41 protein-coding genes, 1 tRNA gene and 2 pseudogenes (1 of these 44 running past the window's edge) are annotated in these 57,671 nt (G+C 59.1%); 14 read left to right on the plus strand and 30 right to left on the minus strand.

Features of this window, described 5'->3' with window-relative positions:
• Window positions 1–85 precede the first annotated feature (85 nt).
• From H3T90_RS02565 to H3T90_RS02585, 5 genes are all read left to right on the plus strand, one after another.
• On the plus strand, window positions 86–1,141 hold the full coding sequence (locus H3T90_RS02565) for a LacI family DNA-binding transcriptional regulator (RefSeq protein WP_198229480.1): 1,056 nt from the start codon (window positions 86–88) through the stop codon (window positions 1,139–1,141).
• Between the two features lie 338 nt (window positions 1,142–1,479).
• Complete coding sequence (locus tag H3T90_RS02570) at window positions 1,480–2,805, plus strand: ABC transporter substrate-binding protein (protein ID WP_198229481.1); 1,326 nt, start codon at window positions 1,480–1,482, stop codon at window positions 2,803–2,805.
• A 10-nt stretch (window positions 2,806–2,815) separates the two neighbouring features.
• Window positions 2,816–3,766: a carbohydrate ABC transporter permease gene (locus tag H3T90_RS02575; protein WP_198229482.1), complete on the plus strand. Its 951-nt coding sequence runs from the start codon at window positions 2,816–2,818 to the stop codon at window positions 3,764–3,766.
• A 29-nt stretch (window positions 3,767–3,795) separates the two neighbouring features.
• Window positions 3,796–4,728: a carbohydrate ABC transporter permease gene (locus H3T90_RS02580; protein WP_198229483.1), complete on the plus strand. Its 933-nt coding sequence runs from the start codon at window positions 3,796–3,798 to the stop codon at window positions 4,726–4,728.
• Between the two features lie 53 nt (window positions 4,729–4,781).
• A complete protein-coding gene (locus H3T90_RS02585) occupies window positions 4,782–6,326 on the plus strand; it encodes a glycoside hydrolase family 32 protein (RefSeq protein ID WP_198229484.1) in 1,545 nt (514 codons plus the stop codon).
• Between the two features lie 361 nt (window positions 6,327–6,687).
• Here H3T90_RS02585 and H3T90_RS02590 read toward each other — a convergent pair whose 3' ends face one another.
• The 9 genes from H3T90_RS02590 to H3T90_RS02630 all read right to left on the minus strand — a co-directional run bounded on the left by H3T90_RS02590 (window position 6,688) and on the right by H3T90_RS02630 (window position 17,302).
• Complete coding sequence (locus H3T90_RS02590) at window positions 6,688–7,884, minus strand: MFS transporter (RefSeq protein WP_198229485.1); 1,197 nt, start codon at window positions 7,882–7,884, stop codon at window positions 6,688–6,690.
• A gap of 88 nt (window positions 7,885–7,972) precedes the next feature.
• Window positions 7,973–9,403 (minus strand): amidohydrolase, encoded by a 1,431-nt coding sequence (locus H3T90_RS02595; RefSeq protein ID WP_198229486.1) that lies wholly within the window; start codon window positions 9,401–9,403, stop codon window positions 7,973–7,975.
• A 165-nt stretch (window positions 9,404–9,568) separates the two neighbouring features.
• Complete coding sequence (locus H3T90_RS02600) at window positions 9,569–10,363, minus strand: isoprenyl transferase (RefSeq protein WP_046322639.1); 795 nt, start codon at window positions 10,361–10,363, stop codon at window positions 9,569–9,571.
• Between the two features lie 3 nt (window positions 10,364–10,366).
• The gene (recO, locus tag H3T90_RS02605) at window positions 10,367–11,089 is read right to left on the minus strand and encodes a DNA repair protein RecO (protein WP_198229487.1); all 723 of its coding nucleotides are present in this window, start codon (window positions 11,087–11,089) and stop codon (window positions 10,367–10,369) included.
• A 15-nt stretch (window positions 11,090–11,104) separates the two neighbouring features.
• The gene (locus H3T90_RS02610) at window positions 11,105–12,757 is read right to left on the minus strand and encodes an alpha/beta hydrolase family protein (protein WP_198229488.1); all 1,653 of its coding nucleotides are present in this window, start codon (window positions 12,755–12,757) and stop codon (window positions 11,105–11,107) included.
• A gap of 101 nt (window positions 12,758–12,858) precedes the next feature.
• On the minus strand, window positions 12,859–14,088 hold the full coding sequence (gene ispG, locus H3T90_RS02615; protein ID WP_176694635.1) for a flavodoxin-dependent (E)-4-hydroxy-3-methylbut-2-enyl-diphosphate synthase: 1,230 nt from the start codon (window positions 14,086–14,088) through the stop codon (window positions 12,859–12,861).
• Window positions 14,085–15,359: a 1-deoxy-D-xylulose-5-phosphate reductoisomerase gene (dxr, locus tag H3T90_RS02620; protein ID WP_232350490.1), complete on the minus strand. Its 1,275-nt coding sequence runs from the start codon at window positions 15,357–15,359 to the stop codon at window positions 14,085–14,087. Before dxr ends, ispG begins: the two co-directional genes overlap by 4 nt.
• A complete protein-coding gene (locus tag H3T90_RS02625; protein ID WP_198229489.1) occupies window positions 15,356–17,128 on the minus strand; it encodes a DivIVA domain-containing protein in 1,773 nt (590 codons plus the stop codon). The genes dxr and H3T90_RS02625 overlap by 4 nt, the downstream gene beginning before the upstream one ends.
• A 100-nt stretch (window positions 17,129–17,228) precedes the next feature.
• Window positions 17,229–17,302, minus strand: a tRNA-Val gene (locus H3T90_RS02630).
• A gap of 75 nt (window positions 17,303–17,377) precedes the next feature.
• On the opposite strand from H3T90_RS02630, the gene H3T90_RS02635 reads away from it, so the two are divergent.
• Window positions 17,378–18,967, plus strand: a complete 1,590-nt coding sequence (locus H3T90_RS02635) for an MDR family MFS transporter (RefSeq protein ID WP_232350491.1) — start codon at window positions 17,378–17,380, stop codon at window positions 18,965–18,967.
• A gap of 146 nt (window positions 18,968–19,113) precedes the next feature.
• Here the strand turns inward: H3T90_RS02635 and H3T90_RS02640 are convergent, their stop codons facing one another.
• Entirely contained in the window at window positions 19,114–19,530 is a 417-nt protein-coding gene (locus H3T90_RS02640) for a DUF3052 domain-containing protein (protein ID WP_024627263.1), read from the minus strand.
• Window positions 19,531–19,581: 51 nt separating this feature from the next.
• Entirely contained in the window at window positions 19,582–20,448 is an 867-nt protein-coding gene (locus H3T90_RS02645) for a S16 family serine protease (RefSeq protein WP_141650048.1), read from the minus strand.
• Window positions 20,449–20,542: 94 nt separating this feature from the next.
• Between H3T90_RS02645 and H3T90_RS02650 the strand changes: the two genes are divergently transcribed.
• Window positions 20,543–22,180 carry a zinc-dependent metalloprotease gene (locus H3T90_RS02650; protein WP_198229490.1) on the plus strand — a complete coding sequence of 546 codons (1,638 nt, stop codon included), beginning with the start codon at window positions 20,543–20,545 and terminating at the stop codon, window positions 22,178–22,180.
• Window positions 22,181–22,205: 25 nt separating this feature from the next.
• Here H3T90_RS02650 and H3T90_RS02655 read toward each other — a convergent pair whose 3' ends face one another.
• On the minus strand, window positions 22,206–23,696 hold the full coding sequence (locus H3T90_RS02655) for an ATP-dependent helicase (RefSeq protein ID WP_198229491.1): 1,491 nt from the start codon (window positions 23,694–23,696) through the stop codon (window positions 22,206–22,208).
• A gap of 103 nt (window positions 23,697–23,799) precedes the next feature.
• Between H3T90_RS02655 and H3T90_RS02660 the strand changes: the two genes are divergently transcribed.
• Both H3T90_RS02660 and H3T90_RS02665 read left to right on the plus strand, forming a co-directional pair.
• The gene (locus tag H3T90_RS02660; protein ID WP_198229492.1) at window positions 23,800–25,440 is read left to right on the plus strand and encodes a phosphotransferase; all 1,641 of its coding nucleotides are present in this window, start codon (window positions 23,800–23,802) and stop codon (window positions 25,438–25,440) included.
• An 89-nt stretch (window positions 25,441–25,529) separates the two neighbouring features.
• The gene (locus H3T90_RS02665) at window positions 25,530–25,769 is read left to right on the plus strand and encodes a DUF3107 domain-containing protein (protein WP_046322632.1); all 240 of its coding nucleotides are present in this window, start codon (window positions 25,530–25,532) and stop codon (window positions 25,767–25,769) included.
• 64 nt (window positions 25,770–25,833) lie between these two features.
• On the opposite strand, the gene H3T90_RS02670 is transcribed toward H3T90_RS02665, so the two are convergent.
• Window positions 25,834–26,721 (minus strand): PHP domain-containing protein, encoded by an 888-nt coding sequence (locus H3T90_RS02670; RefSeq protein ID WP_198207247.1) that lies wholly within the window; start codon window positions 26,719–26,721, stop codon window positions 25,834–25,836.
• Between the two features lie 71 nt (window positions 26,722–26,792).
• Here H3T90_RS02670 and H3T90_RS02675 point away from each other — a divergent pair, with 71 nt between their 5' ends.
• Complete coding sequence (locus tag H3T90_RS02675; RefSeq protein WP_198207249.1) at window positions 26,793–27,425, plus strand: vitamin K epoxide reductase family protein; 633 nt, start codon at window positions 26,793–26,795, stop codon at window positions 27,423–27,425.
• Here the strand turns inward: H3T90_RS02675 and dapF are convergent, their stop codons facing one another.
• Window positions 27,426–28,391, minus strand: a complete 966-nt coding sequence (gene dapF, locus H3T90_RS02680) for a diaminopimelate epimerase (protein WP_198207251.1) — start codon at window positions 28,389–28,391, stop codon at window positions 27,426–27,428.
• Window positions 28,392–28,458: 67 nt separating this feature from the next.
• Here dapF and murI point away from each other — a divergent pair, with 67 nt between their 5' ends.
• On the plus strand, window positions 28,459–29,244 hold the full coding sequence (murI, locus tag H3T90_RS02685) for a glutamate racemase (protein WP_198229493.1): 786 nt from the start codon (window positions 28,459–28,461) through the stop codon (window positions 29,242–29,244).
• A gap of 68 nt (window positions 29,245–29,312) precedes the next feature.
• Window positions 29,313–30,164 (plus strand): patatin-like phospholipase family protein, encoded by an 852-nt coding sequence (locus H3T90_RS02690; RefSeq protein WP_198229494.1) that lies wholly within the window; start codon window positions 29,313–29,315, stop codon window positions 30,162–30,164.
• Window positions 30,165–30,234: 70 nt separating this feature from the next.
• Here H3T90_RS02690 and H3T90_RS02695 read toward each other — a convergent pair whose 3' ends face one another.
• Window positions 30,235–31,203, minus strand: a complete 969-nt coding sequence (locus tag H3T90_RS02695; RefSeq protein ID WP_198229495.1) for an SPFH domain-containing protein — start codon at window positions 31,201–31,203, stop codon at window positions 30,235–30,237.
• Between the two features lie 167 nt (window positions 31,204–31,370).
• Here H3T90_RS02695 and H3T90_RS02700 point away from each other — a divergent pair, with 167 nt between their 5' ends.
• A complete protein-coding gene (locus tag H3T90_RS02700; protein ID WP_198229496.1) occupies window positions 31,371–32,318 on the plus strand; it encodes an aldo/keto reductase in 948 nt (315 codons plus the stop codon).
• 122 nt (window positions 32,319–32,440) lie between these two features.
• On the opposite strand, the gene ileS is transcribed toward H3T90_RS02700, so the two are convergent.
• The 9 genes from ileS to H3T90_RS02745 all read right to left on the minus strand — a co-directional run bounded on the left by ileS (window position 32,441) and on the right by H3T90_RS02745 (window position 47,232).
• Window positions 32,441–35,785 (minus strand): mupirocin-resistant isoleucine--tRNA ligase, encoded by a 3,345-nt coding sequence (gene ileS, locus H3T90_RS02705; RefSeq protein ID WP_198229497.1) that lies wholly within the window; start codon window positions 35,783–35,785, stop codon window positions 32,441–32,443.
• Between the two features lie 315 nt (window positions 35,786–36,100).
• Window positions 36,101–36,811, minus strand: coding sequence for a TetR/AcrR family transcriptional regulator (locus H3T90_RS02710; protein ID WP_198229498.1), 711 nt, complete (start codon window positions 36,809–36,811; stop codon window positions 36,101–36,103).
• Between the two features lie 19 nt (window positions 36,812–36,830).
• Window positions 36,831–37,592, minus strand: coding sequence for a DUF624 domain-containing protein (locus H3T90_RS02715; protein WP_198229499.1), 762 nt, complete (start codon window positions 37,590–37,592; stop codon window positions 36,831–36,833).
• Entirely contained in the window at window positions 37,589–38,530 is a 942-nt protein-coding gene (locus H3T90_RS02720; protein ID WP_198229500.1) for a glycoside hydrolase, read from the minus strand. Before H3T90_RS02720 ends, H3T90_RS02715 begins: the two co-directional genes overlap by 4 nt.
• Before the next feature lie 103 nt (window positions 38,531–38,633).
• Window positions 38,634–40,289, minus strand: a complete 1,656-nt coding sequence (locus tag H3T90_RS02725) for a type 2 periplasmic-binding domain-containing protein (protein ID WP_198229501.1) — start codon at window positions 40,287–40,289, stop codon at window positions 38,634–38,636.
• Window positions 40,290–40,326: 37 nt separating this feature from the next.
• The gene (locus H3T90_RS02730; RefSeq protein WP_052733280.1) at window positions 40,327–41,238 is read right to left on the minus strand and encodes a carbohydrate ABC transporter permease; all 912 of its coding nucleotides are present in this window, start codon (window positions 41,236–41,238) and stop codon (window positions 40,327–40,329) included.
• 9 nt (window positions 41,239–41,247) lie between these two features.
• Complete coding sequence (locus tag H3T90_RS02735) at window positions 41,248–42,108, minus strand: ABC transporter permease (RefSeq protein ID WP_110425597.1); 861 nt, start codon at window positions 42,106–42,108, stop codon at window positions 41,248–41,250.
• A 386-nt stretch (window positions 42,109–42,494) separates the two neighbouring features.
• Window positions 42,495–44,831: a glycoside hydrolase family 3 N-terminal domain-containing protein gene (locus H3T90_RS02740; RefSeq protein ID WP_198229590.1), complete on the minus strand. Its 2,337-nt coding sequence runs from the start codon at window positions 44,829–44,831 to the stop codon at window positions 42,495–42,497.
• A gap of 148 nt (window positions 44,832–44,979) precedes the next feature.
• Window positions 44,980–47,232, minus strand: coding sequence for an exo-alpha-(1->6)-L-arabinopyranosidase (locus H3T90_RS02745; protein WP_198229502.1), 2,253 nt, complete (start codon window positions 47,230–47,232; stop codon window positions 44,980–44,982).
• Between the two features lie 323 nt (window positions 47,233–47,555).
• Between H3T90_RS02745 and H3T90_RS02750 the strand changes: the two genes are divergently transcribed.
• A complete protein-coding gene (locus H3T90_RS02750; protein ID WP_082097723.1) occupies window positions 47,556–48,179 on the plus strand; it encodes a TetR/AcrR family transcriptional regulator in 624 nt (207 codons plus the stop codon).
• A 70-nt stretch (window positions 48,180–48,249) separates the two neighbouring features.
• On the opposite strand, the gene H3T90_RS02755 is transcribed toward H3T90_RS02750, so the two are convergent.
• The 6 genes and pseudogenes from H3T90_RS02755 to H3T90_RS09085 form a co-directional block, all read right to left on the minus strand.
• Complete coding sequence (locus H3T90_RS02755; RefSeq protein WP_198229503.1) at window positions 48,250–49,521, minus strand: glutamate-cysteine ligase family protein; 1,272 nt, start codon at window positions 49,519–49,521, stop codon at window positions 48,250–48,252.
• Between the two features lie 73 nt (window positions 49,522–49,594).
• Window positions 49,595–49,729: pseudogene (locus tag H3T90_RS08975) on the minus strand (hypothetical protein); the annotation flags it as partial.
• Window positions 49,730–49,744: 15 nt separating this feature from the next.
• A complete protein-coding gene (locus tag H3T90_RS02765; protein WP_198214737.1) occupies window positions 49,745–49,948 on the minus strand; it encodes a hypothetical protein in 204 nt (67 codons plus the stop codon).
• Window positions 49,949–49,981: 33 nt separating this feature from the next.
• Window positions 49,982–51,337 carry a glycoside hydrolase family 30 protein gene (locus H3T90_RS02770; RefSeq protein ID WP_408610681.1) on the minus strand — a complete coding sequence of 452 codons (1,356 nt, stop codon included), beginning with the start codon at window positions 51,335–51,337 and terminating at the stop codon, window positions 49,982–49,984.
• Window positions 51,338–51,665: 328 nt separating this feature from the next.
• A complete protein-coding gene (locus tag H3T90_RS02775; protein WP_198229506.1) occupies window positions 51,666–52,310 on the minus strand; it encodes a sugar O-acetyltransferase in 645 nt (214 codons plus the stop codon).
• A 1,952-nt stretch (window positions 52,311–54,262) separates the two neighbouring features.
• Window positions 54,263–57,671: pseudogene (locus H3T90_RS09085) on the minus strand (acyl-CoA dehydratase activase-related protein); its annotated part runs 248 nt beyond the window's last position; the annotation flags it as partial.

The raw sequence follows: 57,671 nt of genomic DNA on the forward strand, positions 1-57,671 counted from the left end.
GAATTGAGCATCATGTATGCATTTTTTGAAATTATATGTCTAAGGATAAATGTAACCGCGGGCAACCAGCATATATGATGCATCTATGACCACGATGAAGCAGATTGCTAAAGAACTAGGCGTGTCCGTATCATCGGTTTCCCTAGTTCTTAATAATCGCGACCATGGTCGTATCAAGCCAGCAAAGGCCAAGCAGATACGCCAAACTGCCGAACGACTGGGATACCAGCCTAATCCGTTAGCACGTTCGTTACGCACATCCAAGACTGGCCTTTTGGGGTTCATAAGTGAGGATGTAGCTACTACGCCCTTTGCGGGTGGAATTATTCAAGGCGCTCAGGACGCTGCCAGGGCATCGGGCTACATCATGCTGACAGTTAATGCCAAAGGAGCAGCTGAGGAGGAAGAAGATGTTGCAGCGCTGAGACGCTATGGGGTCGACGGATTTCTTTACGCCAAAATGTACAACAGAGTTACTACTATCCCCGACTATCTACGGGGAAGTCCAATCGTACTTGTTGATGCCACGGATGCCGACGGAGTTAGCCCTAGTGTGGAACCCGACGAATACTTAATTGGCGTTGACGCTACCAATGCCTTGATTCGCGCAGGAGCCAAAAGAATTGCCTATATTGGCTGTCAGGATCCACTCATTGCTCAAAGGGAACGCAGCCGCGGATATCGACAGGCGCTAAAGGATGCCGGCATACCAATCCTGGATTCCATGATGATCAAGGTGGGCGATAACGAGAGAGCTTTAAGAGACGTTGAGAGACTCTTTGACGATGAACATCCAGATGGGTTCTTCTGTTTTAACGATGCAAGGGCTTGGTATGTGTATGAAAGCGCTGCTCGTCGCGGACTTACGGTAGGTAGGGACATATCCGTGGTGGGGGTGGATAATCACCTTGTCCTGGCACAGACTATGACTCCCCGTCTCAGCACGGTCGCACTGCCACATTATGAGATGGGATACTGGGCGGTGTCTCAACTAGTTTCCAATATTCGTCATGAACATATCAATATGAATGATATGCCCGAAACACTTGCCTCATTGCCTCCTCTTGGAGGCCCCTATCCGGCCAAAATCCACTGCCCCCTGATTTATAAAGAATCCCTGGTAGGAGGAGAAACCGATTAAAATCATTTTTTGATTCTTCTTTGCATGTTTAACTCATTGCTTTTCTGCTTTTAGAGTCGTTGACCTCACTGCGTTTCCTTCTAAAACAGGTGCACGCTAATTGCCCTTTCTTCTTTACGACACCTGTCTAGCTACAAGCTGCCATATGTAGCGTCAATCGTTTGACGTATATCGATTGACGCTATACTGTTTAAATGCGTTAAGTACCAATAACTGAAAGTTGAGCAGCAACCAATGGAGTCTGGCTGGTCCTTTTAAGGCAGAATCACCATCCTCATTCCATTGTTCAGTAGACATACAGCAAAGTCACCGTCGAAGGAGACCCGGAAGGAGTGACCATGAGAATGAACAAAAAAAGATCATTGATCCGACTTATCGCAGGAATAGTAGCTCTATCTGGCATGGTGTCATTATCTGGTTGCGGCGAAGCCGCTAGACAAGAAGCAAAGATGCAGGGCAACGAAATCACGCTCTGGACCCACACTGCCGGCTCGGAGGCAGAACTTTCGACCGTGGAAGACATCGTGGCAGATTACAACTCTTCCCCGGATAGGAAGGGTACCGTCAAAATCCAGTCTTTTCCCCAGAGCTCATACAATGATTCAGTTATCTCAGCTTCAACGGCAGGAAACCTACCCTGTCTGGTCGACGTGGACCAGCCCAATACACCATACTGGGGTTGGGCTAACATTCTGGCACCTCTAACTGACAAAGCCTTACTCAAACGCACCAATCAGTTAATCGGGTCTGCCAAAGGTACTTGGAATAAGCAAATCTACACTGTCGGCTATTTCGATGCCACCACGGCACTCTTCGCAAGAAAGTCGGTCCTCAAGGATCTGGGCATCCGAGTGGCCACAGTCGATAGACCATGGACGAAGGCCGAAATGGACGATGCCTTGGCCAAAATGAAGGCCAGCGGCCATTGGGCCTATCCTTTCGAAATGGGGACAGCTGATAACAAAACCGAATGGTATGCCTATGCTTACGCCCCAATTCTGCAGTCTTTCGGTGGAGACCTGGTCAACAGAAAGGACTATCAAACCTCCCAGGGGGTTCTAAATGGCCCAGAGGCCATCGAGTTCGCCAATTGGATGCGTTCGCTCGTAGAACACGGTTATATCAACTCAAAGGGAGGATCCGACACCGCTCTTGATTTCGTCAACAAGAAGTCTGGTCTTCTCTACGGAGGTATCTGGACCATGTCTACCGTCCAAAAGTACGCAAAGGATTCCGACGATATCGTGGCCATGCCTATGGCAGACTTCGGTCACGGGTCTGTAGCCGGTGGTGGTTCATGGACCGTAGGTATGACTCCAACCTGTAATAACAAAGAGGCCGCGATGAGCTACATCCGTTTCTCCCTCAAAGACAAGTATATAGCCCGAATGGCCAAAGCCGGCATGAACATTCCTGCCACAGTTGGTGCGCAGAATCTTATCCCTGAGTTCGAGCCGGGCGGCAGCATGCAGATCTTCACCAAGATCTCGAGTAAGTACGTAAAGATGCGACCGGAAACACCTGCTTACAACTTCATATCTACAGAGTTTCGCAAGACCATTGGTGACATCATGAACGGCTCAGATGCCGCATCAGGCCTCAATAAGGCCGTCAACCACATTGACGGAAACATTAAGGGTGCAGACGGATATATCAAGAAATGAGAACACAGCTATGTCTAGTTCAATTCAGACCACTATCATCCGACAACCAGCAGATGGGGATACAGCATTGACTCCCAATAATAAATCAGCTGAGGTCATTCACGAGAACCGCGCCGGCTGGCTTATGCTAGCTCCGGCCTGTATACTTTTGGTTCTTTTTATTGGAATTCCCGTGGCTCTTGCCTTTGTCTTATCTTTTACCAATGCAAGAACCATTAGCCCAAATCCAACCAGATTCATCGGATTAAACAACTTCACCAGGCTCTTCTCTGACCCGACATTCTGGCGAGCTCTTCTGAATGTGGCTATTTTCGCGGTTGTTGTGGTCCCGGTTCAGGCCGGCTTAGGTTTATTTTTAGCTGTACTTATTAATAAAAAAGTACGTAGCTCCGTCTTCTTCAGGACCGTCTATTTCTTGCCCGTGGTCACTTCCATGGTGGTAGTCTCCCTACTCTGGATGTTCATTTACCAAAATGACGGAATGCTGAACCAGGTGCTTGAAAAACTGACCTTCCATCACTGGACAGCCGTGGACTGGCTGAATAACCCTCAAACGGCCCTTGGCGCTATTATCGTTATGTCCATTTGGCAAGCTGTTGGTCAACACATGCTGATCTGGCTTTCTGGCCTGCAAACCATATCTGCAGAGCTTTACGAAGCTGCTGAACTGGACGGATGCGATGCATGGCATCAATTTACCAATGTAACCTGGCCAGGATTGCGATCCACCAGAAATATGATCCTAATCACCATCACAATAGCTGCGCTTAGCCTCTTCACCCAAATCAACGTTATGACTCAGGGAGGGCCCAGAGATTCGACCACAACCGTTGTGTTCGAAGCCGTCCGGTCCGGGTTCCAGCAACAGGAAATGGGGTACGCATCAGCCATCACCCTTGTCTTCTTCCTGATCATCATGGCCATCACGGCCGTTCAGCGTCGGATTACCCATTCGAATTGAGCATTAAGCGATAGAAAAAGGTATATATCATGACAATCGGCACTGCATCATCAATCTCTGTCCATGAAGACAAGACAATTAAAGAGAAGTACCGGCGTAATCGGCTATCGATCGGCGGTTGGCTGGTCAGAATCTTATTTGCCTGCCTCTTCGCCTTTCCTCTTATTTTCATGGTCGTATCCTCATTCAAGCCTGATGATGAAATAATGGCTGATTTGAGTTCCGTTAAAGCCTTCCTGCCAACTGGTAATGTCTCACTAGATAACTACGCACAGGTTTTCACAAGAGTGCCTGCTGGTAGGTTTTTACTGAACTCTGTTTTTATTACATTAGTCACCGTGGTCTTGGGAGTCTTGGTTAACTCTATGGCTGCCTTCGCCATTCAACGTCTAAATATTAGATTTAAGAAAATTATTTTTACTTTTATACTGGCTACCTTGATGGTCCCCTTCGAGACTTACGCTATTCCCCTACTATGGTGGATCAACCAGTTGCCGAGGCCAGCAATCGACCAGTTTGGGTTGTACTTCACAAGAGGATGGATGGATACACTGACCATTCAAATCATCCCGTTCATTGCCAACGCTTTCTCAGTGTATCTTTACATGCAGTACTTCGAGACTATTCCCAAGGATTTGGATGAAGCCGCCAAGGTGGACGGCGCTGGGTGGTTCCGTATCTACTCTCGAATAGTCATGCCCCTATCAGGTCCAGCAACGGCTACTGTCGTCATCCTCAGCTTCCTACCTATGTGGAACCAGTATTTATGGCCACTTATGGTAGTCCAGTCTGAAAATAACCGTCCAGTTATGATTGGCGTGCAGTATTTTCAACAAATGACCACTTCTTGGGGACAAATAATGGCCTACAGTTCACTGATTACACTCCCAATCATTGCTGTCTTCGTCATATTCCAACGGCAATTTGTCTCCTCGATCGCAGCTACAGGCGTCAAGGGGTGATACTCGCCTAAAACCCGCTCAGTTCAGAAAGAATCAAACTAGGAGAAAGAAATATGAAGACAGACAGCCTCGACCGCACCTGCCCAGATGATTCCGAAAAAGCTATAAACAGAGCAGAGCAACATCTGAGAAGGGGTAGGGTCAGTCGCCGTGACCGATGGTACCCCCTTTTCCACATCGCTTCCCAGAGCGGCTGGATTAACGATCCCAACGGACTGAGCTACTATCATGGTCGCTGGCACGTCTTCTATCAGCTCAATCCATACGAACCTGTCTGGGGACCTATGTACTGGGGTCATGTCTCCTCTTCTGACATGGTGACTTGGCGAAGAGAACGTGTGGCCCTTGCCCCAGGTGAGGGTGATGACAAAGATGGAGTCTTTTCCGGTTCGGCTGTTGTGGATGATAACGGTAATCTCTGCGTCTACTACACCGGTCAACGGTGGTTGGATCCAAATAACAGCCGAGCTGGGCAGACCCAAGTGCAAATGATGGCCCGAGCGCTGGATCCAAATGCTGTACACTTTGAAAAACTGGGACGGATTATTGCCCCACCTCAAAACCAACGAATGGATGATTTTCGCGACCCCAAAGTCTGGAAACAAGACGGGATCTGGTATATGATCCACGGTGTCGGAACAGCTCAGCAGAAGGGGCAGATATGGCTCTACTCCTCCAGGGACATGATTTCATGGACTTTCCTCAAAGTCATCTTTGAAGATAAGAATCCTGATGTCTTCATGGTGGAATGTCCAGACCTCTTTCCTCTGAAGAATGCAAAAGGTGATACCGTCTGGGTGCTCTGCTTATCGGAGATGAGGCGTGATCCACAAGACCCCGATGCAGAAACCAATGTGGTCGCTGGCTACATGGTAGGTGACTTCAGTCCTGAAACCGGATTCCAATCCAAGACAAGCCTAAGAAAGTGGGATCACGGACACAATTTTTACGCCCCCCAGTCCTTTATGGCTCCGGATGGACGGCGAATTATGTACGGGTGGATGAAACCTGATTCTTCCTCCATGCCAACGATTGAAGATGGATGGAACGGACAATTAACCATCCCACGGGAGGTCAGACTAGATTCAAAAGGTAATGTATGCACTCTGCCTGTGTCCGAAATGGCAGAACTTCGAGAGAATGAACTCCAAGCGGGCTCACTGTTGGTACAGCCTGAACCGGAAATCACACTCTGCGAAGACTTACAAGCAGGTGAGATCATCATGGAAATAGACCTCGAAACCTCTAGTTTCCACCAAGCAGGCCTGAAGATCCATGCGACTGCCGATGGGTCTTATGTTTTACTGACCTACGATAAAGAAACTCATCAGCTTATCCTTGACAGGTCTAGGGGGGGTAACGGCGACAGGAGTAGCAGGATTGTCGAACTCGATGCAGTGGAAAATGAGCTGAGCCTACGTGTCTATGTGGACAGAGGTTCCATTGAGGTTTATGCCAATCAAGGCGAGGCAGTCTTGTCCTCTTACAGCTTCCCCAACGAAGGTCCAAGAAGTCTAATTTTGACCAGCTCGGGGGGCAACATGGTTATAACCCAGTGTCAAGTTTTTACTCTCCGCGACAATGGTCTAGCTGGTTAATGAAAGGTGGTTCAGCCTTACAGAGTCGCCGATTTCAATCTCAATGATTCTCGATGGACTGGCAAGGTCTCATACGACGACAGCTGGCAATGATCTAGAAATAGGAATGACAAGGATGGAGTTGGCAGTCCAGGAGTTGTGTAGTTATCTGAAGGGCATCCATCCTGACACTTCATAACCAACTCTTGACACGGCCAATCTGCTGGCTAGCCGCCTGAACTAACTAACAGTGACATGGGTTGACTCCATTTCACTTTCAACGAGACAGAAAGGAAGTCAACCCGTGCACATCTTGTTAAACCCATGCCTTGCAGAAACGGTTTCCTTTTGAATACCGTTTTCAGTCGATCCGGCTTCGGCTTTATTTGCCGACCTTAACCAGCAGAGCCATCAGCCCCGAGACAATGGCTGCCGCACCCATGAAGAGGAAGGCTCCAACGAAGGAGCCGCCGGCTGCCTTGACCAGGTAGCCGATGATCATGGGAGCCAGGAATCCGCCCAAGGTGCCGCCGGTGTTGATGATGCCTATGGCGGAGCCGATGATGTGCGGGTCCATGATCTTGTGTGGCCAGGTGAAGATGCCGGTGAAGGCCACCACAGAGACGCAGGAAACCAGGATCAGCAGCAGGAGGGAGAGCCAGATGTTGCGCGAGAAGACAAAGCATACGACCAGGACGGCGCTGATCACCCCGGCGCCCAGGATGGCCACCTTCTCCCTGCCCAGGAAGAGCTTCGAGAGCAGCTGACCGGCATAGATGGTGGCGACGGTCGTGAATACCGCATTGACCGCCAGCAGGATGCCTGCCTGCCCGATCGAGAGCCCGAAGGTGTTTTTGATGAAGGTGGGCATCCAGGAAATATTGCCGTACAGGAGAATATTGAGCAGGAGCATGGCCACGAAAAGGACCAGCACGTTCCGATTCTTCAGTACCTCGAGGAACCCTGCCCCCTTGGCTCCGGGCTCCTGGTCAACCTCAGGCTGGCGAGGCTTGGAGGGTACGAAGATCAGGATGCAGACAAAGGCCAGCAGATAGAGGGTGCCCAGCACGGCGTAGGCCAGATGCCAGTTGATCGCAACCAGATTGGCTCCCAGAACGAAGGCCAGAATGCCGCCGATGCCGGAGGTCGACAGGATGAGGGACTGTACGAAGGTGCGCCGTTCCTGGGGGAAGTTCTCCGCAATCGACTTGGAGCAGGAGGGCGGATAGCCGCCGTGGCCCATGCCAGCGAAGAATCTGACGATGATGAAGAAGGCCAGACCATTGGCCAGGCCGAACAGGTAGCTGAACAGACCAATGATGATCATTGAGGCCATCAGCACACGCTTGGCCCCAAGCCGGTCGGCCAGCCAGCCGCTGGGTATCTGCATGAGCGAGTAACCCAGGAAGAAGGCCGACATGATGATGCCTGTCTGCCCCGAGTCGAGGTGGAACTGCTCAGAGATGGGGATGATGGCGGTCGAGATCATGTTCTTGTCCATGTACACGATCGAGTAACCGGCCATCAGGGAGAAGATCAGCGTTCCGCTCGCCGTTTTCGAGGATTGCTTGATTGGCATTGGTCTGTCATCCTTCAGTCGAAGTCGGTCGCCGCCAGGCGATGTGATCAGAAGGGGTCACAGGGCCAGGCGGCAGCCGAACAGTAGATCAGTGGGGCATCACATCGTCAGGAATGACGACCTTGTAGTCCTGACCGGCGAAGGTCTTGTCGAAATCTTCCTTGGCGGCCTTGACCAGATCCGGGTCGGTAAACGCATCGTAAGCGGTCAGAGCCAGGGTCTTGCCCGCAGCCAGCAGACCCTTGTGGGCCACCGAGGACTTGCCGTTGGCCGCCCATTGCCAGGAGTGTGGTGAGGTGCCCTGGGGTTCGAAGCCGCCGCTGAACTGGGCGGTGGGCGTCTGCCAGCTGACATCGCCGACATCGGTGGACCCCGATGCCGTATCGGTGAAGGCCAGCGGATACTTCTTCAGGGCCATGGTGGACTCGGCCATCTTCCTGATTTCCTCATCCGGAAGCTCAGGGAAGGCGGCCTTGGTACGGCTGAGCACACGCTGCTTACCGGCCTCGGGGACCGTGTCCGTGTAGCGGCGCTCGTAGTCCAGCTCCTGCTGGTCCAAGGGCAGGGGGCCGACGACGTCCAGGTTCCTGTCTATGGCCTCGGTCAGCGGATGATTGGGGATGAAGTTGTAGCAGGCCGCGTCGAACTCTTCCTTGACCTGGGTCTCGGTCATCAGGGCCGCACCCTGGGCGATCTTCTCCACACGCTTGAACAGATCCTGAGCCTGATCCATCCTGGGAGCGCGCACGAAATAATAGAGCCGGGCATGGGACTGCACCACATTGGCCGACTCGCCGCCTGCGTCGATGAAAGCGTAGTGCACGCGGGCCTCATCGATCATGTGCTCACGCAGGAACTGCACGCCCACGTTCATCAGCTCCGCGGCATCCAAGGCGCTCCGGCCCAGCTCTGGGGCCGCAGCCGCGTGGGCCGGCACGCCGGTGAAGTCGAAGTAAGCCTGCAGGACTGCCAGGCTGGAGGAGCCCCAGGCCTGGGTCACATCCGAGGGGTGCCAGGACAGGGCCAGATCCAGCCCGTCGAAAACTCCGTCCCTGGCCATGAAGGCCTTGCCGTAACCCGACTCCTCAGCCGGGCAGCCGAAGACCTTGATGGTCCCCTTGAGCCCCTTCTCCTCCATGAAGGTCTTGATCCCGACTCCGGCCGCGACGGCTGCCATACCCAGAATGTTGTGACCGCAGCCTTGCCCGTTGCCGCCTTCGACCAGGGGCTTGTGCTCGCCCAAATCAGCCACCTGGCTGAGACCCCCCAGGGCGTCGTATTCACCGGTGATGCCGATCACCGGACGGCCCGAGCCCCAGGTCGCCACGTAGGCATAGTCCATATGGCCCACGCCCTTTTCGATGTCGAAGCCCTCCTGCTCCAGCACCTTGTAATGCTGCTGGACCGACTCCTTGACGGCAAATCTGGTCTCGGGGGTACCCCAAATATGGTCGGCGGCATCGATGAACTCCTGTGACTTGTCCTCGATGATCTGCATGATGCGTTGCTTGTCGTCCACGCCTGTCACTCCTTCGCTTCGTTTGCTGCCCTAATCGCCACAGCGGATATGTCATGCTCCGCTGCGATATGACACAGACTACCTTTCAAGGGCATTACGAGAGTGTTCAGACATGTAAATTTGGACGACTATGGCTAACTTCACAAATTGAGATGCCTTGTTTTCTCAGGCATTCTCCACGCCTCCGAAGCGCCTGTCCCTATGGATGTAATCGTCGATGGCCCGCCAGAGCACCTCGCGCCCGCAGTCGGGGAAGAGCTCGGGCACGAAATCCAGCTCCGCATAGGCCGCCTGCCAGGGCAGGAAGTTGGAGGTGCGCTGCTCCCCCGAGGTGCGCAGGACCAGGTCGCAGTCCGGTATGTCGGGGTTGTAGAGATGCTGGGCGATCATCTTTTCCGTCACCTTGGAGCCCTTGATTCGCCCGGCCGCCACCTCCCGGGCGATGTCGGTGGCTGCGTCGGCCAGCTCAGCCCGGCCCCCGTAATTGATGCAGAAGATCACATCGATCCTGGTGTTGTGGCGGGTACGCTCCATGGCCGCCTCCAGCTCGTCGATGACTGACTTCCAAAGCCGAGGGCGACGGCCCGCCCAGCGCACGCGCACTCCCCAGTCGTCCATCTGGGCCACACGCCGATGGATGATGTCCCGGGAGAAACCCATCAGGAAATGCACCTCGGCCGGCGAGCGCTTCCAATTCTCCGTGGAGAAGGTATACAGACTCAGATATCGGACCCCGGCCTCGATGGCCCCGGCTATGGTGTCGAAGACCACAGGCTCGGCGGCCCGATGACCCTGGGTACGCTCCATACCCCTCTGCTTGGCCCAGCGGCCATTGCCGTCCATGATCACACCAAGGTGCCGCGGGACTGAGCCCTCGGGGAATTGCGGAATACGCGCGGGGTCGGAGAATGGGGCTGCAGGCACATCTAGGGAGGTGTAGTCGACGGGGTCAAAGCTCATGCTTCAAGAATCTAATAGCCTAAGGGACCTGATGGGCCGCTCCAGGTAATATTCGCCCCATTTCTCAACAAGACCGTCGCACAGGGGGGTGGAGCCTTTGCCGTCCAGCTTGGACCAATCCCCGCTGCTCAGCGCCCGGAAACGGGCCAGGGTGGCAGGATCCACCGCCACGGCGTCAGTAGGCCTGTCCCGACTGCAGACCACCCCGCCGCCGGGCACAGAAAAGTGGGTCAGCTGGTCGGTACGGCCGCAGACGATGCAGGAATCCAGCCGGGGCCGCCACCCCGCCAGCGCCAGGGAGCGCAGCAGATAGGAGGCACCGATGTCACGGGGTCCATGCCGGTGACCTGCCAGGCTGGCCAGGGCGGAGACCAGCAGACGGTATTGCTCCGGGGCCGGCTCATGCTCGCCCACCACCAGTTTGTCGGCGGTCTCAAGCATGACGCCCCCGTTGGCGTAGAGGTCATAGTCAGCGCATATGGCATCCGCATAGGCGGCTGTGCAGACGGCCTGGGAGACGATGTCCAGGTTGCGGCCGCGGGAGATGAGCAGATCGTCACGCATGAAGGGCTCCAGACGAGCGCCGAAGCGGGACTTGGTCCGTCGCACCCCCTTGGCAACGGTCCTGACCTTGCCGTGCCCCCTGGTCAGAATGGTCACGATCCGGTCGGCCTCGCCCAGTTTGACCGTTCTGAGGACCAGACCCTCGTCACGATAGATGGCCACGACGGACCCGTCCTTTCATTGATAGATGAACAGGCCCCAGAAGGCGAAGATCAGCAGGACTCCGAACATGGCCAAGGTGGTGACGATGAAGATGGCAACGCCAAAGCGGGTGGAGGCCAGAACAGGCCTGGGATCCAAGTTCCGCATCTGCTGACGCAAAGTGGGGCCGCCGGCCTTGCTTGTGCGGACCTGGTCGGGCAGCCGGTCCAATCCCCTTAGGGAGGCTACTTCGACCATGCGGGCGAAGGTGCGCGACCAGGCCCAGATGACCAGTGCGCAGACCACCTGGATGACCGGCCAGCTCCAGTAGCTGACCCCCGCCTGGTCTGGCACGCCACCCCAACCCAGGCGTACCACGGCCATGATGACTTGACCCAGACCCGCTCCGAAAAGGACCAGGGTAGCCAGGGTGGTACCAGTGATGGTGACCAAGGTCCCGCCGAAACCATGGCTGAAGCCCAGAACCGGGTCCTTGCGTCGGCGCAGACGGAACACTTTCATCAGGCCGGCCACCACGGCCATGACCAGAGCCGCCAGCAAAAGAACCAGGGTCAGCATATGCAGGACCAGCATATAGATGGTCAGCGAACGCCTCCCCCGCAGGTCAGTAGGCACGGCGATGGACTGGTGGATGGTGGCCCCGCCCACGCTGGGACTGGTCTGATGCAGGCCATGGACCTGACCCACCGCCCAATCGATCATGTCCTGCTGGTAGTGGTCGGCCAGGGGCGTGCCGGTCCGGGCCTCATCCCCCAGCCGCAGCACATGGTTGGAGACGGGGTAGGACCGCACAGTTACATTCTCATTGCCGGAGGCATGGGCCTGGGAAAGCACGCGTTGCACCCCTTCCACCTGGGCGGTCATGACATCCTTGGCCCCGTAGGCCAGCAGGGTGGGAATGGCATAGGTGTAGCGGTCGGTGGGGTCGATGTCCAGATTGTTCAGGCCCAAAAGGGTGGCATCAGTGCTGAAGAGCCGACGGACCACCGACTGGTAGCCCTGGTTGGCCCCGGCAATTGCAAAGTCCTGGGCCACGAAGAAGCCCATAGCATGCCGTGGTGAATAGACCATGGGACTCAGCAGGATCTGGAAGGCGATCCTGTGATCCATGGTCAGCAACATGGCGGCAATCCAAGTGCTCTCGCTGGTGGCATATATGCCTACCTTGGATGCATCCACATCATCCCGGTCGCGCAGCAGATTGGCAACCCGCTCGTAGGCCCTGGCTGAGGCTGGATAATCCCGATCAGCATCCGTGGTGGACCAGACCGGCTTGTCCAGCACGGCGGTGACGAAGCCAGCAGAGGCCAGGGTCCGGGCTACGTCTCCGAAGGAGTTATCGCAGGTGCCGTAACCGGCGCCATGCATGAAAACTACAGCCGGCCTATGGCCTGAAGCCCCCTGAGGAGTGCGAATCAATATTCGGATGCGCTGGTGCTCACCTGTGGCAGGCCTCTCCACGCTCATTTCCTGGTGGCGGGATTCGACCTGATACTGCCCCACGGTATCCCTGGCAACCCCGGCAGGCCAGTCGAAGGTGACCGCGGTGTCCGGCGTCAGCGTGGGAAAATTCTGATCCACTGGTTCGTATTTCCAGGGGACGGCGGTCAAGTGGGAGACAGAGGCCAGCAGACCCATGAGGATGACGAAGACAGGCAGACTGGTCATCAGCCGCCTGACCCTGCTCCACCGGCTCGCGGGGAGGGAACGCTCAACCTCTTGGGACACGACGGCCATTGTAACCGGTGGCGAGGATGGTGCTTACGCGCTCAGCTGGCACGGCCCGTGACCGGAACCACCATGGGACCTACCTCCGGCAGGGTTTCACCCTGGACCGCCGCCTTGGCATCCATCTGGGCAGCGATTTCCTTGGCCCGTTCCAGCAGGGTGGGGACGATCTGATCCTCAGGCACTGTCTGAACCACCTTGCCCTTGATGATGATCTGGCCCTTGCCGTTGCCCGAAGCCACCCCAAGGTCAGCCTCCCTGGCTTCACCTGGGCCGTTGACGATGCAACCCATGACAGCCACCCGGATGGGGGCGGTGATGTCCTTGAGACCCTCGGTCACTTCCTTGGCCAGCTCGATTACATCCACCTGGGCCCTGCCGCAGGAGGGGCAGGAGATGATGTCGAAGTGGCGCTGGCGGAGCCCCAGATATTCCAGAATCTTGCAGCCCACCTTGACCTCTTCCACAGGCGGTGCGGACAGGGATACCCGGATGGTGTCGCCGATGCCCTCAGCCAGGAGCGCGCCGAAGGCCAGGCAGGACTTGATGGTCCCCTGCCAGGATGGTCCGGCCTCGGTCACGCCCAGGTGCAGGGGCCAGTCGCCCTTGGATGCCAGGAGCCTGTAGGTCTGGACTGTGGTAACGGGATCGTGGTGCTTGACGGAGATCTTGAAGTCGTGGAAGCCCACGTCCTCGAACATGTGGGCCTCTTTCAAGGCCGAGGCCACCAGGGCCTCAGGGGTGGGGCCGCCGTAGCGGGCGTAGATGTCCTTGTCCAGGCTGCCGGCGTTGACTCCGATGCGCAGGGAGATGCCCGCATCCGTAGCAGCCTTGCAGATATCTGGACCGACCTGGTCGAACTTGCGGATGTTGCCCGGGTTGACCCTGACGGCTGCGCAGCCCGCGTCGATGGCCTGGAAAACGTACTTGCTCTGGAAGTGAATGTCGGCGATGACCGGGATGGGCGACTTCTTCGCAATGATGGGAAGCGCGTCGGCATCATCCTGGCTGGGCACAGCCACTCGTACGATATCGCAGCCGGCGGCGGCCAACTCGGCGATCTGCTGCAAGGTCGCATTGATGTCAGCTGTGACCGTGTTGGTCATGGACTGCACCGAAATTGGGGCACCCCCGCCGACCGGCACAGGCCCCACCATGATCCGACGGGAACGGCGACGAGGATGCAGCGGAGTCTGACTGATGGCCTGCTCGCCTGTCTTGCGGAACCCTTGGGAGGATGTTGACTGTTCGGTCTTGAGAATGCTACTCACGCTGTCATGTCTATCAAAGCATCGGCCCTTTGGCGTGCCTCATGCTCGACTTGCTCCATTACCTCCACGGATGTGAATGTTCCCGGAAGATGCGTTTCCATGGCGTCCATGACTGAACGGATGGTTTTGACGATGTCCAGGTAAGGCAGCTGGTGATTCAGGAAGGCCCGGACCGCCTGCTCGTTGGCGGCATTGAAGACCGCAGTCATGGGCTCGCAGCTTCCCAGAGCCCGCCTGGCCAGGTTTACCGCCGGGAAGGCCTCGTCATCCAGCGGCTCGAAAGTCCAGGTGCTGGCCTTGGACCAGTCACAAGCCGCAGCCACATTGTCAAGACGGACGGGCGCCGACAGACCCAAGGCAATGGGCAGACGCATGTCAGGAGGCGAGGCCTGGCTTATGGTGGCCCCGTCCTGGAACTGGACCATGGAGTGGACCACGGACTGGGGGTGGACCACTACGGTGATCCGCTCGGGCTCGATGCGGAAGAGCCTGCTGGCCTCGATGACCTCCAGACCCTTGTTGACCATGGTGGAGGAGTTGATGGTGACCACCGGACCCATGGACCAGGTCGGATGGTTCAAGGCCTGTTCAGGGGTGACCTCACGCATGGCTTGGCGGCTCCAACCCCGGAAGGGACCTCCTGAGGCAGTGACCACCAGACGGGCTACCTCTCCATGCTGCCCCGAACGCAGGGATTGCCAGATGGCCGAATGCTCGGAGTCGACCGGGTTGATCTGGCCCGGCCGTATCTCGGCGTCAAAGAGCAGATGGCCTCCGGCCACCACGGACTCCTTGTTGGCCAGAGCCAGTTGGGATCCGGCCTGCAGGGCCGCAATGGATGGACGCAGACCGACAGACCCAGTGATGCCGTTGAGGACCAGATCACTGCCGGAACCGGCCAGAGCCTGAACCGCCTCCATGCCTGCCTCCACCTGGATGCCAGTCAATCCAATGGCTTCGAGAGCCCGATGCAGAGCCGGAACCTGGGCCTTGTCGGCCAGAGCCAGACGAGTCACGCCAAAATCGCGGGCCTGGCGGGCCAGAAGCTCGACATGCGCGCCGCCAGCGGCCAATCCAGTCACCTGGAACCGATCCCTATGACGACTGATTAGATCCAGAGCCTGCGTGCCGATAGACCCTGTGGATCCCAGGATGACCAGGCTACGAGGCCCCTGGTCATCATCCCTGGGCGACCAGTCTGCCAAGGTGCGTTCACTACCGGCCAACAAATCGGCCTGCCTACTTTCACTCATCACTGCAAGATGACTCATCGACCGCCTTTATCCTGCTCTCCCTCGTCACCGAAGGCGGGGAAAGAAATATCGGGGATGTCCAGATCCATCTTGGGCAGATCCTGATTGAGCAGGGAGGCCAGATAAGAATCCGGATCTTGGTCCTGTTTATTCCCACGCGTGTTTTGCGAATACCGGGGCTTGGCCCAGTCGGGCGTATCCGTGCTGCTTCCGGCTGTTTCTGCCCAGGGACGTTCACGGGTCTCAGGCGCTGCTGATGCCGGTTCCTCATAGCTGCCCAAGGGTCCGCCAGCGCCCAGATGGCCATCGACGAATGGCGAAGAGATAACCGAGGCGGCACCTGGTGTAGACGAAGCGACAGCGTCAGCACCTGCCGAGGCAGACGCTGGCGATTCTGGCCTTGCGGAGGGGTCGAACGCAGTCCCAGCCGAGGTGGAGGGGGCGGAAGCGACAGGTGCCGATTCGGTCTGGTGGAATACCGTCGGCTCTGGAGTCTGCAGTGCTGGAGAAGAGGAAGAAGGTGCCGCAGAGCTGAACGGCACTGATTGTACAGCCGACGCAGGTGCCGCAGGAGTGGTACGGGCTGGTGCAGATGCCGGGTCTGTAGCCGCTGGCGGCACCGAAGCGGACATGACCGATTCCTGTTGACCGGAGACTGCGGGATTGGCAGGGGCAATAGCAGATCCACCGCTGAATCCGGACGATGAGGCCGACCTCGCAGAAGAAGAGGCAGGAGCTGCCGCCGCCGCTGCCGAAGAGGGTGTATCAACACCCGTTGCACCGACAGCTGTGGCGCCAGCACCTACGGCTGCCCCAGCGCCTTCCTGGGCAAGCCGCTGGTTGACCGCCGAAGCCAGAGCACTCAGAGAACTGTTGGGCTGCGCCGTCGGCGTCGTAGGTGTCGTCTTCGTGCTGGCGGCCGGAGCCTCGAAGATGGCCCGCTCTGCCTGGTGCAGTTGAGCGAAATCATCCTGACTGCTCTGGTCACCCGCAAGAGCGGAGGCACTGGGAGTGCTCCATGCCGGTGCCTGGCTCTGTCCGATCAGCGGCTGAACGCCGGAAGATGAAGAGTCCTGGACCGGAAGCCGCGGCTGCGCAGGAACAGCAGCGGGCGCCGTCGAACTCTCGCTGGCTCTCTTTGCCTTTTCGCTAACCCGCGCAAAGGACTCAAGCTGCTCCAGGAGCTCAACTGCCTTGGCCAGGAAGAAGTCCACCTGACGCTCGTCATAACCCTTGGACCCTCGCCGCTGAGTGAAGATGACATTGGAGACGCGGTCAGCCGTGATGTCGGTGTTCTTCGACTTGCCCGAGTCCGTCTTCCGACCCTCCTGCAGGTTGAGCTGGTCAGAAGTCTTGTTGAGAACCTGCTCGATCAGCCGCTCCACCTGCCTGCAGTCGTATGAGGGCATACCAGCATCCCCGCGCTTGAAAACGCTGCCCGAGGGTCTGCCGGCATGAGCGGTCAGCTCTGATTGCAGACTGACCATCCTGGTCGTCCAACCATCCACGCCCACCCGGGCTATCTCCAGACTGGTCTGCCTGTCGGAAATCACCCTCTCCAGTCGGGAGAGGGCAGCATCTACCTGGGTGATGATATAGCCGTTCTTGCACAGGTCAAAGGAGGCATTGGCTATCTCCTCCTGGGTCAAATCAGGGTCCTGGCTCTCATAAAGTGAGTGCGCCCGCTCCAGGAAGGCATCCACCTGCTTGGTGTCATATCCCCACTTGCGCTTGCCCGAGCGCGCGATGGTCGCCTCGGTTCCACGGGCATCAGGCTTAGCTGACATCAGGCATCGACCTCCTGACCTTTCTTGTCAACGATCGTCGTGCATCGATTCTACGTGAGCGTTAAGACTCGACTTCGGGCACGCCCCCTAATGACCCCTGTGGTCCCGCCCGGACTCGAACCGGGGACATCCACCGTGTAAAGGTGGCGCTCTAACCAACTGAGCCACGGGACCAGCACACTACCTTACCAGAATACACGGTGACAAGGCCGCACGGTGCGGCTATAATCCACTAGGAATTCGCGGCCATTGTCCGCAAACAAGAGCAACACACCATACGACAGGGGGTTCGGATTGTCACAGACAGTCGATACAGGCAGTGGCAGGAAGACCAATCGCACCCTGGTGACGGTGGCGGTCTTCATTGCCACCTTTATGACGGCTATCGAGGGGACCATCGTCTCCACCGCCATGCCCACCATCATCGGGGACCTGCATGGGCTGTCCATCATGAACTGGGTCTACTCCATCTATCTGCTCATGACGGCGGTTACCACGCCCATCTACGGCAAGCTTTCAGACCGCTTTGGCCGCAAACCGCTGCTGACCATCGGCCTGCTGGTCTTCGTCATCGGGTCCACCCTGTGTGCCCTGTCCCAGTCCATGCCCCAGCTGATCGGCGCCCGTTTTCTGCAGGGCCTGGGGGCAGGTGCCATCCAGCCGCTGACCTACACGGTTCTGGCCGACATCTATCCACTGGACAAGCGGGCGGGCATGATCGGCCTGAACGGCTCGGCTTGGGGCATCGCCTCCATCATCGCCCCTCTGCTGGGAGGCTTCATCGTCCAGCAGATAAGCTGGCACTGGGTCTTCGCCATCAATGTGCCCATCGGACTGCTGGTCATCATCATGATTCAGCTCTTCCTGAGCGAGCATATCCAGGCGCGTGAAACCCGCGTCGACTACATGGGCATCGGACTGCTCAGCATCTGCCTGATCTGTCTCATGCTCTGCCTGCAGAGCCTGGGTTCGGCGGGCGATGCGCGCATCACCCTGATCCTGGCTGCGGCCACCGTGGTCACCTTTGCCCTGCTTCTTCATGTGGAGGGCCACCAGGAGGATCCCATCCTGCCTCTGCGACTCTTCCGCATCAGGACCTTCGTCATCCAGAACATCTGCATGCTCCTGGTGGCCGGATTCCTCATGGGCTTCGACACCTACATGCCCATCTGGATGCAATCCGTGCTGGGGATGAACCCCTCCCTGGGCGGCTTTGTGGTCACTCCATCCTCCATTCTCTGGCTCCTGGGCGCCTACCTTGCTGGACCGCTGACCATGCACCATCCGCCACACCGGGCCACCAACATCGGCCTGGCCTTCATCCTGACGGCCTGCATCTGCTACATAGCCGTTCCCCAGGCCACCGCCTACTGGGTCTTTCTGATCATCTCGGCCGTGGTCGGCTTCGGCTTCGGCCTAACCATCACCACATCAACCATCACCGCCCAGAGCGTGGTGCCCGCAGGCGACGTAGGCGCCTCGACCAGCTTCAACACCCTGGCCCGTTCCCTGGGGCAAACCCTGATGGTCTCCATCTTCGGCATCGTCATGAACACGGTAATTGCTCGCGAGGTGCCTCAGCATAAGGGACTGACTGAGGACATGATGAACAGCATGATCAACCCGGCTACGGCAGGGAGCATCCCCTCCCGCCTGCTTGGCCCAGCCCGCACCATCGTCTTCAACGGTTTGCATTGGATCTTCCTAGTGGGCCTGATCATCCTGCTCATGGCTCTGGTGGCCAACCTCTGCGACATACGCTCGCGGACCCTGCTGGCCGAATATCAGAACAAGGCCACGACGGTGGCTCCTGCCGTTGCCAAGAAGGACAAGCAGTAATTCCATTGGCCGTCCGGATTCCTTCGGGAATTTCTCATGATGAAAACGAGGTGGTGGGCATCGGGCTCAACCGATGCCCACCACCTCGTTCATTGGCGCTTATGCAATATGTCTGACTGCCGTAAGCCTCGGAACAGCCAGAAGTTTTACTTGCCCTTACCGAAGGCCCGCAGCTGAGTGGCGTTCCAATCCTTGCTGACGGTGGTAGGCATTAAGGCGTTCATGCCCGCCGTCTTGGCCGCATTGGAGACGACCCCCGGCGCCGATGCCCCAGGTCTGCCTGGTTTCGGGGTCAGCACCCAGAAAGGCGCGCCCTTGTTGACCATGGCCGAGGCATCCATTATGGTGTCCGCCAGATCGTCCTCGGCATCGCCGTCCCGCCACCAGATGATGACCCCATCCACGGCTGCGTCATAGTCCTCATCCACCAGCTCTTCGCCGGTCAGATCCTCGATCCTGGTCCGAATCCCGTCGTCGACATCGTCGTCCCACATCCATTCCTGAACAATATCGCCGGGATGAAACCCGAACTCTTCCGCTGTATAGGTTGTAGTCTCAGCCACGGTTTCAGCATAACAACACTGCCGGAATTCACCAATTGGACCGGCCTTGTCTTATTTGCCCTTGGTGGCCGTGCAGTGGGGCAGCCCCTCCCCCTGGCCATGGCCGATGGCCACCAGGGCCTTGTAAGCCTCGTCCAAGGTGGACACCCGCACATCACGCAGCCCCTGTGGCACATGGCCTGCCACCTGTGAGCAGTTGGCCGCCGGGGCCAGGAACCAGGTGGCGCCGTCCCGCTTGGCGCCCAGCATCTTCAGCTGGATGCCGCCGATAGCACCGACCTGTCCCTTTTGGTTAATAGTGCCGGTTCCGGCGATGGTCAAACCGCCGGTTTCCTGCTCAGGGGTGATCTTGTCGATGGCCCCCAGGGTATACATGAGCCCCGCCGAGGGACCGCCGATGTCGGCCACTCTCATGCTGAACTGCAGGCCTGACACGTCATACCCACGAGCCTTGAGAAAGGCCAGGGCCTGGGCCGAGGCGGCTTTCTGGGAGCCGTGCATGTCGCCCTGCTCCTGGCGCTTGTACTCCTCAACGCTCTGCCCGGGAGGCACCACGGCCTCCTGTGGAAGAACCGTCGCGTGGGGGTCGGCCCAGCCCACCAGGGCATCCAGATTGGAGGCCGGGTAGCCGGGGATTCCGCGGGCATTGACCGTGGTCATCAGCAAGCGGCCCTTGTCATGGTGGACCTGCCCGCCTTTCACCTTGATGACCGGTGAGCCTTTTGAACTTCCCAGCACATCCTGGGTAGGGCCCGGTGTCTCGATGGTATAAGGCGAGGGGAGGAAAAGCACCAAGAGGGCCAAAATGATCAAAAGACCGCCGACCAGCATTTTCCGGGTGGGTCCGCCAAGCGTCCCGATTCGCCTTTCGGGTGCGCCTGTGGCGCAGTGATCCGATTTCCCGTGCGGAAGTGTCATAGCTCCAATATTATGGTTGATGAAGACGATAATCCCGGCAGGCGCCAACCTTGATGGCGGACGACCTGCCTTGGCGAGGACTGGAAACAAAGCAATGGACGAGAATGCAATCCACCAATGGCTCATCGAGTGCTTCGGCCCGGTGCAGGGCGAGCTGGCCTGGAGTCAGTTCTCACAGCTGCCTGAGTCCATCCGCTCCCAGATGGCGGCCCAGGGAGCCGATCAGCTACCCAAACCCGCCGAGGTCCAGGCCCTGATCCAAGCCTTTACTGCCGGAGGGCTGAATACCCCGGCCGACATGCAGGCCCAGGCCGATCAGGGGCCCATCAACGTTGCACTGGCCAAGAACATCGCCTTGGGGCGCACCAGGGCCGACCAGTCTGATACCACTGTCACAGCAGAGGACAGCGACCGGGTGGCCCGAGTCATGAGCGAAGCCAACCTTTGGCTAGACACCGTCTGTGCCTTTGACCCCGCCCCCGGCCAAACCGAAGCCCTGACCCGTGCCGGATGGATCGAGGGCAGCATAGACGCCTGGGTTCAGTTCGCCTCGCCAGTGGCCCAGGCGGTCAGCGAGGCCTTGACCTCCGTCATAAGCCAACGCTTCCATGGCTTCGACCAAGGCGAGATTTCAGGAATGTTCGCTGGACCTGTGCCCATCCCCCTTCCCGACAACCTCAAGGATCCGACCACGCTGATGAGGCTGCTGGGGAACACCTCATTCGCTATGCAGCTGGGGCAGGCCGCTGGCGAGCTGGCCAAGGAGGTCCGCGGAGGATTCGACCAGGGCATCCCGCTACTGAAGAACCCTGCTGGAGCCCTCATACCGCAGAACATCAAGGTCTACGCCAAATCCCTGGAGCTGGATCTGGATGAGGTCACCCGCTACATGGCCCTCAAGGAAGCCGCCCATGCCCGGCTCTACGCCGCCGTCCCCTGGCTGATGCCACGCTTCGAGGCCCTGATTGGCAAGTATGCTCGTGGAGTCTCCATCGACTTGGACGCTGTGGAGGACCAGCTGCGCGATGCTGAGCAAATCAACCCCGAATCCATCGCTGGCGCCATCAACCTCAGCAATGTCGGCATCGAGGACACCCCTGAGCAGAAAGAGGCCCTGCACAGCCTGGGCGACCTGCTGGCACTTGTCGACGGCTGGGTAGATTGCGTGGTCTGGAACGCCGGTATGGCCCACCTGCCCCATTTGGAGCAGCTGCGGGAGATGACCCGACGCGAGCGCGCTGTGGGCGGACCGGCCGAACAGACCTTCGAGTCCCTGCTGGGCCTGCATCTTCACCCCAAGCAGCTACGTGAGGCCGCCGACCTCTGGGAACGCATCACCACCGAGGAGGGAGTCCAGGGCCGTGACAGCCATTGGTCCCATCCTGATCTACTGCCCTCCCTGCCTGTCAAGGATGAAGGCGGCCAAGGTGGGGCGTCGACCTCTGCAGACGGGCAATCCGAGCAGAAAACCGCCACTTCCGCCACCTCGGTGGACTGGGATGCCGAGCTGGACAAGTTATTGAATGCCGAGGAGAAAGATTCCTCTGCCGGTTCGACCGCTTCCGCCAACTCCGAAGCTTCTGATTCCGACATTTCAAATGATCAGGAACCTTCTGACCATGAGGACCCGGGCAACCAAAAGAGTGCCGGCAAGGATTCCAAGGACACCGACAACGGCAATACCGACCAGGATGACCCAGACAGAGACGATTCAGACAGCAACCAGGCCTGAGTTCCGGGGGCCGAATCGGTAGCGCTCAGCGGTGAATGAACCGGCTTGGGGCGCGTCGGACGAAGGCGCTGCCGTCCTTGTGCTCCGCGTAGGAAAGGTGGAGAGTGTCCTCGGCCCGGGTCACCCCTACATACATGAGGCGACGCTCCTCCTCCAGGGCATCCCCTTCCGGAGGTGAGCCAAAGGGAATCAGCCCCTCGGCACAGCCCACGATGAAGACATGGGCGAACTCCAATCCTTTGGCGGCATGAATGGTGGAGACCGTGACCCTCCCCTGGCCCATGCCACCCTCCAGCTGCTCCAGCACATCCTGCTTGCTCAGATCGACCGACTGGTTCTGCCAGCCTGACTCCGTGCGCACCCGGTAGCCGATTCCACGTTCGTGCAGGGCGCGGCAGATCAGGGTCTGCTGGGCGTTGATCCGCGTCAGGATTGCAAACTGGCTGGGCCGGGCCCCCTTCCGGATCATTGAAGATATACGAGAGGCGACGGCTCCAGCCTCATCACCATCGTCCTCATAACGGGTCATCACGACCCTGCTGCCCTCCTGACGGGCTGAGGTCAGCTTCAGATAGTCACCACGCACCGGGGAGCGCGCCAGAATGCCGTTGGCGTAATGGACAACCCTTCCCGTGGACCGATAGTCGGTGGACAAGTCCAGGTCAGCCCTAATGCCCGGGAATTCCTGGGGGAAGTTCAGCAGGTAATAGGAGGTGGCCCCCGCGAATGAGTAGATGGTCTGGGCCGGATCCCCCACCACGCACAGGTTCTGCCTGCCGTTGAGCCAGAGTTTGAGCAGCCGGTGCTGCAGTGGCGAGACATCCTGGTACTCGTCCACGGTCAGCCAGCCGATTAGGTTTCGAATATCTGCAGCAGCCTGACCATCATCTTCCAAAATGTGGCACACCAGCAGGAGAATATCGTTGAAGTCCATCTGGTTGTGGGCGGCCTTGGAGCTCTCGAAGACCGTGTACAAGTCGACCATCCGATCAGCCTCCAGACCGGCCGGCGGCAGACGGTGACTGGCCGAGCAGACCCGAACATAGTCCTGGGGGGCGATCAGCCCCACCTTGGCCCAGTTGATCTCAGCAGTCAGGTCCCTGACCTGGCCCGGGTCGGCCTCCTGCCCGCAGACCCGTTGGTAGGCGGAGGACACCAGGGGGCTCACATCTTCAATCAGATCGGGAGGGTAGGTCTCACTGACCTGGGGCCAGACCCGCCTGAGCTGGTGCAGGGCCGCCGAGTGAAAGGTCGCCGCCTGCAGGGAGGACGACACGCCAAGCTTGGTCAAACGATCACGCATCTCGGCCGCAGCACGGACCGAAAAAGTCACTGCCAAGGTTCTGGATGGCTCCCAGCTACCGCTGGCGCAAGCATAGGCCATCCGCCGGGTTATGGTTCTGGTCTTGCCAGCCCCGGCCCCTGCGACGATCCGCACAGGCCCGTCAAGCACGGTAGCCGCCTGCCGCTGGGCGGGATCCAGACCCTCCAGCAGTCGTTCCTCATCCTCATGCATACCCCCATTGTGTCAAAGGCCAATACCGGAACCAGCGGCGGCGTGCCCATGTGGTCAAGTGGACAACCGCGTCCACAACAGTCCTTGTATTATCCTTGAGAATGTGAGTGAACGAACGAAGCTGACCCTGGCCGCCCTGGCGTCGGCCGCCATGCCCGAGGTGCCCATGACCGGCGCGCGGGACTGTGACCAGCTCAGCAGCCTGGACCATGCACAGGGCGTGGACTGTGCCGTGGTCCAGGACGCGACCGGCAACGTCTACGACGTCTGGGCCACCAGTTCGGAGGCCGGCAAACGCCGGCTGACCGCTCGCGTCAAGGCGGCTCAGGCCCTGGCCGATGCCAAGGAGATGGCGGCCATGGGCTTCCGGGTCGAACGCATCCTGGCCTACCAGCCCGGCGAGAGGGTCGACAGTCCGACCGGCACCACAGCTGTTGCCGTTATGACCCACTGCCCAGGCCGAATCCGTCCCCTCCACCTGCTGACCATGAACGAATGCACCGCCGCAGGCACAGCCATCGGCGCCATCCATCGGGTGCGCCCTGATTTTCTGAAAACCCACGGCTATCCGGCCTTCTCCACTGCCCAGATCGCAGCACAACTGCGCGGATGGATCAAACGGTTGCGCATGGACGGCCACGTGCCCAAGGAAATCACTGATTCATGGGCTTCCATTGTGGCGACCGACGGACTCTGGTCCTTTGAAACTTGCACCGTGCACGGAGGCTTCTCCGACGGCGATCTGCTCTATTCAGGCTCCGGACTCAGCGGGGTCTACGGCTGGCAGAACATGCAAGTCAACGATCCAGCTCGTGATCTGGCCTGGATCTTCGCCAAGCTGGACGGGTCCCGTCGCAACGCCGTCATTGCAGCATATGGCAGGATGATGGGGGCCCGGCTGGACGACCTGATCATGCTCCGAGCCAATCTTTGGCTGCAAATGGAGCAGGTGGGCGAGTTCATCACCGCTCTCGATCATGCAGACAACGAACGGATCATCCAATTCAAGGCCCAAGTTGAGCGCCTGGCTCAGCAGCTGGGCGATCATGAGCAGGACCAGCGCGCCCGTCGCCAGCAGCAGACGCCAAGTCCGTCACCCGCTGGCGCACCCTCAACCATCACTGTTGGCACTCTGTTGGGCGACGATGAGGCTGAAGACCCCTCTGCAACCAAGCCACAGGAGAATCCGACGCCAGAGCCAGCCTCCGCCTCGACAGAAACGTCGGATGAAAGCTCGGCCACCATCGCCATCAACAGGGTGGAAATGGCTGACCTGGCTCTGGCCCAGACCGTCATGGACCACTCCGATGCCAGGAATAAGCCCATCAAGCAGGCCCAGAGCACAGACCTTGGCACCGACGCCCAACCCGAGCCACCAGCTGTTGCTTCCGTCCCCCAGGAAGAGAAATCAGGCCTGAGCGATCACTTCCGCGGCATCGGCAATCCGGTCACCGGCGACGAGGATACAAATGGCGAAGCGAAACCGCAGGCTGCAATGAGCGTTCCGTCCGCAGACCCGTCCGGGAACAATCAGCCTTCGAATGCCACTGAAGCGGGAGAGGACGCTTCCCAACCGCATGATGCATCGTCAGCTCAGACCCTTCCAAGCAATCAGGCCGAGACCATCGTCATTCCCAAAAAGCCCCTGCCCGAACAGATTCCCACGCTCACTGCAGAGGGACAGACATCGGCATCGCCGCCGGAGACCGGCTCTGCCCAGGAGGAGCATCACGGGGACGCTTAGAGCGTAATCACCCGGGTCAGCGAATAATGAGACCGGAAGATCCGTGGGCCGGCAGGTCTGGGCGACGGAGAAAAACCTTGGAGGTAGCAATGGATATCGAATTTGGCATCAAGAATGTGGCCCGCACGGTCAACTTCAGCACCAACGCCAAGGCGGACGAGGTGGCGGCCCACATCGCCCGGGCCCTGAACGAGGGCGGACCCATCGATCTGGTGGACGACAAAGGTCGGCACATCATCGTCCCCAAGGAGTCCTTGGGCTACGCAGTGGTCGGTTCCGACACCACCCATCCTGTGGGCTTCGGTGTACTGGGAGGCTCCTCCGACTGAGGCTGTGCTCGCCTGACGAGGGCGACCGGATCCTTCTGGTCCGGCCGCCCTCGATCTGTATTCGCTAACCCTCCCAGGCCACCGGACAACTTCCCCTGGCCCTGTCCACGATTTGGGCCACCACCTGGCCACTGGTGCTGTTCTCCCCCATGCGATTGGGCTTGCCTTGACCGTGCCAGTCCGATCCTCCGGTCACCAGCAGCCCCCAACGCTGGGCCAGGGCCAGTAGCCGTCGACGCTGCTCTGGCGGATTATCCCGATGCCAGACCTCCAGTCCGCCCAGCCCCTCCCTAGCCAGTGCAGCGATCTGCTGGTCGGAGAGCAGAATGGGATTGCGGCTGATGGCACCGGGATGGGCGATGACCAGGACGCCGCCTGCATGGTTGACTGCTGCCAGCACCTGGTGGGTGGTCGGCGAGGGCGTAGGCAGATAGTAGGCGCTGCCGGAGGAACAGACCCCGGCGAAGGCCTGGCTCCGGTCGGCATATACACCGGCTTTGACCAGGGCATCGGCGATGTGCGGACGGCCCACCGTGGTCTTTGATCCCTCCTTGACCTGGTCCAGCACATCCTGCCAGGTAATCGGATAATCCCGTGAAATCCGTTCGACCATAGTCCTGGTTCTGGTCAGCCTGGCTTCCCTGGTCTTGGCGAAGAGCCCGGCTATGACCGGATCCTCAGGATCGTAAAGATAGGCCAGCATATGAACCGATACACGGCCATCCTGCGCGGTGATTTCAGTGCCTGGCAGCAGGGGTATCCCCAAGTCCTGGGCCGCCTTACGAGCCTGATCCCAGCCCGCATTGGTGTCATGGTCGGTGATGGCCAGACCTTCCAGACCCAGCTGCTGCGCCTGCTCAACCATCCCCCTGGGCGTCACGGTGCCGTCGGAGAACACGGTGTGGCAGTGCAGATCCCAGCCGGAGGCCTTAGCAGTATCCTCATGCGTCATGCCTCCATCCTAAACTCGTGAACGATTCAGTGTCCCAGAGAACCTTCCCGACCATTAAGGTGATGGACTCCATGAGCGAACCGACCTCTTCAACATCACTGCAACAAGGTGCCAGATCCTTCTTCAGCTATCTGATTGCCGCCTTGGCCTCACTTGCAACCCTCTACGCCAGCCTGGTCCTGTCAGCGGAAACCCTGCAATTGGCACGGCACCCCCAGGGCCAGCTCAGCTGTGACATCAACTCTGTGGTCTCCTGCTCTGCCGTGGCCCAGTCCCCCCAGGCCGAACTGATTCGCCTGGGCACCCTGCCGGTCCCCAATGCCTTTCTAGGATTGATGGCCGAATCTGTCTTCCTGACGCTGGCCGTAGTAGGCCTCTGCCGGATCAAGATGCCGGCGCTGCTGGCGGCGGGAACATGGTTCGCCTCGCTTGCCGCCCTGGCCTATGCACTCTGGCTGTTCACCCAGTCGCTCTTCGTCATCCACGCCCTCTGCCCCTGGTGCCTGGTCATGACCTTCGCCACCAGCTTGCAGTTCATGGCTTTCAGTCACGCCACGGTCGTCCAGCAGGGTCTGCCGCGCAAGAGGCCAAAATGGCTGCAGACCTACTACCAGCGGCACTTCGATCTGATGGTCGACCTGATTTGGCTGGTCGCCCTGGCAACCATTGTTCTGGCCGTGGAAGGATCCGTCCTCTTCGGCTGATCAGCAACCGGGAATATTCTCCAGGGTCAGACGGGCCACCATTCTGGCCGGTCCTGTCAGCCACACATCCTTCGGATCCACGTCCACCTTCAGACTGCCTCCACCTACCTGAATGGTCCAGTGATCGACCCCGGTCAAAGCTCGAAGCAGCACTCCGCTGGCGCACAAACCGGTCCCGCAGGACAAGGTCTCGCCTACGCCACGCTCATAGACCCTCATGCTGGCCCGACCGCTGCCATTATCAGTATTCAAGGCGTCCAGACGCAGGAATTCCACATTCTGTCCCTCAGCCAGCCCGGGCCTGACCCGGGGGGGAGCCGACAGATCCAGATCGCCCAGGTCAGGCAGATCAGCTCTGGACAGCAGGTCGGTCACGGTCCCAGGCAGTCCCTCGGTCTCCAATTCGGCAGCGGCTGAGGCCAGAACGACTGCATGGGGATTGCCCATATCCACCAAGGTGCCAGGAGCCGAGCCTCTTAGGACCTCGCCGTCGACCAGCTGTTGCCCCACCGAGCCCAACCGCCAAGCTCCGACCTTGACCTTGAAGACATGCTCGCCATCGCACTTCATCGGACTGCGCGAGACAATCCGCTTGACCCCTGCCCGGGTCCCCAGCAGAAAGGAGGATCCCTCCATGGTCGGCGTCAGCCCCTGCTTCTGAGCGAAGAGGGTGACGGCTCGCGTCCCGTTGCCGCACATCTGCGCCAGTGATCCGTCCGCGTTGCGGTAGTCCATGAACCACTGACAGCCGAAACGGTCACAGGCATCCACCTGCTCCTGGTTCAAGTCGCTGACATCGGCCGGATGGGTCAGCCGGATCACCCCGTCGGCTCCGACCCCGAAATGCCGGTCACACAGCCACCGCACCTGGTCTGCCGTAGGTTCCAGATCCCCCCGGGGATCGGCGTAGACCACGAAATCGTTGCCGGTGGCTTGCATTTTGTAAACAGTCCGGGGAATACTCATGCTTGTAGCGTACGGCCCTTCGGCGACAGGCTAGGCTGGTTCTTCGGCTGCGAAAGGAGCAGATCATATGGCATCAGATGCACCGATCGGGATCTTCGACTCCGGGCTCGGCGGTCTGAGCGTCACCGCAGCCATCCAGAAGCTTTTGCCCCAAGAGAATCTGCTCTATTTCGGCGATTCCGCCTACGCTCCCTACGGCACCAAGGAGCCGGTCCAGATCGCCCAGCGCTGCCATGTCATCGGCGACCGGTTCATGGACCTGGGCGTCAAGGCCATGGTCATCGCCTGCAACACCGCCACCAGCGTCTGCGTGGATGAGATGCGCCAGCGCTACCCGGTTCCTGTTATCGGCATGGAGCCGGCCCTGAAGCTGGCTTGCACTCGAGGCGGAGGCCGACCCCAACGGGTTCTGGTCACGGCAACCCCGCTGACCTTGAAGGAGGCCAAGTTCTCGTGCCTGATGGCTCGGTTCTCCGGCAGGCACACCATTCTCACCCAGCCCTGCCCAGACCTGGTGACCATTGTGGAGTCTGACAGGCTGAATGACCAGGCTCTGGTCGATGCCACCCTGCACCGTTACTTGGATCCCTATGACCTACAGACTCTGGATGCCTTGGTTCTGGGCTGCACCCACTTCGTCTTCTTCCGCAAGCCTATCGCACGCATCTGCCCGCCGAGCCTGGCACTGATCGACGGCAACCCGGGAACGGCCCGCCACCTCAAGGATCTGCTGACCCAAGACGATGCCCTCAACCAGGGCCCTGGCCCCGGCAGAGTACAGATCGCCAACTCTGATTCCTCACCGGCTATGCTGGATTTGTCCAAACGGCTGCTGGCCTCCTGCCGCCCCTGAACAGCTTGTCCGACGTTCACGCATAAGCTGTCATCAAGCTCGGATATCTGTCAGGAATCGAGGTGCTTATGGCACGCAAAAGAACAGCCGTCATTGACGTAGGCGGCGGCTACCGGTCCATCTTCGGCGCCGGCGTCTTCGACCGCTGCATGGAGCAGGGCATCACCTTCGATCACTGCTATGGGGTCTCAGCAGGCAGCGCCAATCTTGCTTCATTCCTGTCGGGCCAGCTCAGACGCTGCTACCGCTTCTACACCGTCTACTCCTCCCGCAAGGAGTATGCGAGCGTGAGCAACTTCCTGACCAAGCACACCTTCGTCGACCTGGACTACGTCTACGGCAAACTTTCGGCGCACGATGGGGAATGCCCGCTGGATTACCAGGCTCTGAAGGCCAACCCGGCCCTGTTCACCGTAGTGGCTTGCAAGGCCACTGACGGATCCACCGTCTACTTTGACAAGTCCGACCTGGCCCAGGACGACTATGACATCCTCAAGGCCTCGTCCACTGTGCCGGTGGCCAACAAGCCCTACATGATCGATGGAGTGCCCTATCTGGACGGCGGCATCGCCGACCCGGTCCCGGTCCGCAAGGCCATGGATGAGGGCTATGAACGCATCGTTCTGGTTCTGACCCGCCAGAGGGATATTCTGCGCGAGCAGAAGAAGGATGTCCTGCCGGCCCGGATCCTGTCGAGGACCTATCCAGCGGCCGGCGAGCGCCTGATGGAGCGCTACCGCACCTACAATGACGAGGTCGCCTTGGCCAAGCAGGCCGAAAAGGAGGGCCAGGTGCTCATCCTGGCCCCGGACAGCCTGTGCGGGCTGACCACACTGAGCAAGTCACTCAAGGGACTCAACGCCATGTACGACAAGGGCTATCGGGCCGCCGAGGCCATAGCCGACTTCCTGGAAAGCTGAACCCCGTCCCCGCACGACTCTCCATGCGGAGTTTTCCTTTTCCTGTTTTGGTCGAGCTCTTTTACGAACCTTACAGTATTGGCGCCCCGGTCTCGCTCTCTGTGCCTGCACTCCTGCGACCGTGGCGGGGATCCGCACTCCCCTGGCTGCTCTGGGCAGTCATCAGCGCTGCGGTCATCTGGTTGAAGAGCTCGTTGTAGCCGCCAGGGGTCGCCGCTGGCAGAACCAGAGTCTTGGCATTGTCGGACTCGGCAAGCGAACGCATCACATCCAGATATTGGTTGAAGAGCACCACGTTGTTGACAGCATCGATATCCATACCTACGGCCCGAAGACTGTTGATCTGATCCACAATGCCGTTGGCGATCTCCCGCCGGTAGTTGGCCTGGCCCTCGCCCTGCATCCTGGTCTTTTCGGCATCCGCCCTGGCCTGGGTCTCGATCTCGATCCGTCGGGCCTCGGCACGCTCCCTGGTGGCCTCCTTCTCACGCTGGGCCGCATTGATGGAGTCCATGGCCTGCTTGACCTGGGTGGACGGATCGATGGCGGTGACCAAGGTCTTGATGACCGAAAATCCGAAACGCTGCATCTCCTGGCCCACGGTCTGCTGAACGTCGGAGGCGATGTCATCCTTGCGGGCGAAGGCATCATCCAGGCTCAGCGCGGGAATGGCTGACCTGAGAGCATCCTCCATGTAGGAGCGCAGCTGGCCCGCCGGATCGACCAGCTCGTAGTATGCCGTAGCCACGTTGGCCGCCTCCACACGGAACTGCGCGGAGACCTCCACGGTGACGAAGACGTTGTCCTTGGTCTTGGTCTCCAGCTTGACGTTCAGCTGGTTGACCCGCAGGTTGGTCTTGGCGGCTATCCGGTCCACCAGGGGGATCTTGGCGTGGATGCCCGCCAGCGCCACCCGGTGGTACTTGCCGAAGCGCTCAATGACGTCCGCCTGCTGCTGGGGCACCACGAAAATTCCCAGGAGGAAGATGATCAGCGCCAGAATCAGCACGGCGATCACAATGGCGATGCCTAGATGCATGAGTGTTCTCCTTCGAGCTTAAAACCCTTGTATGTCGGACCTGAAAACCGCACCATTCCGGCCTTTCCTCTCATCACCATACATGATGGACTCGTCTGAATAATCGGTTCGGGCACTATAGCCGTAATAGACTCGGCTTAACAAGACTTCAACCCGAAAGGATGAACATGGCAAAACTACGCGGCATCGACGCCGAAATCTTCCCCCTGGTCCTGGGCGGCAACACCTTTGGATGGACCAGCGACGAATCTGTGTCTGACCAGGTCCTGGATGCCTATACGGCATCCGGAGGCAACCTGATCGATACAGCTGATGTCTACTCAGCCTGGGCCCCCGGCCACTCCGGCGGCGAATCCGAGATCGTCCTGGGCCGCTGGCTGGCCAAGAACGGCAACCGCAACAAGGTCCTGGTGGCTACCAAGGTCAGCCAGCACCCCCAGTACTCCGGTCTTTCGGCCAAGAATATCGAGGCCGCTGCCGATGCCTCCCTGCTCAGGCTGGGCCTGGATGTAATCGATCTTTACTACGCCCACTTCGACGACAGCTCCACCCCCTTGGAGGAGACCGCAGCAGCCTTTGACAAGCTGGTCAAAGAGGGCAAGGTCCGGGCCATCGGCCTGTCCAACTACACGCCAGACCGGATCCGCGAGTGGTTCAGCATTGCTCGCAAGGAAGGCCTGACCCTGCCGGTGGCCCTGGAGCCGCAATACAATCTGGTCTACCGCAAGGACTACGAGAATGGCCTTATGCCAGTTGCCAAGGACGAGAATCTGGCGGTCTTCCCTTACTTCTCACTGGCCTCGGGCTTCCTGACGGGCAAGTACCGGACCATGGACGACCTCAAGGGTAAGCAGCGTGAGGGCATGGTCAAGGACTTCTTCACCCAGGAGGGGCTGGATGTGGTCGCCGCCATGGACGGCATCGCCAAGGCCCACGGGGTCGAGCTGGCCACAGTAGCCCTGGCCTGGCTCAACCACAGGCCTGGGATTGCGGCCCCTATCGCCTCTGCGCGCACCCCTGAGCAGCTGCCGGCCCTCCTGGCCGCTGCCCATCTGGAACTGAGCGACGAGGATATGCAGACCCTGGACCAGGTCAGCGACAAGGTCAAGGGCTGATCTGCAAACTTCGCTGCCCGCTGCACGGCCAAGTGTGCCACAAGCGGACACCCAGCCAGGCAGGTCGAACGGAAAAGGGCTTCCATCTGATACAGGATGGAAGCCCTTTTGTACAGCTACGATCAGGCCTTGACCAAATCGACCTGCGGCTGATCCAGATCGCCGGCGTTGACGGTCAGGCTGGTGGCCAGGGTCTCTCGGGCGATCAGGTCACTGAACTGCTGGGCCTTGGGGGCATCCTCTCCGGGCAGGGTCAGGGTCAGATGAATCCGGTCAGCGATGTCCAGACCTGCGGTCTTCCGGGCATCCTGAACCTGGCGTATCAGATCCCTGGCGTAGCCCTCAGCCAAGAGGTTATCATCCAGCTGGGTGTCGAGGATGACGAAGCCACCAGTGGGCAGGGCTGCAGAGGCTGAACGGTCGGCCTGGGAGCCGTCCTCCTGCTCGATCCGATTGTCCAGCTCGTATTCGCCTGGCTCCAGGGCCACCGGTCCATCGGGGGTAGTGACGACCACATGGCCGTCCTGCTCTGACCAGTCGCCCTGCTTGGAGGCACGGATGACGAACTGGACCTGCTTGCCCAGTCGGGGTCCGGCCGCACGGGCATTGACCTTGAGATCGTGGATGATTCGCAGGCCGTGCTGACCGGCCTGGTCCAGGGTGCAGAACTCCACATCCTTGATGTTGAGCTCGGACTTGAGCACGTCCACATAGGGACGGGCCGCATCAGGGTCACGAACCACTACGGTCAACCGGGACAGAGGCTGGCGGACGCGGATCTGCTCGGCCTTGCGCAGGGCCAGGGTGGCCGAAACCACCTCGCGGACCTTCTCCATGGCGGCTACCAGGGCAGGATCGTCGCACAGGACCTGTCCCAGCTGGGTCTCCTGCCCGGTTGCCTCGTCGGCCAGGAAGGGCCAGTCGGCCAGATGTACCGACTCACCTCCGGTCAGCCCCCGCCAGATCTGCTCAGCTTCCATGGGCGCCAGTGGGGCCAGAACGCGGGCAAAGGCCTCCAGGACTGTGTAGAGGGTGTCGAAAGCCTGGTGATCCTCGCTCCAGAAGCGGTCGCGGTTGTTGCGGATGTACCAATTGGTCAGCACATCGATGAAGTCAGTCACCGCATCGCAGGCTTCCGAGATGGCGAAGTCGTCCAAGGCCTTCTGCACCGACTGGATCAGCCGACGGGTCCGTGCCAGCAGGAAGCGATCCATCTCCGGCAGGTCGGCCACACGGTCCGGTGTCAGCGCCTGGGCCTGGTAGCCGGAACCCTTGTTGGCCGCATTGGCATAGAGCGTGTAGAAGTAGTATGAGCTCCAGACCGGCAGCATGACCTGACGGACCGTGTCGCGAATGCCATCGGCAGTAACGACCAGGTTGCCGCCGCGCAGGATGGAAGAGCTCATCAGGAACCAACGCATGGCATCGGATCCGTACTTGTCGAAGACCTCATTCACGTCCGGATAGTTACGCAGGTGCTTGCTCATCTTCTGACCGTCGGAGCCCAGGACGATGCCGTGGCAGATCACGTTCTTGAAGGCCGGCCGGTCGAAGAGGGCTGTGGACATGATGTGCATGGTGTAGAACCAGCCACGGGTCTGACCGATGTACTCCACCACAAAATCGCAGGGGTCCCTGTCTTCGAAATACTGCTTGTTTTCGAAGGGGTAGTGGAACTGCGCGAAGGGCATGGAGCCTGACTCGAACCAGCAATCCAGCACATCGGTGATTCTGTGCATGGTGGACTTGCCGGTCGGGTCGTCGGGATTGGGCCTGGTCAGCTGGTCGATCCAGGGCCGATGCATGTTGATCTGCCCCTTGTCATCGGTCGGGTAACGGCCAAAGTCCTGCTTGAGCTCATCCAGGGACCCATAGACATCCACCCGAGGGTACTTGGGATCGTCCGAGACCCAGACCGGTATGGGCGAGCCCCAGAACCTGTTGCGGGAGATGGACCAGTCGCGGGCGTTGGCCAGCCATTTGCCGAACTGGCCGTCCTTGACATTCTCGGGGATCCAGTTGATCTGCTGGTTGAGTTCCAGCAGGCGGTCCTTGATCTTGGTCACGGAGACGAACCAGCTGGAGACCGGCTTGTAAATCAGCGGGGTGCCGCAACGCCAGCAGTGTGGGTAGGAGTGGACGTAGCTTTTCTCCTGGAAGAGGAGAGCGCGGTGCTCGGCAGGAATCTGTGCCAGGGGGCCGTCGCCTGCACGCAGGTTGCGGACGATGGGCATGTTGGCATCGAAGGCCTGCATGCCTTGATAATCGGGGCATTGCTCGGTGAAGACAGCACCAGCATCGAGGACGTCCACGCTGCGGATGCCCTTGGCATTCAGGGTGTTCATATCGTCTTCGCCATAGGGAGCCTGGTGGACCAGGCCGGTGCCCTCCACAGTGTCGACGTAGTCGGCCGTGTAAATGGTATAGGCATTGGGGCCGGGGGTGCCGCCCTCGGATTCGGCCTGTTCTCCGGCGAAGTAGGGGAAGACCGGCCAGTACCGCCAGCCCTCCATCTGGGACCCCTTGAGGGTGCGGACCACCTGGTAGTCCTCCCCCAGCTGCTTGGCGTAGTCGCCCAGACGGGCCGTGGCGATATAGAACCGCTTGCCGGCGAAGGGTCCCGACACCGGGCTGACCTCCGAGTACTCGATGTCAGCGCCGACCACGATGGCCAGGTTGGTGGGGACGGTCCAAGGGGTTGTGGTCCAGAAGACCGCATAGGCATCCTCGTCCCTGAGCTTGACGGCCACGGAAACGGTGGTATCCTGCCGGTCCTGATAGACATCGGCATCCATGCGCAGCTCGTGGTTGGACAGCGGGGTCTGGTCCTTCCAGCAGTAGGGCAGCACCCGGTAGCCCTCGTAGGCCAGCCCCTTCTCGTAGAGGGTCTTGAAGGCCCACATGACCGACTCCATGTAGGAGACATCCAGGGTCTTGTAGCCGTGGTCGAAGTCCACCCAGCGGGCCTGACGATGCACGTAGTCCTTCCACTCGCTGGTGTACTTGAGCACCGAGGCACGGCAGGCGTCATTGAACTTCTCGATGCCCATCTGTTCGATCTGATCCACGCTGTCGATGCCGAGCTCGCGCTGGGCCTCCAGCTCGGCGGGCAGACCGTGGGTGTCCCAACCGAAGACCCTGTTGACCTTATGGCCCTTCATGGTCTGGTAGCGGGGAATGACATCCTTGACATAGCCGGTCAGCAGGTGCCCGTAGTGAGGCAGGCCGTTGGCGAAGGGCGGGCCGTCAAAGAAAACGAACTCGTTGTCGGCATGATCGCCGGACGGACGACGATCCACCGACTTGTTGAAGGTGTCGTCCTGATCCCAATAGTCCAGGACGGACTCTTCCATGTGGGGGAAGGAGGGATTGGGCTTTACCTTGGCCAGAGCCGGGTCCACCACCGCCTTGGGATAGACTTCGCCGTCCCGATTTGTCGCATCTGAGGTATCAGTGGTCTGATTCACCGTTCACGCTCCTCGCTGGTCGTTCATGTCGCCATGTCGAGGACGAGGGACCCATGGGGCCCACCGCGGTACCACCTCGCTTGCCCGGCCAATGACCCGCGCCGGACCGCTTGAACTGGGCTATGCGGGCCCACCCGTCGGTTCTACTGAGGACCGCTACAAGCGTTCCCGTTCTTCCGAGGGCTCCCCGCTGATGACGGATCAAGGCCCACTATGAATGGATAGTATCATCGCCTAAGGAAAGAGGGGAATCCGGTTCACCAGGCGGACATTCATCAGGCGGACCCATTTCGTCGCACCGCTGATTGGGCCCCCTCACCCCCACTCTCCCCCTGTCCCGGCGTCCGGTTCGACATCCCGGCCAGCCATCTGGTTTCCCAGCGCGGCCGCTACAATCTCATGCATGGCGAAGGAGAGGGTCCGGACCATGTCAATCTGCCCCTCCTCCCCCTCGTCCATCAACCACTGGAGCTGGAGGCCGTCCATAAGAGCCATTATGGACGATGAGGCCATCAGTGCAAGATCCCGGTCCACTGCCTTTCCCCGGTCGCGGCCCATCTCCTCTATCCACTCGGCCACCTCCTGACGGAGATTGGCATACCGCTCTCTGAAAAATGGGTGGCCGGGATTCCCCTCGGTGATGGATTCCGAAGAGAGGGTGATGAAGGAGCGGGTGATCTCGGGATTGCGGGCGTGATCGACGATGGTCTGCAAAAGGTGATCGAAACCAGCACTACCTCCGGGCATCTTCCTGTCAGGGAGGTCGGCCACTTCGGCCTGATCGTTGTATCTGAGGACCTCGATCAGGAGCTTGCGCTTTGAACCGAAATGGTGGAGGATGCCGGCCCGAGTCATTCCCACCTTGTCGGCAATCTCCTCAAGGGTACCCTTGGCAACCCCCTTCCGGCCGAAGACATCAAGGGCAGCCCTCAATATCTCTTCCCGCTTGTGCAGAGTCTCAGGGCGGTGGCGGGTGTGGTCCCCGCCCTCACTCGGCCCATCTGTCTTCTTCACCTTCCGGATCATGCCAGCTTCTCCTTCCCCTTCATCGCCTGCCGGGGCCAGGTCGGTCTCCGCCATCAAGACCATCACCCCCTGTGGACCGTTCACTGCCTCTGCCTTTTGCCTGATTTGGACGGGCTCGGACCGGCAGGACCCCGCAAGCTCGACGAAAAAGCCAGGCCTGGAGGAAGGCCAGGAGGGATCCGGCAAAAAGAAGCCATAGTGGCCAGAGTCTAGGCAGGAAGATAGGAAACAGGCAGGTGAGGGCCAGGAGGAGGAACATTCCTCCGCATTCCAGGACATGCCCAACCCCCACACCTAGCGAAGTCCTCAGGAGCTTTCCAAGGGAGGGGTTCTTGAGGCTCTGGTCCGACATAATGGAGGCTCCAGCTCCGCCAAGGTCGGAGGACAGACCCAAGGCCAGGAGGGGAAACAGGGGCATGGCCGCCAGGAGCAGGAAGGCCACCAGGACCATAAAGGTAAGGAGGACCGGTTGAGACCCCCGCGTGAGATTTGCCAAAAGGAAGTAAGCCCCCACTAAGGCAGTTAGCACGGCCACGACCAGGAGCCAGACCTGGGTCGACCTGGCCAGGCGTGCCTTGAAAGCCTTCCAATAGCGGACACCCACCTGGACCGTTCCCTCCTCCTGCAGGGCGAAAACCACAGCGAAAAGGGCAGTCAGTCCGGCCCCAACCGTTACCAAGGGGAGGCAGGAGACGAGAAAAAGAAGGTTCAACTTGAGGAGCTGCCAGCCCTTATCCAGGCAACGGTAAAGGGGACCGTCCAGAGCGAAGATCCTGCTCATAGGCCCTCCCCTGGGCCCGGTCCGCAGACAAGGGTCACAGCCATCACGGTCCAGAGGGTCAGTTCCGCCTCCTGAACCCGACAGCCAGGGACGAAACGGACCCCAATTCTGATCTTCCTCCGTCGTCTTTTGTAAAGGACAGCCACCTGGCTTCCGTCGGTGTTCCCAAGGGGAAAATCGGACAGGTCGTCGGCCTGTTCCATACTGATCCTTCTGGCGCCTGGCCTGATAAATCGACTAAATTGAGCAAGACCGCAGTAGTCCAGATTACTGGTGATCCTTCCTCTTCGGTCCTCCGTGACCAGGTCTCGACAGGTACTGGTACCGAATCCGGAGATGACCTGCCCGCCCTTCTCGTCCAGCGTGAGATTCCACAGGACCAGGCAGCGGGCCTTATGGCGCACGAACTCGATACCCATGGACATCAGACGGGCCAAGGTCTGGTGAAGGGTGGGCGTCCACTCTCTTTCCGAACCCTCCGTGACATAGGCCCCGTAAACAGACCTCGGCGCGCTAACCTTCGTCTGGCTTTCGGGCCAGCTGTCATACCAGTAACAGGCGATTCCGTCCAGGACCCCACCCGCCATGTCGATGAGGTCCAATTGGCGGTCTGTCCGGTACCAGTTGTGCTCATATCCTAGGATATTCGTTTGCAAACCGGCCCGGTCCAAACCCCGGCAGAGATCCTTGCGGATACTGAAGGAGAAGTTTGTAAGGAACCTGTCCTCCCGGCTACCGGTGGGGTCGTCGTAAGTGCAGGGGTGGTGGGAATAGTCATAGAACCAGATTGGGTTGCGCAGAAGAGACAGGCTGATTACCGGCGTCAGGTCGAAGAGGGCCCTCATGAGGCACCGTCTGGTTCGAGAAGGCAGACGGTAGCAAACCAGGTAGGCAGAGGAGTCGGTCGCCAGGATGGCGCTCGGACGATCTTCGCCCATCTGTCGACCGCCCCGCCAATCAACGGCTCCCCTTCCAACCGGCCCAAGTCCTTCACTCACGTGGCCTGCCCTGCTGTTGAGGAAAATCCTAATTGTCATTCCCTCAGCTCCTGGTCTGCGAACCCTTGAGCCTGTTCAGGTTGGCAGCGATCTTTGTATCTCGTATCTTATTGATTTCGTCAATCCTGTTCTCCTTTTGGAACTGGCCGTACTGCTCCACCAGATTTTTGAAGTCCTTTTCGGACCCGCTCCTCATCAGGGAGACCAGGATGGTCGACCACTTGGTCTCGATTGCCGAGTAGGAACGAGCCTGGAGAGTGCCCTGGTCGGGGGCTATATTCTCTATCTCGTACTGGGTGGTCAGCCAAGGCTGTCCGAAATTCTGGATCTGACGGACAGCATCGGTAAAGGAATCCGGGTTGAGCGCCTTGTAGCGATCATGGCCAAAGAGAACGAATTCGGCCATCCGGTATTCATTCTGCCACTTCTTGCTGTCGGTCAACCTAACCTTGTTGGCTTCGGGTGTCCACCTGACAATCTTGCCCGGCCCCCTGGTGTAGGTCTTCCCCTCGAACCCGTAGTTGACCAACATCTGCCCATAGTCGCTCAGGAGGTAGGTGAAGACCTGGATGGCCTTGGAGGGATTCCGGCAACCCTTGCTGATGAAGTTTATGGTCCAGCCGCTCAGGCCGGCATCAGTCAGTGTGGGTTTGCGCCCCTGAGTACTGCGCAGACCATCGATAGCCACATACTGGCTGTCGGGATGGGCGGTGGCCCACGTCTGGAGCCAGAGGCCGTGGTTGACCACGCTGGCCATGAACATACTGGCATACTTGCCCGACTGTATCTTCTCATTGAAGGCATCACCGTCATCAGCGAAGGAATCATCGGATATCCCACCCGCAGCGTGCAAACGGCGGAAGGTGTCCAGCCAGGTCAGATAGTCCTTGTCCTCCCTCCGATCGTAAAAGCGGTGACCGGCCTTGGTGGTCGGGACTCCCAGAGTGTTCTGCAAGGTCACGTCCAGAGAGGAATTGGTCCCGTTGAACTCATTGAAGCCAAAGGGGATCAGGTCGGGGAACTTCTCCTTGATAGCCCTCATCCCAGCCAGAAAACCCTCCGGGGTGGTGAAATCCTGCTTTCCGATGGCAGCCAACACATCCTTGCGGATAATGAAACCGCTTGAGGCATGCACGGTCCCGTCCCCGTAGTCCTTCTCCGTGTTGGAATAAGAGGGGTATCCGTAGGTTTTCCCATCGTCTTGACGATACCAGTCCATGGTCTGTTTGGCCGTCACCTTGTGGAAGTACGGGTCGTACTTGTCGGCCAGGTCATCAAGGGGGTATGCCCAGTTCTTGGCTGCCTTGACCACCCGGGAGTTGGCATCCAGGACGGTGATCAGGTCCGGCAGATCACCACCGGCAAAATAAGTATTGAGTTTGCTGTCGTCTCCCGTGACGAACTCGATGTCCACATTCAGGTCCTTTTTGATCTGGCGGGTGATCATGTCCTTCCCGAAGGACTTGTTCCACCAATCGGCATTGACGTACCACAGGATTTTGTTGTTCTTACGTCCGTCAATCTGCCAGGCCGGCTTGTCGGGTGAAAGCCTGTAGGCCGGAGCTGGCAACTGGGCCACCGTGTGCGATGTGTAGCTGTTGTCGATCCCGCAGGCCGCAAGACCACCCAAAACCGCCGAGATCATCACCACCGCACAGAGGGACTTCAACCTTCTGCACACAATCGTTTTCTTACGCATGAATGCTCCTTAGCTCTTCTCGATCCGTGACGACCAGTCAGCCCTTGACCGCACCGGCCATGGAACCGCTGATGAAATACCTCTGAACGAAGGGGTAAAGCACCAGGATGGGCAGAACCGTGATGATGATGGTCGACAGCCTGACCCCGCGCGAGGTCGTATCCAGGACTAGATGACCCATGTTGGCGTTCTGTGTGGCCGCTTGGGACTGGACGATTATGTCGTACAGACGCATCTGAAGCGGGTAGAGAGCCTCATTGTTGACATAGAGCTTGGTGGTCATGAAATCGTTCCATTGGGCCACCCCGTGGAAGAGACCGATGGTGGCGACCCCGGGCATCGACAAGGGAAGAACCACTGACCGGAAGACCCTCCATTCACTCGCACCGTCGATACGTGCCGACTCCATCAGGGAGTCAGGAATCTGGCGGAAGAAGTTCATCAGAATGATGATGTCGTAATAGCTGAAAAGGGCCGGGATTATGTATACCCAGAAAGTGTTGAGCAGTCCCAGGGACTTGATCAGGAGGAAGGTGGGGATCATCCCACCGGAGAAGAACATGGTCACGATCCCCATGGCCGAGTAGAGCTTACGCCCTGCCAGGTAGGCCTTGCTCATCGGGTAGGCGAAGAGGGCGCAGAAGAGGGTGTGGCATACCACTCCCACACCCGTCTTGGCCACAGAAATGAACAAGGCGTTCCACATGGTCTTGTCCTCCAGAACGTAGGTGTAGTTGTCCAGGGAAAACTCCTTGGGCCAGAAGGCTACCCCCCTTCCCAGGGCCTTGGAGGAGGAAAACGACGAGATGACGATGTTCCATACTGGTACGACGATCAGAAGGGTGAAAACCACCAGAAGGGCGCAGTTGACGATGGTAAAGGTGACCGAGCTGTGGCGGATCCTCCGGCTTGGAGCGACAGAAGCCGCATCTTGTTTAACTTTGGACATGGTTCCTCCTCAGAGCACCGACTGGTTGTCGTTGAGTCTCTTGCTCAACAGGTTGGTGGCCACCAGGAGGATGACCGATATGACCGAAACCCCCAGGCCGACGGCTGTGGCATAGGAGAAGTCGCCCTGGGTCAGACCCATTCTGTAGACGTATGAGTTGATAACCTCCGCCTTGGGTTGGTTCTGAGAGTTCATCAGGACCAAAGTCTGGTCCAGGTTGGAATTGAAGAGAGCCGATACGGAGAGGATCAGATTGAGGGTGACCATCCCGCTGATTTCAGGCAAGGTGATGTGCCATATCCGCTGGATCTTGGATGCCCCGTCCATCTCCGCCGCCTCATAAAGGGAAGGGTCGATGTTGGACATGACTGCCAGGTAGAGGATGGTACCCCACCCGGCCTCTTTCCACACGTCTGACAAGGAGGCTATCCCCCAATATTTGCCCGCATCCAGAAGGTAGTTCGTATTGGCCTGGAAGCCAAAAATCTGAAGTATCTGGTTGAGCAGACCGTTGGATGAGAGCCAGCTGATCATCATGCCTCCCAGAATGATCCAGGAGAAGAAGTGGGGCAGGTAGGTCAGGGTCTGCACGATTTTCTTGAAGGGCCCCCAGGGAACCTCGTAAATCATGACGGCCAGAATGATGGGCAGAATGAAGCCCAGTATCAATTTAATTGAACTGATGCCCAGGGTGTTCCAGACGGAATCCCAGAAGTATTTGTCCGACAAAATAATCCGGAAGTTGTCCAGGCCCACCCAGGGGGAGTCACCGATGGTATCGACGACGGTGTAGTTCTTGAAGGCCAGCACCAGACCATATATCGGAATGAAGTTGAAGACCACCATGAAGAGGATGCCCGGAGCAATCATGACCTGCAACTGCCACTGGTGCCTGAAGCGGGAAAACCACTGGCTTATAAGCCCCCCCCCCGCGATGGGATTGTTGGATGTACGGATTCCACTTGCAACCTTGCTCCTTTCGCCTCGCCCGTCCCTCAACATTGAGCGGCGGTGTAGATAGCGAACCGCTCCTGCGCGGCGGGCCATCCCATACGAATCAGATTGGATTTCCACTTACAGAATTTATCTTACTCATGAGTAAGTAATTAGTCAAAGAGAATCGATTTATAATGCAGCCGCCTCGAGATGGCGTAACGATAGGGACGATCTGGCCCCGAAGGAAGTGCCGGGGAATCACCTCCGGTAAGCCCTTCGGGGCCGGATTGCTGTGATGGGACCAATTGTGCCCCTTGGCCTTAGGCGGACTGGACCCCGGCCACACTGAACCGGACCGCTTGGAGGTCGTCCTCATTGGAGGAGTGGCCGATCAGGAGATCGAACTCCCCATCCTCGACGACCCGGTGGGCCGAAGAGTCGACGATGGAACAGGCGGAGACCGGAATGTCCAATTCGACCTGGGCGGTCTGACCGGGTTCCAAGCTGACCCTCTTATAGGCCTTGAGCTCTCGGTCTGCCCAGGTGACCGATGTAACAAGATCCCTCACATAAGCCTGGACCACCTCCACACCGGGTCGGCCGCCGGTGTTCGTCAATGGGATACTGGCGTGGATAACTTGGTTGTGGGCAAAGGGGCCAGGACCCCCCTTGATCGAGGGGCGTCCATATTCAAAGGTCGTGTACGACAGGCCTTCGCCGAAAACGAAGGCGGGATCCTGGGTCAAGTCGGCGTACCGGTTGCCATGCTGACCACGGATCTGATTGTAGTAGACCGGTAGCTGGCCCACGTGCCGGGGCATGGAGATGGGCAGGCGACCCGAGGGTTCGGTCAGGCCCAGGATTATCTCAGCTATGGCCCTTCCACCCTCCATACCGGGGCTAGGTGCCCAGATTAGAGCGTTAGCAAGGTCGGCCTCGGCCGGAAGGACCAGGGGCTTGGAACTCATTAGAACCAGGCAAAGGGGCTTGTCCTCCTGGCTGCAGACATCGACAAGGGCTCGGATCAGGTCAGCCTGCCCACCCATAAGTTCGAGGGTAGCCGTCGACCGCCCCTCCCCCGTCAGTTGGACCAGGTCACCGACGACGGCGATGACTGCATCAGACCGCCTGGCCGTATGGACGGCTTGATCCAGCTGGTCCTGATCGGTGGGAGCTGACTGGGCGATCTTGGGCCTGGGCTGGCCATCATGGAAGGTCGGGCCGGCAGGATCGTCCACCATGGTAATAATATCCGCCCCTCGGGCATAGTCCACTTTCCAACCTTCAGGAAGGAGGGAGGTCAGACCGTCACGAACCGTAACGATCATCTCCCTGGGTTGACCCTGGCGCATCCAGGGCACCTGGCCTGAAGCCCCGGACCAGTCTCCCAACTGGGACTGGGCATCATCGGCCAGAGGTCCCACCACGGCCAGCCTGTGGACACCCTCCTCCTGTCGCGGTACCATTTCGGCCTTCAGAGGGAGAGAACCGTCGTTGCGCAGAAGAACAACCGACTCACGCGTCAGTTCCAAGTTGGTGCGTTTGTGCTCCTGGGAACCTATGATCGTCCGGATTCTCTCCCGGTCGGGCAGACGGGGATTCTCGAATAGTCCCAGCCGGAACTTGACGGCCAGAATCCTGCCCACGGCCTGATCCAGCTGGTCCTCCTCCAGAATGCCGGAACGGACGGCCTCCAAGGCCCCTTCGTAAAACTGGGGGGTGGTCATCATCAGATCGTTGCCGGCCTTGACAGCATCGGCTGCCGCATGAGTGTAGTCGGGTTCTATATGTTGCTCCCACACGGTGCGGCCCACGTTGTCCCAGTCTGTCACCAGCATCCCCCGGTAGCCCCACTGCCCCCTAAGGACCTCATCCAGGAGCCAGTGGTTCAGAGTGACCGGAGTGCCGTCAATGGCTTCATAACCCAGCATAAATGATCCGCAGCCCTCCCTGGCGACCCGCTCGAACGGGGGTAGGAACCACGACATGAGCTTGCGGTGGGAAAGGTCGGCCTCACTGGCATCCCTGCCCCCCTGGGTCTCCGAATAACCCGCGAAATGCTTGGCGCAGGCCATGATAGCGTCCTCGGGGAGGGGCTCTCCGGCCTTGGCTCCCCCCTGGTAACCCTTGACCATGGCCGAGGCCAAGTCCCCAATCAGGAGGGGGTCCTCCCCAAAGGTCTCATCCACCCGGCCCCAACGAGTGTCCCTGCTGATGCAGAGGACCGGCGAGAAGGTCCAATGGACCCCGGTCGCTGACACCTCCTCGGCCGTGACCCTGGCCGCCTGACGGACCCGTTCGGGGTCCCATGAGGTCGCCATGCCCAGCTGGCTGGGGAAGATGGTGGCCCCAGGCCAGAAGGAGTACCCATGTATGCAGTCGTCGCCTACTATCAGGGGAATCCCCAGCCGGGTCTCCTGGACGGCCATAGTCAGTGCCCCGGGCAGATCATCAGGGCTGGTGTGGAGGATGGATCCGACGTGTCTGCCCAGTATGAGATCCGGCAACCACTCCTTCCTTCCCTCCAGCTGCATCATCTGACCAACTTTCTCCTCCAATGTCATCCTGGACAGGAGGTCCTGGGTCCTTTCCCCCTCGGGCAGGGTCGAATCCTGGTACGGCATACCCCTGATCGGACGTTGATCTTCGGTTTTCATCTCTGCCATTCTTGTTCCTTCTCGAGCCTCATCTTGATGCATATCTCTGTCTCTGCACTGATCAATCGGTCTGGCATCGAACCATCCGGCCGCCGATCTCCCCGTGTCCATTGACTGGATAACAACCACCCGAATATGGGTGTCGGACTCACTGAACCCCGGTCTGGCGCGCGTATTCATCTAAGAGGAAAGACGTCATCCTCGTACCTCCTTCGCCAACCAGGACGGAAAATGAATTAATCGGCATGCCAGCCAGGAAGGAAGCGGGAGAGTCATCCGCGTCGTCCAACTTAGGCAGACGGCCGGCCTCCCCCTCGGCTTTCATCTTCTGGACGATGGGCCCGCCGACCGGATCATCCTCCCATTCGCGCAGGGTGGACCATTCGTTCAGGGGAAGCCGCTTGCCGTCACCGGGCAGGTCCAGGTCCACCTGTGCGCTTATGTCGCGGCTGGAGGAGCCCACCTGGATTCCATAGGTCCCTTTCTCCACATGCCAGTCGCCATATGCCTCCGACCAGTATGCAAAGGCCCGGGAATCCAAGTCGATGACAACTTCAGCGCTCTGACCTGCCTTCAGGAAAACCCTCCTAAACCCTTTGAGTTCGTGGACCGGGCGTGAGACCCGATGCGAGCGCGGAGCCACATAGACCTGAACCACTTGGGCGCCGTCCACGTCTGATAGGTTGCTCACCCGTGCCGTCACACGCACTCCTCCCCTTCCGTCAGGAAGGGCGCGGATATCGTCAATCTTGAATTCGGAGTAACTCAGACCAAAGCCGAAGGGGTAGGCCACCTCCTTGTGGAAGGTGTCATAGTAGCGATAGCCCACATAGATGCCCTCACCGTAGTCCACATGGCCTTCCTCACCAGGCCAGTTGACCATGGAGGGGTCGTCATAGAGGTCCATGGGGATGGTCTGGGCCAGCTTGCCCGACGGAGAGACATCCCCGTATATTACGTCAGCCAGGGCCTGCCCGCCGTTCTGACCCAGGAGCCAGGCCTCGATGATCCCTCTGGCCTGGTCCCTCCAGGGGGTCAGAGAGACCACGGATCCGTTGGAGAGTATGACTGCAACGTTTGGGTTGATACCGGAGATGGCCTCCAGGAGCTCGATTTGTTTGGCGGGGATGTCCAGGGTTTTCCTGTCGAATCCCTCAGACTCGGCCTCCTCGGGGAGCCCCATGAAGAGAAGAACCTTATCGGCCTTGGAGGCGGCCTGGAGTGCCTGGTTCGTCAGGCTCTGGTCCTGTTCAGCCTCATCAAGGGTGAACCCGGGGGCGAAGTCAACGACCTGTCCCCTGTCTGCCGCGGCATCCAGGAAACTGGTGATCCTGGTCGGGGTGATGTGGGAGGATCCGCCACCCTGATAGCGGGGGGTGCGGGCGAACTCGCCGATCACAGCCACGGATTCTCCCTGCTTGACCGGAAGAATACCCCCCTCATTCTTGAGAAGGACCATGGATTCCAGGGCTGCCTGACGCGCTACCTGATTGTGGGCTTCCACGTCGTATTTATAGCCCTGGGTCTGCATGGCCGGACGGGTCTTGTTGACTAGGTCAATCATCCCCTGAGCCATCCGGTTCAGTTGTTTTTCGGACAAGCGGCCATCCTGTACCGCTTTGACGACCTGGTCATCGGTGAAGCTGGGTGGCATCTCCAGGTTCAGACCAGCATTGAGGGATGCCACCCGATCATGGTCGGCCCCCCAGTCGCTCATTACGATCCCCTTGAACCCCCACTCGTCCCGCAGAACCTTGGTGAGGAGCCAGCTGTCCTGGGCGGCATGGACCCCGTTGACACGATTGTAGGCGCACATGACCGTCCAAGGCTGGGCGGCCTTGACGATGTGTTCAAAGGCCGGTAGATATATCTCACGTAGGGCACGCTGACCCACCCTGGCCGACACGTGCATTCGGTTGGTCTCCTGGTTGTTGACGGCGAAGTGCTTCAGCGAGGTTCCCACCCCCTTGGACTGGACGCCGGTGACGATTCCCACTGCCTCGTGGCCAGCCAAATAGGGGTCTTCCGACCAGAATTCGAAGCAACGGCCACCAAGGGGATTGCGTTTGATGTTCACGCCGGGGCCCAGGATAACCGCCACCTTTTCTTGGATACACTCCTCGGCCATGGCCTGACCCACCCGGTCAACAAGGTCCGGGTCCCAAGAGCTGGCCATTCCCGCAGCCGGTGGGAAGCAGGTGGCGGGGACCGATTGGTTCACATCCACATTGCCTGTAGAACTGTCGGCCTTGCGCAAGCCATGGGGGCCGTCGGTGATCATGTACCCGGGAATCCCCTTGCCTTCCACCGACTGCAGATGCCAGGCATCCTGCCCCGATGTCAGACTGGCCTTCTCCTCAAGGGTCAAATCTTTGACTGTGGGATATTCTGTGTTACTCATACTCTCCGCTCCATGCTTCCTTGCCTGTTACGTTCCTTTTCGCATACACACTCGGTGTATCTCTCAGCCAGTCGTGCAGGTCCGTACTCTGCCCAAGGCCCTTCCGGAGCCCGTCCCGGAAAGCCAAACCAGGGTCAAGAGGACCAATCTGACGAATCTCACAGCACTGACCAATTGGTAGGTAGATTAGCATTTTCATAGGGTCGACACACCACCAACGCATGGCTTCACAGGTAACCAGATGGTTGGTAACCTTCCTATAACTGAGTTCCTGACCGAGTGGTTTGGACTGAACTAGTTAGTGGGGGCGGAAAGAGACTGCGATGGCGGACAGGGACAGCGGCAAAAGAGTAGATGATAGGTTGCCCCGCCGACGCGGGCGCGCCAGCAGGCAGGCCATCATCGAGGCTGCAGTCGCATCCTTCGGCATGAGGGGATATTACGGGACCACCCTGCAGGGTATAGCCGACCGGGTCCACATGACCAAGGCCGGGGTCCTCCATCATGTAGGCAGCAAGGACGGCCTCCTGCACCTAGTAATGAACGAGATATACGACTCCGAGACGGACCGGGTGCTGGACCGCCTCATCAGGAGCAAGGACCAACCCCTCCTGGCCGAAATGTGGCGGCAGGTGGTCGCCATCAACGCCGGTCGCCCAGCTCTGGTCCACATGTTCTCGACCCTGAGCGCCGAGGCCCTTGATCCCCACCACCCAGCACATTCCTATTTCGAGGACCGCGAGCGCGGCAGCATCGACACTGCCATGAATATTCGGTGGGCCCTGCCGGAGGGCACAAGTCTGCGCCCATTACTCCAAGCTGGATACAGCATGATGGACGGAATCCAGCTGCGCTGGTTGCGCACCCCCGGTCAGGACCTTAATCAGCTCTGGGCCGCCTGTGAGGAGGTCATCTTCCCCCTGCCCACCTGGAGCGGCTATCGCTGAGGGACAGAATCCCATTCACATCGCCACAGTCGTTCTGGGGCATGAACCCGGCCGAACCAGAACGCCCACCCTAGACCTGGAAGACATCAGGGTGTACCGGGTCGCCGGGCAGATTGTCCAGGCTGTCTTCCACACCAAGCAGGTTTCCCCACTCATCCAGCGATCGTCCGTAGGGCCTGGCCTGGGATCCCCTAGCCTGGAGGTCGGCCTTGGCTGCGAAAACGTCAGCTTCCTCCAGCTGAGAACAGAAAGCCGTCAACCGCTCAAACTGGGCTTGGTCGTAGAAAGTGTCCCCGACCACTCCGGTCAGACGAATCGCTCGGGCTATGGGTAAAGAGTCCCAATGCCTGAGTTCCACAATCTTCTTCAAACGGACGTCATTGAAGTGGGTGGATAGGATGTGACCCACCTCGTAGTCGTTTAGGCGGCGGTCCGGGTAAACATCCGCAGCGTTGTCCTTGAAGGCCACACGACGAAGACCTTCCTGTTCCAACCCGGCCGCTTCGGGCGTATGTGTCAAATCCACGTACATGAGCGGGGTCGACAAGACATCCACCGCGTAATCCTCCCAGCCAAAGTCAGGATCGAAGAGGCCGGGGGATATGTTGGTTCTCTGGAAGTCGGTGAAATCCCAGATTCTCTGACGTAGGAGGGGATAGGGGTTGGGTCCGCCCTCGAACCAAGGTGAATTCTTGAAGAACCATGAGATCACTGGCCCCAGTGCGGTTCCCACCCTAAGCTTGGCCACGGCATCGGCCTCATCCCGATAGTCGATGCTTACCTGCGTGGAGGCCGAGCACCTCATCATACAGAGGCCATACTGACCCACTCGACCTAGGTAGTCGGTCATGGCTGCATAGCGGTCCTTGGGAACCACGCTGATATCGGCATAGCTCGACCGTGGCTGATAGCCGTAGTTAACCAGGCGGAATCCCATTCTGGAGGCAATCGGGTCAAGTTCCTGACGGAAGGACTGGTAGAGATCAACCAACTCACCCAGGGTTCCACAGGGCCCTATGGATGATTCGACCTGACTCCCCGGTTCCAGGGAGACCTTCATCAGCGGTCTGCCCAGACCCAGAAGGTGGCCATTCTCCCAATACTCCTCTTCGTGCCTGTAGTAGGGGCGCAAATCCTTCAGAAGGTTCTCCACGCCGTCCCGGCCATAATAACCGGCAGCCTTGTCGTCCCCTCTGCGCACAGGCAGATGCTCTATTTCGACACCATAGCGGAATTCGCTGTCAGGTTTGCACCCGGATTCGAAGTAGTCGACCAGGCTGGCCACATGTTTTGGGTTCACCTTCGCACCCAGGTGAGCGTACGAAACTCTATGCCTCATCATCACCACTCTAGTCTACGCAGAAGGGTCGCGAATCCCGGATTGGACAGGTCTCAGATTCTGTCATCCGTCTAGCTTATAATTCCCGCTTTCTTATATGGTGGTCAGGGATCCTTGCCAGCCAGACGGGGACGGCATGGGTGGGTGTACCCACGATGACCTGGATGCCGAGGCGCCTTTCGGCATCCAGTACTCGGCCCACATGGCTGAAATCGAATACACCGAGCTAAGACTCCAAGGTTCCCGAAGTGGATTCGGGAATACGCATGGTTGTGATACCGACGGACTTCATCATGGACATGTCCTTGTCCACCCGCTCATAAACCATATATTCATCGTAGTAGGAGCATCCGAAGATGAGCCTGTCCGGAAGGCGCCTGTTACCTTGGAAAGCTGGGTGGTCCGTGGTCCGAACCACGTGGTCTGACATGATGAACTCCAATCTTAATCCACGAGATTCAATTCATAGGACGAAGGTGTTGAAAGATCGTGGCTCCAGGGTCACTTGGAAACCTTGGCTCCTTTCGCTATCCCCTCCGGGTCCAGAGAAGGAGAAGGGCATGGCGCGGTCCAGGGCGTTCTGGGCCACTACAACGACCGATCCATCCGGATTTTCGAAGGCGGTGGCCATGGAACTGAAATGGCCGCGAGTATCCAGCAGGCGAGCGCCCGGGCGCACATAGTGCGAGTAATGGCGCATGACGTAGTACTCGGGATTGCGCCTGACCTGGCCGTTGGCGGTGTCGACGGAGAAGAGGGAATTCTGCCGCCAGCCCCAGGTGGATATGCCCTGGCCCAGAACCATGTTCCAGTAGGTGTAGCAGGTGGCTCCGGCCCGCAGATACCGGTTGACCAGCGAGAAGACGTATTCTGCGTACTCCCAGGTGTTGCCGCCCATGCCGCATTCGGACTCGGTCTGTTCCAGCTCAATCTCAGGCCAGGACTGGTGGGTGCGCTCTATGTCATGCTGGCCGGCCCACTGGTAGCCGATGCCGGCGATGTACTTGCGGCAGTCCTCGTCGAAGAGGATGTTGTCCACGTATCGGTTGTAGTTCTCCAGAATCATGCCTTCGGGGCCGAACTTCATATCCTCGGGACCATTGAGCGTCCCCAGGAAGATGGCCGTATCCGATGCCTCTTTAGCGAAGAGGGGGCCCAGATGGTCACGGATGAAGATGCGCATGTCCTCGCTGGACCAGAGGCAGGAGGGGAACTTCTGGTCCGCAAAAACCTCGTTCTGCACATGCAGCTGATCAATGTGGATGCCGCGGCGATCATACTCGCGCACATATTCCAGAAGATAGCGGGCATATGCAGTGAGATTGCGCTCACTCATATCGATTCGACCGAAATTGTAGACCTTGGGCCGTTTCATCCAGGTGGGCGGACTCCAGGGGCTGGCGAACAGTCCCATGTTCGGCTGATACCTCTGGGCCTGTCGGATGTATGGAATCAGGGTCTGCTCGTCGTGGTCGACGCTGAAATGCTCCAGGTCGTAGTCGCCGTCGGTCTCGTCGTAGCTGTACCAGCTCGCGGCGAAGTCGTTGGCGCCGACCGGGGTCCTGTTGAAGGTCAGATTCAGCTCATCAGGGCTGAAGAGCTCACGGATGACCCCCTCACGTTTCTCCTCCCCCAATTCCTGCAAGGGCAGCCACCCCAGCTCATTGAAGCAGCCGCCAAACCCTCGCAGAGCCTGCAACTTACCGCCGGTGCATTCCAGATCGGGCGATGACTCCAGAGTCGAAAGTGCCAGAGGATGTTCCTGCATGGCTTGCTGGCGAGTGGTTGCTATCCAGACCAGTTCTGCCTTCTTATTCATGAATCTTCTGCTCCTTTGCATAGCGTTCCTATATGCCCATTCGCCCAGCAAGAATCCCCGGAGAGAACAGGTCACTTGATGTTTCAGTCACCAGGATAAAGACACATCCCGGCAGAGCGAAACAATAGCCATGAGTAAGGCTACCGTATACCCTCAACGGTACGTGAGCCGAGAATCGGCTACGTCCGAGAATGGGACCGGTTCAAGGAGCTGATCAAACCCAGGCATCGCCGAGGCTAAAACCGTGCCCGCCGGAATTAAACCAGCACACGGATGCCAGACACCAGACTGCAGAGGAATCCAGGGAGCCAGCTCTCAATCAACCCGCCTAATCCATTATGAAGGGCCGGGCATCATAAGGCGGCTGAAACCGGCGATCCCTCCAGAAGAATTCATAATCGTGGTCATTGATTGGGCGGACGACCTTGCAGGGATGGCCGTAGGCGACCACGTCGGAAGGGATGTCCTTGGTGACCAGGGATCCTGCCCCGATGACCGTGTTGTCTCCGATGGTCACTCCCGGCATGATGATGGCGCCTGCTCCGATCCACACATTCCTGCCGATGCTGACCGGAACCGTGAACTGGGGCGTTCCATAGGCACGTATATCGGGGCGAATGGTGTGCCCGGTGGTGACGATGGTGACGTTTGGTCCGAACATGGTGTGGTCGCCTATGTCAATGCGTCCATCGTCAACCAGAACCAGGTTGAAGTTGGCATAGCATTTGCTTCCCCAGTAGGTGTTGCAGGCCCAGTTGGCCCGCACCGGCCCCTCAATCCAACTTCCTTCGCCGAATGAACCGAACATCTGTTTGCAGAGGTCCTGCTTCTTTTCCACCTGGCTGGGACGACAGGCGTTGAACTCAAAGACCAGATCCTGCTGGGCGTCCTGGACCTGCTTCATTTCGGGTGTATCGGCAATGTATATCTGGTCGGTATCCAGCAGAGCCTTGATCTCTTCGCGGCTGGTCATGGGAACCCCCCTATTTCCTTGAACTTCGTGGTTCAGCAATTCCAAGGCCGACGCGTTGGCTCCAAACACCGGCCTCGGCCTAGCGGCTACAGGCTCTCCAGAACCTTCTCCTCGTCCTGGACGGGTGCTGCCTGCCCCGCATCCAGACCGGTCGCCTCCGTTGCTTGGAAGCCGTCGTCGGCTTTATGGTCCTGGCTGAGCTTTTGCTGGTCGCCCGGCTTCTTGGCAGCCGCGATCATCAGCTTGATCCTGTTGAGCTGGTTAGCCTCCGAGGCGCCGGGATCGTAGTCGATCGAGACAATGTTGGCCTCCGGGTAGGTCCTGCGTATTTTGCCGAACATGCCACGTCCAGTCACATGGTTGGGCAGGCAGGCGAAGGGCTGTGCGCAGACGATGTTGGGAGCACCGGACTGAATAAGCTCGATGATCTCTCCAGTCAGGAGCCAGCCCTCTCCGGCTTGAACACCCAAGGAGGTGACCGAAGCGGCCTTCTCCCGCAGATCGCTGATGTGGGCGGGAATATCGAACTTCCCATGGGAAGCCTTGAAGCCGGCAATCATCGGGGCACGGTAGACATCCGCAGCCTTGAGGACGATCTTCTTGACACCCACCTGGCCGCCTGTCCCCAGCATCTCTTCATTCCATTCAGCGTTGGAGATGCCGTTGACCATGAAGTCACAGACACCGGGAAGCACGGCCTCACAGCCCTGGCTCTCGATCAGGTCGACCACATGGTTATTGGCATCGGGATGGTACTTGACCAGGATCTCCCCGACTACACCCACCCGGGGCTTGCGGGGAATGTTGCGCAGCGGCAGCTGGTCGAAGGCCCGGATCATCCGCTTCATCAGCGTGCGGTAAGGCAGATATCCATGACCGTAGACCTTCTTGGCGGTCTTGGAGTAACCGTGGTGCTCGATGGTCTCCTTGCAGATCGTGTCCCAGAGCTTGTAGAGCCTGTTGGCCGAGCCGGGTTCCTGCTCGTAGGGACGGACCCTGAGCAGGCACTCGATCATGGCATCGCCCAGGTAGAAGGCCTTGACAGCGCGGTGCAGCAGCGCCGGGGTTACCTGAAGGCCGGGATTGGCCTTGAACCCTTGGACGCTCAGCGTAATGATCGGCACATAGCCATAGCCCGCATCGGCCAGGGCCTTGCGCAGAAGACCATAATAATTGGTGGCCCTGCACATGCCGCCGGTCTGGGTGACGATGACCGCGCACTTGTGCGGGTCGAACCTGCCGGACAGGAAGGCGTTGACCAGCTGCCCCACCACGATGATGGCCGGGAAGCAGGCATCGTTGTTGACGTACTTAACCCCGGTGTTGATGTCTTCTGCCGTGGCATGTTTCAGAAGCTCGAAATGGTAGTCGGCGCTGGAGAAGACCGCCTCCAGGAGGGAGAAGTGCACCGGAGACATCTGCGGCGCTACCACTGTGAATTTATGCCCCATCTCCTTGGTGAAGCGATGCTCAGTGGCGTACTTGGACAGGGTCGGCTTGGCAGCGGCTCCGCTTGCCTGAACATTTTTGCCCTGGTTGTCGGCTTCCTGCTCCTTCTGCTTTGAGGCCATAGTCTCCCGGATGGGCCTGATGCCCATGGGATGAAGGCCTATCAGACCCTGATCACTCTTGTCATGCAGAGCCACAAACCGGGCCAGAGCCACAATGTCGGCCTTGCGCTGGGACAGGTTGATCTTCTGTGCATTGGTAGACCGGAACCCGTGCGATTTCGGCTTGTCAGACGCATCCACATCCACTGCTTCAATATGGCTGGCAAGGTCTTGCGAATCTTGAGAGTCGGATGATTTCTTCGCCTGCACCTCCGACTGAACCAGGTCAGTCGATGTGTCAACATTCTCGACCATGACATTATCCTTGGCCGCGACCTTGGCAGGCGCCTGCTCCTTGGCTGGGACTTCCTTCTGGTCTTCGCTGTCCTCCTGGTTCAGATCCCGCTGGTGGCGTTCGTCCATGGCGGCCTTCAGCGAGCGCAGACGGATCTTGGCAGCACCCAGGTTGGAGACCTCGTCGATCTTCAGCTGCGTGTAGACATCGCCCTTGTCGGCCAGAATCTCCTGGACCTGGTCGGTAGTGATGGCATCCACGCCGCATCCGAAGCTGACAAGCTGGACCAGCTGCAGGTCGGGATATTCGGAGACGAACCTGGCTGCGGAATAGAGCCTGGAGTGGTAGGCCCACTGGTCGGTCACCCTCAGAGGCATTTTCTGATGGTCATCGCCGAAGCCTGGCACGGTCTTGCGGAACTTGGCGGCCGTGGGGTTGTTGGAGGCCAGGGCCCGCTCCCCCGCCGCCGGAATGATGTAGTCGCTCAGTTTGGGCAGTTTATGCACGTCCAGCTCGCAGATCGAATCCTCTGAAAGCACGGCCATGCCCAGGGAGCAGATGGTCTCGGGAATGCCGTGGTTGACCTCGGGGTCCACATGGTATGGGCGACCCGACAGGACCACGCCCTTGACCCCGTATTCCTGCATGTAGGCCAGGGCACGAAGCCCCTCCTGGCGGACGTCCTCCTTGAACCGGGCATCCTCACGGTAGGCTTCCTGGACAGCCGTCCGGGCCTCTTCCTCGCTCACCTTGGCCCAGTCGAAGACCTTGACGATCCGCTCGACCATCTTCTCCTTGTTGGACAGGTTGAAGTAAGGCCGCATGAAGCGGACGCCGTTCTCCTTGAGCTCGGCCATGTTGGCCTCGATCACCACCGGGTAGTTGGCCACGATGGGGCAGTTGTAATGGTTGTCCGTATCGGGAACCAGCTCCTGCTCATAGGTGACGCAGGGATAGAAAATGGTCTTGATGCCCTTGTCGACCAGGGAGTGAATGTGCCCATGGACCAGCTTGGCCGGGTAGCAGATGTTCTCGGAGGCGATGGACTCCATCCCGCTCTCGAAGAGCTCGTGATTGGACCGCCCGGAGATCATGACCCGGAAGCCCAGTGAGGTCAGCAGGGTGAACCAGAAGGGGTAGTCCTCATACATGTTGAGCACGCGGGGAATGCCGATATCGCCCCTGGTGGCCTTGTCCGGGGTTAGACGGCGGTAGGCGAAGGCCCGCTTGTACTTGAAGTCGTAGAGGTTGGGCCTGTCGGAGCGCTTCCTGTTCTTGTCTCCGCCACGTTCGCAGCGATTCCCGGTCACGTAGCGGCCGCCATCCTCGAATTCGGTGATGGTCAGCTTGCAGTGGTTCTGGCAGAGCTTGCAGACATCGTGGGTGGTGGTCATGGAGAGGTTATCCAGATGGTCCCCTGCCAGTATGGAGCTGACCACATGGCCGTTCTCCACTTTCAGACCAGGCAGGGTCGTCTTGAAGCCCTGGTCGTTCTTGGAGGCAACGTTGGCCGAGCCGTTTGTGCCAATCTTGTTGACGGCGGCCGGCGACAACCTTGACCTGGTGGAAGCCGGAGCCATATTAGGGGTAGTGGGCGTGCTGCCCACGGACTTTCCCCCGTCGACCACGTTCACTGAAGGGTGGGCCATCTGGGAACTGACTGCAGCAAGATCCGCGACCTCTTCATTCTGCGGGCAGTGCATGCGGGCCGTCAGCGCAGCGCCGTAGGCTCCCATGAGCCCGGCGATGTTGGGTCTGGTCACCTTGCGACCGGTCAGGAGTTCAAAGGCCCGCAAAACAGCATCATTGAGGAAGGTCCCTCCCTGGACCACGACCACCGGCCCCAGGGCGTTGGCATCACGCAGCTTGATGACCTTGTAGAGGGCGTTCCTGACCACCGAGTAGCAGAGCCCAGCAGCAATGTCCTCCGGGGAGGCGCCCTCCTTCTGAGCCTGCTTGACCGAGGAATTCATGAAGACCGTGCAACGGGAGCCCAGATCGGTCGGGGCTTCGGAGGCCAACGCCTGCTTGGTGAAGTCTTGGATGCTGATGCCCATGGACTGGGCAAAGGTCTGCAGGAAGGATCCGCAGCCGGCCGAGCAGGCCTCGTTGACGCAGATCGAATCGATGACCCCGTCGTTGACGGCGATGTACTTCATATCCTGCCCGCCAATGTCGATGACCGAGGTAACACCGGGGCTGATCTCCTCGGCTGCCCGGTAGTGGGCCATGGTCTCGACCACGCCCTCGTCAACGTGCAAGCCGGCCTTGACCAGGCCCTCACCATATCCGGTAGCGCAGGCACGGGCGATATAGGCACCCTCCGGCAGGGACTTCCTGACCTCCTTGACGATGTTGGCGGCGGCGATCAGCGGACTGTCCTTATGCACTCCGTAGGTGGACCAGACGATGGTCTTGTCGTCGTTGATCAGTACGGCCTTGATGGTGGTGCTGCCCGCATCAATGCCCAGGAAGTGTGGCCCCTTGGCCCCAGACAGGTCCCCGGTGGGGATGATCTCGGCACCATGCCGGTCGTTGAACTCCTTGCGCTCGTCTTCGTTCAGGAAGAGCGGGCGTATCGTTCTGGCCGTGGATGGCATGTTCTCCAGACCCTTCAGGGCTGAGAGGACGCCATCCAGCGATGTCAGATCAAAGTTCATCTCTTGATTTTGGATGGCATTTTTGGCGGTTTCTGTCGCCGGAACCTTATTCTCACCGTCCACCAAGGTAGTGGTGCGGCCGTCCTGCATGGCATCTTGCAGAGCCATCTTGTCCAGGCTCGAAGCCTTTTCGGACCGCGCCTTGTCGACCTCCGCCTGGTCCAGCCCCCAAGCCGGACCGAAGGGGTCGTTCACATCGGTTTCTGGCGAGTAGTCGGTCTTGACCTGCGCTGCATTATCCTGGTCGTCCTGCTCCTGACGACCAGCCATGATGGCAGCGCCATAGGCCACATAGAGGTGCGCGTTTTCAGGGATGATATAGCGGCTGACCCTGTCCTGGAGGATCCGCTTAAAGGCCTCCCTCAGCTCACTCATAAAGAAGAGGGGCCCGCCCAAAAAGATCACGTTGCCACGGATGGGACGCCCGCAGGCCAAACCGGAGATGGTCTGTGTGGCAACGGCGTTGAAGATTGATGCAGCCAGATCCTCCTTGGCGGCTCCATCGTTGATCAGGGGCTGGAGGTCGGACTTGGCGAAGACCCCACAGCGCGAGGCTATGGGGTAAATGGTCTTGTACTTGGAGGCCATATCATTCAAGCCTGAAGCATCGGTATTGAGCAGGGTGGCCATCTGATCGATGAAAGCACCAGTCCCGCCCGCGCAGGACCCGTTCATCCGCTGCTCCGGAGTGGGCTTCAGATAGGTGATCTTGGCATCCTCGCCGCCCAGTTCGATGATCACATCCCCCTCGGGATAGGTGGCGTTGATGGCCTCGGTCTCGGCAATGACCTCCTGGGCAAACTCGGCCTGAAGCTGGCTTGCCAGCTCCAACCCGCCCGAGCCGGTGATCACCAGG

Origin of the sequence: Bifidobacterium polysaccharolyticum (assembly GCF_016101585.1) — a bacterium.
In the GTDB taxonomy this organism is placed as follows: domain Bacteria; phylum Actinomycetota; class Actinomycetes; order Actinomycetales; family Bifidobacteriaceae; genus Bombiscardovia; species Bombiscardovia polysaccharolytica.

Bases quoted from the DNA above. Each gene is read 5' to 3' on its own strand.
- H3T90_RS02565 (WP_198229480.1), top strand. From the start codon at position 86: ATGACCACGATGAAGCAGATTGCTAAAGAACTAGGCGTGTCCGTATCA.
- H3T90_RS02570 (WP_198229481.1), top strand. From the start codon at position 1,480: ATGAGAATGAACAAAAAAAGATCATTGATCCGACTTATCGCAGGAATA.
- H3T90_RS02575 (WP_198229482.1), top strand. From the start codon at position 2,816: ATGTCTAGTTCAATTCAGACCACTATCATCCGACAACCAGCAGATGGG.
- H3T90_RS02580 (WP_198229483.1), top strand. From the start codon at position 3,796: ATGACAATCGGCACTGCATCATCAATCTCTGTCCATGAAGACAAGACA.
- H3T90_RS02585 (WP_198229484.1), top strand. From the start codon at position 4,782: ATGAAGACAGACAGCCTCGACCGCACCTGCCCAGATGATTCCGAAAAA.
- H3T90_RS02590 (WP_198229485.1), bottom strand. From the start codon at position 7,884: ATGCCAATCAAGCAATCCTCGAAAACGGCGAGCGGAACGCTGATCTTC.
- H3T90_RS02600 (WP_046322639.1), bottom strand. From the start codon at position 10,363: ATGAGCTTTGACCCCGTCGACTACACCTCCCTAGATGTGCCTGCAGCC.
- H3T90_RS02610 (WP_198229488.1), bottom strand. From the start codon at position 12,757: ATGACCAGTCTGCCTGTCTTCGTCATCCTCATGGGTCTGCTGGCCTCT.
- dxr (WP_232350490.1), bottom strand. From the start codon at position 15,359: ATGAGTCATCTTGCAGTGATGAGTGAAAGTAGGCAGGCCGATTTGTTG.
- H3T90_RS02625 (WP_198229489.1), bottom strand. From the start codon at position 17,128: ATGTCAGCTAAGCCTGATGCCCGTGGAACCGAGGCGACCATCGCGCGC.
- H3T90_RS02645 (WP_141650048.1), bottom strand. From the start codon at position 20,448: ATGACACTTCCGCACGGGAAATCGGATCACTGCGCCACAGGCGCACCC.
- H3T90_RS02650 (WP_198229490.1), top strand. From the start codon at position 20,543: ATGGACGAGAATGCAATCCACCAATGGCTCATCGAGTGCTTCGGCCCG.
- H3T90_RS02655 (WP_198229491.1), bottom strand. From the start codon at position 23,696: ATGCATGAGGATGAGGAACGACTGCTGGAGGGTCTGGATCCCGCCCAG.
- H3T90_RS02665 (WP_046322632.1), top strand. From the start codon at position 25,530: ATGGATATCGAATTTGGCATCAAGAATGTGGCCCGCACGGTCAACTTC.
- H3T90_RS02670 (WP_198207247.1), bottom strand. From the start codon at position 26,721: ATGACGCATGAGGATACTGCTAAGGCCTCCGGCTGGGATCTGCACTGC.
- H3T90_RS02675 (WP_198207249.1), top strand. From the start codon at position 26,793: ATGAGCGAACCGACCTCTTCAACATCACTGCAACAAGGTGCCAGATCC.
- dapF (WP_198207251.1), bottom strand. From the start codon at position 28,391: ATGAGTATTCCCCGGACTGTTTACAAAATGCAAGCCACCGGCAACGAT.
- murI (WP_198229493.1), top strand. From the start codon at position 28,459: ATGGCATCAGATGCACCGATCGGGATCTTCGACTCCGGGCTCGGCGGT.
- H3T90_RS02690 (WP_198229494.1), top strand. From the start codon at position 29,313: ATGGCACGCAAAAGAACAGCCGTCATTGACGTAGGCGGCGGCTACCGG.
- H3T90_RS02695 (WP_198229495.1), bottom strand. From the start codon at position 31,203: ATGCATCTAGGCATCGCCATTGTGATCGCCGTGCTGATTCTGGCGCTG.
- H3T90_RS02700 (WP_198229496.1), top strand. From the start codon at position 31,371: ATGGCAAAACTACGCGGCATCGACGCCGAAATCTTCCCCCTGGTCCTG.
- H3T90_RS02710 (WP_198229498.1), bottom strand. From the start codon at position 36,811: ATGATCCGGAAGGTGAAGAAGACAGATGGGCCGAGTGAGGGCGGGGAC.
- H3T90_RS02715 (WP_198229499.1), bottom strand. From the start codon at position 37,592: ATGAGCAGGATCTTCGCTCTGGACGGTCCCCTTTACCGTTGCCTGGAT.
- H3T90_RS02720 (WP_198229500.1), bottom strand. From the start codon at position 38,530: ATGGGCGAAGATCGTCCGAGCGCCATCCTGGCGACCGACTCCTCTGCC.
- H3T90_RS02725 (WP_198229501.1), bottom strand. From the start codon at position 40,289: ATGCGTAAGAAAACGATTGTGTGCAGAAGGTTGAAGTCCCTCTGTGCG.
- H3T90_RS02730 (WP_052733280.1), bottom strand. From the start codon at position 41,238: ATGTCCAAAGTTAAACAAGATGCGGCTTCTGTCGCTCCAAGCCGGAGG.
- H3T90_RS02735 (WP_110425597.1), bottom strand. From the start codon at position 42,108: ATGATTGCTCCGGGCATCCTCTTCATGGTGGTCTTCAACTTCATTCCG.
- H3T90_RS02740 (WP_198229590.1), bottom strand. From the start codon at position 44,831: ATGAAAACCGAAGATCAACGTCCGATCAGGGGTATGCCGTACCAGGAT.
- H3T90_RS02745 (WP_198229502.1), bottom strand. From the start codon at position 47,232: ATGAGTAACACAGAATATCCCACAGTCAAAGATTTGACCCTTGAGGAG.
- H3T90_RS02750 (WP_082097723.1), top strand. From the start codon at position 47,556: ATGGCGGACAGGGACAGCGGCAAAAGAGTAGATGATAGGTTGCCCCGC.
- H3T90_RS02755 (WP_198229503.1), bottom strand. From the start codon at position 49,521: ATGATGAGGCATAGAGTTTCGTACGCTCACCTGGGTGCGAAGGTGAAC.
- H3T90_RS02765 (WP_198214737.1), bottom strand. From the start codon at position 49,948: ATGTCAGACCACGTGGTTCGGACCACGGACCACCCAGCTTTCCAAGGT.
- H3T90_RS02770 (WP_408610681.1), bottom strand. From the start codon at position 51,337: ATGAATAAGAAGGCAGAACTGGTCTGGATAGCAACCACTCGCCAGCAA.
- H3T90_RS02775 (WP_198229506.1), bottom strand. From the start codon at position 52,310: ATGACCAGCCGCGAAGAGATCAAGGCTCTGCTGGATACCGACCAGATA.